General features: G+C 46.3%; 43 protein-coding genes (2 of these 43 only partly in view). 35 read left to right on the forward strand and 8 right to left on the reverse strand.

Annotated features, from left to right (window positions below):
• The 14 genes from CXK86_RS02335 to CXK86_RS02400 all read left to right on the forward strand — a co-directional run.
• Positions 1 to 1,550: the 3' portion of a sensor histidine kinase gene (locus CXK86_RS02335; RefSeq protein WP_036670219.1), read on the forward strand. 205 nt of this gene lie to the left of the window's left edge; 1,550 of the gene's 1,755 nt are visible here — the last part of the coding sequence; its start codon lies off the left edge, out of view; its stop codon occupies positions 1,548 to 1,550.
• 62 nt (positions 1,551 to 1,612) lie between these two features.
• Entirely contained in the window at positions 1,613 to 3,241 is a 1,629-nt protein-coding gene (locus CXK86_RS02340; protein WP_036670221.1) for a response regulator, read from the forward strand.
• A gap of 123 nt (positions 3,242 to 3,364) precedes the next feature.
• The gene (locus tag CXK86_RS02345) at positions 3,365 to 5,050 is read left to right on the forward strand and encodes a type 2 periplasmic-binding domain-containing protein (protein ID WP_076249867.1); all 1,686 of its coding nucleotides are present in this window, start codon (positions 3,365 to 3,367) and stop codon (positions 5,048 to 5,050) included.
• 189 nt (positions 5,051 to 5,239) lie between these two features.
• Positions 5,240 to 6,130 carry an ABC transporter permease gene (locus tag CXK86_RS02350; RefSeq protein ID WP_017689297.1) on the forward strand — a complete coding sequence of 297 codons (891 nt, stop codon included), beginning with the start codon at positions 5,240 to 5,242 and terminating at the stop codon, positions 6,128 to 6,130.
• Positions 6,131 to 6,159: 29 nt separating this feature from the next.
• Positions 6,160 to 7,038: a carbohydrate ABC transporter permease gene (locus tag CXK86_RS02355; protein ID WP_036670224.1), complete on the forward strand. Its 879-nt coding sequence runs from the start codon at positions 6,160 to 6,162 to the stop codon at positions 7,036 to 7,038.
• Positions 7,039 to 7,070: 32 nt separating this feature from the next.
• Complete coding sequence (locus CXK86_RS02360; RefSeq protein ID WP_082219046.1) at positions 7,071 to 8,156, forward strand: glycoside hydrolase family 53 protein; 1,086 nt, start codon at positions 7,071 to 7,073, stop codon at positions 8,154 to 8,156.
• Between the two features lie 97 nt (positions 8,157 to 8,253).
• Positions 8,254 to 10,326, forward strand: a complete 2,073-nt coding sequence (locus CXK86_RS02365; RefSeq protein WP_076249866.1) for a beta-galactosidase — start codon at positions 8,254 to 8,256, stop codon at positions 10,324 to 10,326.
• A 211-nt stretch (positions 10,327 to 10,537) separates the two neighbouring features.
• Positions 10,538 to 11,977, forward strand: a complete 1,440-nt coding sequence (locus CXK86_RS02370) for an NAD-dependent malic enzyme (RefSeq protein ID WP_074094504.1) — start codon at positions 10,538 to 10,540, stop codon at positions 11,975 to 11,977.
• A gap of 1 nt (position 11,978) precedes the next feature.
• Positions 11,979 to 12,701, forward strand: a complete 723-nt coding sequence (locus CXK86_RS02375; RefSeq protein WP_083684243.1) for an HD domain-containing protein — start codon at positions 11,979 to 11,981, stop codon at positions 12,699 to 12,701.
• A gap of 300 nt (positions 12,702 to 13,001) precedes the next feature.
• Positions 13,002 to 14,069, forward strand: a complete 1,068-nt coding sequence (locus CXK86_RS02380) for an FUSC family protein (protein WP_017689291.1) — start codon at positions 13,002 to 13,004, stop codon at positions 14,067 to 14,069.
• A gap of 135 nt (positions 14,070 to 14,204) precedes the next feature.
• Positions 14,205 to 14,666 carry a hypothetical protein gene (locus CXK86_RS02385; protein WP_076249985.1) on the forward strand — a complete coding sequence of 154 codons (462 nt, stop codon included), beginning with the start codon at positions 14,205 to 14,207 and terminating at the stop codon, positions 14,664 to 14,666.
• A 244-nt stretch (positions 14,667 to 14,910) separates the two neighbouring features.
• Positions 14,911 to 17,286, forward strand: a complete 2,376-nt coding sequence (gene helD, locus CXK86_RS02390) for an RNA polymerase recycling motor HelD (protein WP_047842422.1) — start codon at positions 14,911 to 14,913, stop codon at positions 17,284 to 17,286.
• A 309-nt stretch (positions 17,287 to 17,595) separates the two neighbouring features.
• The gene (locus CXK86_RS02395) at positions 17,596 to 19,455 is read left to right on the forward strand and encodes an adenine deaminase (protein WP_076249865.1); all 1,860 of its coding nucleotides are present in this window, start codon (positions 17,596 to 17,598) and stop codon (positions 19,453 to 19,455) included.
• A 385-nt stretch (positions 19,456 to 19,840) separates the two neighbouring features.
• Positions 19,841 to 20,761, forward strand: coding sequence for a hypothetical protein (locus CXK86_RS02400; RefSeq protein ID WP_076249864.1), 921 nt, complete (start codon positions 19,841 to 19,843; stop codon positions 20,759 to 20,761).
• Between the two features lie 166 nt (positions 20,762 to 20,927).
• On the opposite strand, the gene CXK86_RS02405 is transcribed toward CXK86_RS02400, so the two are convergent.
• Positions 20,928 to 21,848: an AraC family transcriptional regulator gene (locus tag CXK86_RS02405; protein ID WP_076249863.1), complete on the reverse strand. Its 921-nt coding sequence runs from the start codon at positions 21,846 to 21,848 to the stop codon at positions 20,928 to 20,930.
• A gap of 172 nt (positions 21,849 to 22,020) precedes the next feature.
• Here CXK86_RS02405 and yicI point away from each other — a divergent pair, with 172 nt between their 5' ends.
• The 4 genes from yicI to bcbE all read left to right on the forward strand — a co-directional run bounded on the left by yicI (position 22,021) and on the right by bcbE (position 29,780).
• Entirely contained in the window at positions 22,021 to 24,339 is a 2,319-nt protein-coding gene (gene yicI / locus CXK86_RS02410) for an alpha-xylosidase (protein WP_076249862.1), read from the forward strand.
• 75 nt (positions 24,340 to 24,414) lie between these two features.
• Positions 24,415 to 25,425 carry a phosphotransferase family protein gene (locus CXK86_RS02415; RefSeq protein WP_076249861.1) on the forward strand — a complete coding sequence of 337 codons (1,011 nt, stop codon included), beginning with the start codon at positions 24,415 to 24,417 and terminating at the stop codon, positions 25,423 to 25,425.
• A gap of 19 nt (positions 25,426 to 25,444) precedes the next feature.
• Complete coding sequence (locus tag CXK86_RS02420; protein ID WP_076249860.1) at positions 25,445 to 28,396, forward strand: glycoside hydrolase family 3 C-terminal domain-containing protein; 2,952 nt, start codon at positions 25,445 to 25,447, stop codon at positions 28,394 to 28,396.
• An 82-nt stretch (positions 28,397 to 28,478) separates the two neighbouring features.
• A complete protein-coding gene (gene bcbE, locus CXK86_RS02425; protein ID WP_076249859.1) occupies positions 28,479 to 29,780 on the forward strand; it encodes a bacillibactin exporter BcbE in 1,302 nt (433 codons plus the stop codon).
• A gap of 158 nt (positions 29,781 to 29,938) precedes the next feature.
• On the opposite strand, the gene CXK86_RS02430 is transcribed toward bcbE, so the two are convergent.
• Positions 29,939 to 31,282 (reverse strand): MFS transporter, encoded by a 1,344-nt coding sequence (locus CXK86_RS02430; protein WP_076249858.1) that lies wholly within the window; start codon positions 31,280 to 31,282, stop codon positions 29,939 to 29,941.
• A gap of 30 nt (positions 31,283 to 31,312) precedes the next feature.
• Positions 31,313 to 31,759 carry a MarR family winged helix-turn-helix transcriptional regulator gene (locus CXK86_RS02435; RefSeq protein ID WP_235200756.1) on the reverse strand — a complete coding sequence of 149 codons (447 nt, stop codon included), beginning with the start codon at positions 31,757 to 31,759 and terminating at the stop codon, positions 31,313 to 31,315.
• Positions 31,760 to 31,990: 231 nt separating this feature from the next.
• On the opposite strand from CXK86_RS02435, the gene CXK86_RS02440 reads away from it, so the two are divergent.
• The 3 genes from CXK86_RS02440 to CXK86_RS02450 all read left to right on the forward strand — a co-directional run bounded on the left by CXK86_RS02440 (position 31,991) and on the right by CXK86_RS02450 (position 33,935).
• Positions 31,991 to 32,464, forward strand: coding sequence for an RbsD/FucU family protein (locus tag CXK86_RS02440; protein WP_036609525.1), 474 nt, complete (start codon positions 31,991 to 31,993; stop codon positions 32,462 to 32,464).
• A gap of 242 nt (positions 32,465 to 32,706) precedes the next feature.
• Positions 32,707 to 33,237: a GNAT family N-acetyltransferase gene (locus CXK86_RS02445; protein WP_083684241.1), complete on the forward strand. Its 531-nt coding sequence runs from the start codon at positions 32,707 to 32,709 to the stop codon at positions 33,235 to 33,237.
• Between the two features lie 77 nt (positions 33,238 to 33,314).
• Positions 33,315 to 33,935 carry a TraX family protein gene (locus CXK86_RS02450; protein ID WP_237176010.1) on the forward strand — a complete coding sequence of 207 codons (621 nt, stop codon included), beginning with the start codon at positions 33,315 to 33,317 and terminating at the stop codon, positions 33,933 to 33,935.
• Between the two features lie 125 nt (positions 33,936 to 34,060).
• Here CXK86_RS02450 and CXK86_RS02455 read toward each other — a convergent pair whose 3' ends face one another.
• Together CXK86_RS02455 and CXK86_RS02460 are read right to left on the reverse strand one after the other, a co-directional pair.
• The gene (locus CXK86_RS02455; protein WP_076249982.1) at positions 34,061 to 37,735 is read right to left on the reverse strand and encodes a non-ribosomal peptide synthetase family protein; all 3,675 of its coding nucleotides are present in this window, start codon (positions 37,733 to 37,735) and stop codon (positions 34,061 to 34,063) included.
• Between the two features lie 79 nt (positions 37,736 to 37,814).
• A complete protein-coding gene (locus CXK86_RS02460) occupies positions 37,815 to 39,557 on the reverse strand; it encodes a methyl-accepting chemotaxis protein (protein ID WP_076249981.1) in 1,743 nt (580 codons plus the stop codon).
• 510 nt (positions 39,558 to 40,067) lie between these two features.
• Here CXK86_RS02460 and rpiA point away from each other — a divergent pair.
• The 13 genes from rpiA to CXK86_RS02525 all read left to right on the forward strand — a co-directional run bounded on the left by rpiA (position 40,068) and on the right by CXK86_RS02525 (position 53,275).
• Positions 40,068 to 40,739 (forward strand): ribose-5-phosphate isomerase RpiA, encoded by a 672-nt coding sequence (rpiA, locus tag CXK86_RS02465; protein ID WP_076249857.1) that lies wholly within the window; start codon positions 40,068 to 40,070, stop codon positions 40,737 to 40,739.
• A complete protein-coding gene (locus CXK86_RS02470; protein WP_306068483.1) occupies positions 40,702 to 41,364 on the forward strand; it encodes a GNAT family N-acetyltransferase in 663 nt (220 codons plus the stop codon). Before rpiA ends, CXK86_RS02470 begins: the two co-directional genes overlap by 38 nt.
• 15 nt (positions 41,365 to 41,379) lie before the next feature.
• Positions 41,380 to 41,841, forward strand: coding sequence for a MarR family winged helix-turn-helix transcriptional regulator (locus CXK86_RS02475; protein WP_017689273.1), 462 nt, complete (start codon positions 41,380 to 41,382; stop codon positions 41,839 to 41,841).
• A 286-nt stretch (positions 41,842 to 42,127) separates the two neighbouring features.
• Complete coding sequence (locus CXK86_RS02480) at positions 42,128 to 43,216, forward strand: cobalamin B12-binding domain-containing protein (RefSeq protein ID WP_076249856.1); 1,089 nt, start codon at positions 42,128 to 42,130, stop codon at positions 43,214 to 43,216.
• Between the two features lie 15 nt (positions 43,217 to 43,231).
• Entirely contained in the window at positions 43,232 to 44,929 is a 1,698-nt protein-coding gene (locus CXK86_RS02485) for an ATP-binding protein (protein ID WP_076249855.1), read from the forward strand.
• Positions 44,930 to 44,965: 36 nt separating this feature from the next.
• Positions 44,966 to 45,919, forward strand: coding sequence for an alpha/beta hydrolase (locus CXK86_RS02490; protein ID WP_076249854.1), 954 nt, complete (start codon positions 44,966 to 44,968; stop codon positions 45,917 to 45,919).
• A 68-nt stretch (positions 45,920 to 45,987) separates the two neighbouring features.
• Positions 45,988 to 46,701, forward strand: a complete 714-nt coding sequence (locus CXK86_RS02495; protein ID WP_076249853.1) for a class I SAM-dependent methyltransferase — start codon at positions 45,988 to 45,990, stop codon at positions 46,699 to 46,701.
• Between the two features lie 68 nt (positions 46,702 to 46,769).
• Complete coding sequence (locus tag CXK86_RS02500; protein WP_076249852.1) at positions 46,770 to 46,955, forward strand: hypothetical protein; 186 nt, start codon at positions 46,770 to 46,772, stop codon at positions 46,953 to 46,955.
• Positions 46,956 to 47,010: 55 nt separating this feature from the next.
• The gene (locus CXK86_RS02505) at positions 47,011 to 47,448 is read left to right on the forward strand and encodes a GNAT family N-acetyltransferase (RefSeq protein WP_036609514.1); all 438 of its coding nucleotides are present in this window, start codon (positions 47,011 to 47,013) and stop codon (positions 47,446 to 47,448) included.
• 219 nt (positions 47,449 to 47,667) lie between these two features.
• The gene (locus CXK86_RS02510) at positions 47,668 to 48,126 is read left to right on the forward strand and encodes a MarR family winged helix-turn-helix transcriptional regulator (RefSeq protein ID WP_036609512.1); all 459 of its coding nucleotides are present in this window, start codon (positions 47,668 to 47,670) and stop codon (positions 48,124 to 48,126) included.
• A complete protein-coding gene (locus CXK86_RS02515; protein ID WP_076249851.1) occupies positions 48,123 to 51,290 on the forward strand; it encodes an MMPL/RND family transporter in 3,168 nt (1,055 codons plus the stop codon). Before CXK86_RS02510 ends, CXK86_RS02515 begins: the two co-directional genes overlap by 4 nt.
• A gap of 204 nt (positions 51,291 to 51,494) precedes the next feature.
• Complete coding sequence (locus CXK86_RS02520) at positions 51,495 to 52,121, forward strand: GDSL-type esterase/lipase family protein (RefSeq protein WP_017689264.1); 627 nt, start codon at positions 51,495 to 51,497, stop codon at positions 52,119 to 52,121.
• A gap of 92 nt (positions 52,122 to 52,213) precedes the next feature.
• Entirely contained in the window at positions 52,214 to 53,275 is a 1,062-nt protein-coding gene (locus CXK86_RS02525; protein WP_101313420.1) for a phosphotransferase, read from the forward strand.
• Between the two features lie 113 nt (positions 53,276 to 53,388).
• Here CXK86_RS02525 and CXK86_RS02530 read toward each other — a convergent pair whose 3' ends face one another.
• The 3 genes from CXK86_RS02530 to CXK86_RS02540 form a co-directional block, all read right to left on the reverse strand.
• On the reverse strand, positions 53,389 to 54,066 hold the full coding sequence (locus CXK86_RS02530) for a tetratricopeptide repeat protein (RefSeq protein ID WP_026081149.1): 678 nt from the start codon (positions 54,064 to 54,066) through the stop codon (positions 53,389 to 53,391).
• Positions 54,067 to 54,080: 14 nt separating this feature from the next.
• Positions 54,081 to 56,069: an elongation factor G gene (locus CXK86_RS02535; RefSeq protein WP_076249849.1), complete on the reverse strand. Its 1,989-nt coding sequence runs from the start codon at positions 56,067 to 56,069 to the stop codon at positions 54,081 to 54,083.
• A gap of 142 nt (positions 56,070 to 56,211) precedes the next feature.
• Positions 56,212 to 57,138, reverse strand: coding sequence for an AraC family transcriptional regulator (locus CXK86_RS02540; RefSeq protein ID WP_083677279.1), 927 nt, complete (start codon positions 57,136 to 57,138; stop codon positions 56,212 to 56,214).
• Positions 57,139 to 57,279: 141 nt separating this feature from the next.
• Here CXK86_RS02540 and CXK86_RS02545 point away from each other — a divergent pair, with 141 nt between their 5' ends.
• A protein-coding gene (locus tag CXK86_RS02545; protein ID WP_101313421.1) for a tagaturonate reductase crosses the window boundary here: on the forward strand, positions 57,280 to 57,671 show its start. The gene runs 1,126 nt beyond the window's last position; only the first 392 of its 1,518 coding nucleotides appear in the window; it begins with the start codon at positions 57,280 to 57,282; the stop codon falls past the right edge of the window.

Consider the following 57,671-nt stretch of genomic DNA (forward strand, 5'->3'; position numbering starts at 1 on the left):
TGCTCATACATGATCCTGATATTGGCAGCTTCCGGCGAATCTATGCGGACAGTAACTACTTTGATCTGGATGCGATCAACCTGGTCAAACGTATTCAGAATAAGCTGAGTATTCAGGAAAGCTCATCCAATTGGGCCACGAAATTATATCTGTATTCTCCTTCGCTGGGCAGGGTGGTTTCCGAAAGGGACGCACGTTCTTACGATAAAGAAGCGCTAAGGGAAAATATCATTTCCGGCTGGGATGTACGCAAAATTCAGGATGGGGAAGATGATCGGTTCATGTTTAGCTGGATTACGGTATCTCCATACGGTATTAAAGACCCGGCTAATAATGCAGAAACGATTATTAAACTGGAGTTTGATAGTGACAACATTCGGGATATGCTCGACAAATTCAAAGACGATGGCAGGCATGACCCCTTCTATTTCCGTGAAGAATCGGGTGTTATCTATAACCGGACTTCAGATCGTTCATTAACGAATCAGTTGATGGAAGAACTGTCCATCCATAAACTTCAGGACGTTGATAATCGTACAGTAGTGATCGGGAACGAGCCATATATGGTCAACACTGTGAAATCCAGTACAACAGGCTGGTATTTGGTGGACTATATGCCGCTATCAGATATTCTGAAGCCCATTCATCAATCCAATATGCTGTTCTATTCTTCCATGATTTGTTTGTTGTTAATGAGTTTTGGTGTGGCGTATTTGTTCTATGTACAGGTGCAGGTACCAGTGAAACAACTCATTCGTGGGTTCCAGCGATTGAAGCAGGAGGATTATTCAGTGAGGATTAAGCCAAAGGGCCGCAATGAATTCAGTTTCCTGTCCGAACGTTTCAACTTGATGGTGGAGCAGATCCAGCAGTTATTTGAACACGTTTACCTGGAACAGATTCATGTACGTGAAGCTCGGTTGAAGCAGCTGCAATCGCAGATTAACCCGCACTTTTTCTATAATTGTTTCTCCTTCATTACAAGTATGGCGAAACTCAAGCGTATGGACGCTGTTGTAGCGATGTCGCATAATCTATCGCGATATTATCGGTATACAACAAGACAGGAGCGGGACGTGGTACCGTTGACAGAAGAGATTGAATTTGTCAGCTGTTATCTGGAGATCCAACGGATGCGTATGGACCGCATTCATTACAAAATTGATCTGTCTGATGAGATGTTAAGACAGGAGGTACCGCCACTCATCGTGCAACCACTAGTGGAGAATGCGGTGATTCACGGTATCGAAGCGGACGCGGAGGCCGGAGAAATAAGAGTATCAGGGGAAAAACAGGGCGGTGTCATGGTTCTTGTCGTTGAAGATGATGGGCAAGGCATGACGCAGGAGGCACGTGAGGCGCTTCTGAATAAGCTCAGGGGAACGATGGATCAGGAGATGGGCTGTGGCCTGTGGAATGTGAATCAGAGACTCCAGCTTCGATATGGGGAGCAGGCAGGGCTGGGTGTAACGGAATCGGAACTTGGTGGATTACGCGTAACGCTGTCATGGCCTGCCGAACAGGAGTTTCTTCTGGAGAATGAAGGATAAGCACTTGGAATGTGTAGCGATGGAATCCATTTGCAGAATGAACGAAATAGGGAGTGAATCACTTGATTGATATATTACTGGTAGATGATGAGACTTACGTAACAGAAAGTCTGGAACTTACGATCCCCTGGGGAGAGCTTGGAGTAACGACCGTGCTGCGTGCCGCATCCGGTAAGGAAGCGTTGGAGATTATGGAGGAAAATGCAGTAGATATCGTGGTTACCGATATTCGCATGCCTGGCATGTCAGGACTGGATCTCATTGCAGAGGTAAGCAAGCGCTGGTCTCATATCCGCTGTATTTTACTAACGGGTCACAGTGATTTTGATTATGCTAAAAAAGCCATTCAATTGCAGGCAGCAGATTATATCCTGAAACCCGTAAACGATGATGAGTTTATGGGATCGGTGTCGGCAGCCATCACGTCTCTTCGCGATGAGTGGGATGAATTCGATAAATATCACCGGCTTTTATACAGTCGGAAGTCTGACTATAAAATTTTGCGGGAAAATCTCATGCATGATCTGCTGCTGGGGCGTGAGATCACGGCGCGGGCACTTCGGGAACAACTGCAACAATATGAGATTCATATCGATCCAGAACAATCGGCTGTGATGATGCTGATTCGTCTTACAGGACGCTTCTCATCGATGGACCAGCAGTCTCTGGATCTGATGGATTTTGCGGTAGGTAATATTGCAGAGGAAGTACTTGGAGAGCAATTTAACGTGTGGTTTGGTCGCGGACCCCATGAGTGTCTGGTTATGTTCTTGCAGAATCAAGATCAGATCGGAGCTCCGCAGATGGACTTGGAGACGTTGAGAATCTCAGCTGAAACTTTCCGTGAGCATGTCATTCGATATTTACAGGGAGATCTGTCCATGGTAGTTACACCGTCATTTCCCTTTAACGAGTTGACAGCAGCTTATCGAAAAAGTCTGGGTTCGCTTGTCCTTTCAGGACCGGAAGAACACAAGATTATATACATGGACATGGATCAGGCACTCAGCAAAAGACCGGAGAATGATGCAACGCAGGCGCTCGAAGAGCTATATAAACCACCTGTACTTCCGCAATTGCTTGAGACCAAGCAATGGGAAGCGGCAGCGCGTAAGCTGAACACGGTCTTTGACGCGGCAGAACAGGTACGATTGTCCAGAGAACATGTGTATGAGATGTATCTGTCGGTAACTAATGCATTTATGTATATTGCCCATAAACAGGGGCATCTGGTGCATGAGATTGATCATGCGGGATTCGATCTGCTCCTTGCTCATCAGTTGATTCAATCCCCCGAGAAGCTGCGGCGTTGGGCCACCGAGATGCTGGCGAAGCTTCAGGAAGAGTTGTCCGATCAGGAAGGTGTGCAGAGCCGCAGACATGTGATCAAGCAGGTTCAGGAGTTGGTGACAAGAGATACAGGACAGGATCTGTCAGTGAAGATGATTGCGGACAAGGTATATTTACACCCCGTATATCTATCGAAAATTTACAAGGCAGAGACTGGGGAAGGTCTTGGGGACTACATGATTCGTATGCGCATGGAACGTGCTCTATATCTGCTTAAGAATAGCAACAAAAAAATATACGAGATTACGAGTGAACTTGGCTATCAAAATCCGCAATATTTCAGCAAAATGTTCAAAAAACATTATGGTATGACACCAAATGAATTTCGGGATCAGGCATAATTTCAACAACATTCCAGAATATAGGTTGGCAAAGGTGCAGAAATCTTGATTTCGTATCATAGGCTCAAAGGCCTGGTCAGCCTATAATGAAAGGGTAACCAAAACGATTTAAGGGGGAACAACATGAGAGCGCAATCAACAAAAAAGAGATTCTTGACGCTTCTCGCTACAACGCTGAGTCTAACTGTCGTTCTTGCAGGATGTTCAGGAGGCAGTGGGGGCGGAGATAGTGCAACACCAAGTACATCTGGAACCCAAAACGAATACAAAGAGAAATATGATCCGGCAGTTACTATTACTACAGCATGGGGAATCGATCCAGAGCTGAAATTTAAAAATGGCGAATCCATGGAAAATAACGTGGCAACCAAGTGGGCCAAAGATCAATTCGGGATTGAAATCAAATCGTTGTGGTCAGTAACAGACACAAATGGAGCATTTGCAACCAAGCTTCGTCTTGCGATGTCATCAGGACAGGAAATGCCTGATATTGTAAACGTAGGTGATAATCTGCTTGCTCAGGATCTGATTGATTCTGGAATGTATCAAGAAGTAGGTCCACTGTTCGATAAATATGCTTCGGACACATGGAAAAAAGCAATTGAACAAGATCCAAACGTATGGAACCAGTATAGTCGTGATGGAAAAAGAATGGGTATCCCTGTTCTGGACTATGCCTACAACAATGATTACTTGCTCTGGATTCGTCAGGATTGGCTGGATAAGCTGAACATGAAGGCGCCAAAAACCATCGACGAACTAGAAGCAGTGATGGAAGCATTCAAAAACAATAACCCTGACGGCTTGGCTCCTGATAAAGTCACTCCGCTCAGCATTGGTTTCAAAACTTCCATGAATACATGGATGGGAGACCCATCTTGGATCTTCGGAGCATATGGAACATTGCCGTTCCAATGGAATCTGGGGGAAGACGGCAAGCTGGAGTATGGCTCCATCAATCCGGGTATGAAGCAAGGTCTGACCAAATTGAGCGAATGGCTCAAAAAAGGATATATCCCGCAGGAAGCAGCTCTATGGGATGAGAACAAAACAGCAGAGCCAGCAGTTGCAGGAACTGCCGGTATTATTCCAGGACCTTACTGGATGAGTGGATGGCCACTTCTCGATACAGTGAAAAATGTACCGAGTGCCGTGTGGAAACCGATTGAAATTCCTACCGGTCCTGAAGGCAAAGCGATGCGTCACGGGACACAGTTCGTTAATGGTGTTACGTTGATCAAAAAAGATATGGCGCATCCAGAAGCATTCTTTACGTACCAGAACTACCTGTTCGACAATTATGCAGACCCGGCACCAGGTAGCCCTTATGATAACGGTCTGTTTGCAGGCTATGACTATCAACTGGATGCAAATGGAAAACAAATGCCGATTGACGAGATCGAAGGCGGATACGTGAACGTTGTACGTTATTTGCTTGTTCGTGACGGTGCTCGTATTCCAGATGCACAGATGAAAGCTCTGATGAATTTGGCCAATGGCAAAGAGCCGGAAACCAAGCTTGAAAAAGATGTTGCTGTCAACTACGGTAAAGAGACTCCAGCAGCAGCGAAAGTGTTGCTGAGCCAAGAAGAAATTTCCTTCAAGAACATGTTCACAGGTCCGACAACAAAGACGATGAAATCCAAGCTTGACTATTTGAACAAAATCGAGAATCAAGCATTTAACGAAATTATCTATGGCAAAAATCCGGTTGATGCGTTTGATACCTTTGTACAAACGTGGAAATCCGGTGGCGGTGACCAAATTACGCAAGAGGTTAACGAATGGTATGACAGTGTGAAAAAATAGTTACAAGCAGCGCTCAGACGACTAACGTCTGGGCGCTTTTTTTGTTTATTCAAGTTAAGGCAAAGTGGTTGAATTTGTGCCATTTATATTGCTTTTATGTGCTGTTTGGACCCCGTAAAAGGTTGATATAATCGCATTATAAGCCACTCAGGGAGTACTTGAGTAGGAAGAAATACAGGGGGAGCAATCATGAGAACTTTGAAACGCACTTGGCCATTCCACGTTATGCTGTTGCCAGCCATTATCTTTCTGATTATCTTCAGTTATGTGCCTATGGGCGGAATCATTATGGCGTTCCAGAACTACAAGCCATGGCTTGGGATTAGCGGTTCTGAATGGGTTGGGCTGGACAACTTTAGATATTTGTTTGAACGTGAAGACAGCTTACAGGTCATCTGGAACACATTAATTATTGCTGTACTTAAACTGATTTTCAATTTATTTGTTCCATTTGTTTTTGCCATTCTTTTGAATGAGGTTCGCAAGATGGCTGTACAGCGAACGATTCAAACACTCGTATATTTACCTCACTTCTTGTCCTGGGTCATTCTGGGCGGGATTTTGATAGATCTGTTGTCAACAGGCGGCTTGGTTAACCGGGTTCTGGGAACCTTTGGACTTGGGCCATATTTCTTCCTGGGAGACAACAGTTGGTTCCGATCTACGGTCATTCTGACAGATGTGTGGAAAGAATTTGGCTATAACATGATTGTCTTTCTGGCTGCCCTTGCCGGAATTAATCCAGCGTTGTACGAAGCAGCGGAAATTGACGGAGCAGGACGCTGGAAACAGACACTGCACATTACAATCCCTTCACTTGTGCCGATGTTGATGGTTGTAGGAACACTGGCGCTTGGTAACGTACTGAATGCCGGATTTGACCAGATATTCAACTTGTATAACCCGCTCGTATATCAAACGGGTGACATCATTGATACATTCGTATATCGTTCCGCAATGCAGAATGGTGAGATGGGCTTTGCAACCGCGATCGGATTGTTCAAATCGGTTATTAGTATGATCTTGATCCTTGTATCGTACAGCTTAGCCAAAAAATACGCTGGATATCGCATATTCTAAACGAATGAACAGAGAAAGAAGGGACCACGATGTATCATAAATCATTGCCTTATCGCGTGTTTAATATAGTCAATACCTGCTTTCTGATTTTGGTCGCCATTATGTGTATCGTACCAATGATTCATGTACTGGCAGTATCCTTTAGTACAAAGGCTGCTGCCGATGCCAATCTGGTCAATCTCTGGCCCGTAGGTTTTTCACTTGAGGCTTACAAAAAGACGATGAACAATCCAATTTTCTTGAACTCGCTCTGGATTTCACTTCTACGTACAGTGATCGGTACAGCTATTACCTTGCTGATTACGTTCCTGGCGGCGTATCCGTTGTCCAAAGAGAATAGTGAATTCAAAGGCAGAACGATCTACTCCTGGATTTTTGTATTCAGTATGATTTTCAACGGGGGACTGGTGCCGTTCTACATGGTTATCCAGAAGATCGGGTTGATGGATTCCTTCTGGGTACTGGTACTCCCAGGAGCAGTTAACACATTCCTTGTCATTCTGATGCTGAACTTCTTCCGCGGTATTCCAAAAGAGCTGGAGGAAGCGGCGCTCATGGATGGAGCTAACCATTTCAGAACATTGTTCAGGATCTTCCTTCCCATTTCGATGCCGTCCATTGCAACAATTGCATTGTTCAGTATGGTGTTCCACTGGAATTCCTGGTTTGATGGATTGCTCTACATGAATAACGCTAAGGATTACCCACTTGCTACATTTATGCAAACGGTCATTATTGGACGTGATATGAGTAGCATGAGCATGAATCCAAAAGAAATGGAAGCTCTCTCTCAAACTACGGTAAGGGCAGCTCAGATTTTCATCGGAAGTGCACCAATCTTGATTGTGTATCCTTTCCTGCAACGTTTCTTTGTTAAAGGTATGACGTTGGGCTCAGTTAAAGGCTGAGCCTGTACCCCAAATTAATGGAGGTTGATACAGTGAGCAACTTGACGGAAAAGACATTCATTCTGGGAATGGATGTGTCCTTTATGGATGAAATCGAACAGCATGGCGGGAGTTATAGTGATGTGGATGGCAAGGAACAAGACTTGCTGTCCATCCTGAAGATTAATGACGCTAACGCGATACGACTTCGAATCTGGAATGATCCTGTTGGTGGATTCTGCAATCTGGAGCGGACGGTGGAGGTAGCCAAACGGATCAAGGAACAGGGATTGAAATTTTTGCTTGATTTCCATTATTCTGATCGCTGGGCTGATCCAGCCAATCAATGGAAGCCGAAAGCATGGGAGAATCTGTCCTATGAAGAGCTTCAACGTGCGGTATGCATGTATACGGCTGACGTTCTGAGAACGTTGAAGGAACACGATGCGCTTCCGGACATGGTGCAGGTGGGCAACGAGATTACACCAGGCATGTTATGGAATGAGGGACGTGTCGGTGGAGAAGAGCATGATACGGATGAACAGTGGGAGCGTTTTGCAGGCCTTGTGAAGTATGGAATTGCTGCGGTCAAATCCGTTGACGCGGATATTCAGATTATGATACATATTGATCGTGGTGGAGATAACGCCGAGAGCCGCAAGTTTTACGATCGCTTTGAAGCACTGGGTGTGGAGTTTGATATCATTGGTCTCTCGTATTACCCTTGGTGGCATGGAACACTCGATGCGTTACGTGACAATCTTCATGATCTGGCTGAGCGTTATGGCAAACCTATCAATGTAGTTGAAACCGCTTATCCCTGGACGCTGGAGCAGCCGGAAGGCATTGAATGGATTTTGAATCAGGAAGATATGTTGTTACCAGGATACCCTGCAAGTGTAGAGGGACAGACCAAATATCTGAAGGATCTATTGCAGATTATTCGCGAAGTTCCTGGTGGTTTGGGGCACGGATTCTATTATTGGGAACCTGCCTGGATACCAAGTAAAGAAGAATGGTCCGTCGGACATCCGAATAACTGGGGCAACCTCACCATGTTTGATTTTAAAGGTCGCAAGTTGGAATCGTTTACAGCACTTGCTACTGTTGAAGAATCAGATGTCGTGACATACGTGTAATCTAGCGTAATACGTATCGTCTGTGAAGTCGTTGTTATCGTTATCGTTATCGTATATAAACTAAAAAAACAGTAATTAAAGCAAGGGAGTTGTCCTTATGACATACAAATTTCCACCTGTAAGTTCCAAAGCCCCGCACATGTTGCATGGCGCAGACTATAACCCGGAGCAATGGCTCCGCTATCCTGAAGTTCTGGAAGAAGATATTCGCTTGATGAAGCTTGCCAAGTGTAACGTGATGTCCATTGGTATCTTCTCGTGGGTATCCCTTGAGCCGGAAGAGGGCGTATACACGTTTGAATGGCTGGATCAGGTGTTGGATCGTTTTGCAGCAAACGGTATCTATGCATTCCTCGCTACACCAAGTGGTGCCAGACCTGCTTGGATGTCCGCGAAGTACCCGGAAGTGCTCCGTGTATCCGAGAAGCGTGTCCGCAATCTGCATGGTTTCCGTCACAACCACTGTTATACTTCCCCGGTATACCGTGAGAAGGTTACTGCGATCAACACAAAACTGGCAGAACGTTATTCGGATCATCCGGCTGTAATTGGCTGGCATATCTCGAACGAATTCGGCGGAGACTGTCATTGTGATTATTGTCAGGAAGCATTCCGTGGTTGGGTTCAGAAGAAGTATAAAACACTCGATGAACTGAATCATTCGTGGTGGACCACATTCTGGAGCCATACGGTTACAGACTGGAGTCAAGTGGAATCTCCGGCGCCACACGGTGAGACACAGGTACACGCAATGAATCTGGACTGGCGCCGTTTCGTTACGGATCAGACAGCTGATTTTATCGTGCATGAAACGAAACCATTAAAAGCTCAGAATCCTGATCTGCCAGTCACAACCAACCTGATGGAATTCTATGGCGGTCTGAACTATTGGAAGTTCGCTGATATTCTGGATTTCCTCTCTTGGGACAGTTATCCGACTTGGCATGATGCAAATGACGATGCGAAACAGGCATCACGTATCGCGATGATGCATGATATCGTTCGTTCCATCAAAGGCGGTCAGCCGTTCTTGCTGATGGAGAGTACTCCAAGTTCGACGAATTGGCAAGATGTCAGCAAACTGAAGAAACCGGGCATGCATCTGCTCTCTTCTCTCCAGGCTGTGGCACACGGCTCCGATAGTGTTCAGTACTTCCAGTGGAGAAAAAGCCGTGGGTCCAGTGAGAAACTTCATGGTGCGGTGGTAGACCACGTAGGAACGGAACACACTCGAGTGTTCCAAGATGTCACCGACGTAGGAACGGCTCTTGAAGGCATGGAAGCTATTGTAGGAACAGCGGTTCCGGCAGAAGTTGCAATCATATTTGATTGGGAAAACCGCTGGGCCGTTAATGATTCCCAGGGTCCGCGTAATATCGGTGTGAAGTATGAGCAGACGGTGGAAGAGCATTACGAAGCGTTTTGGAAAAAGGGAGTCGCTGTAGACGTAATTGATATGGATGCAGATCTGTCCAAGTATAAGTTGCTGATTGCTCCAATGCTCTATCTGGTACGTGAAGGTGTCGGGGAACGTATTGAGAAGTTTGTAGAACAAGGTGGTACGTTTGTAGCAACTTACTGGTCTGGTATTGTTAACGAAAACGATCTGTGTTTCCTGGGTGGATTCCCAGGCCCGCTGCGTAAGACACTTGGCATCTGGTCCGAGGAAATTGATGGACTGCATGATCGTGATCTGAACGGAATTATCCCTGAGAAGGGCAATGAGCTTCAGCTCAATACAGCGTATGATGCAATTGAACTGTGTGATCTGATTCATCTCGAAGGCGCGAAGTCCCTGGCTACGTACCGTTCTGACTTCTATGCCGGACGTCCGGCATTGACGGTTAACCAGTTGGGTTCAGGAAAAGCATATTACGTAGCGACACGTCTGAAAGCACCATTCTATGATGATTTCTATGCGAAGCTAATCGCTGACCTGAACATTGAGCGTGGACTTGAAACTGAGCTGCCTGCCGGAACAACGGCACATACGCGTACAGATGGTACAGCAGATTATGTGTTTGTACAGAACTACACGCCAGATGAGAAGCTGGTTAAACTAGATGGACAGTCCTATACCGATCTGCTCAGTGGTGATGCTGTGGAAGCAAGTCTCAGCTTGAAGCCATATGACATTTGTGTTCTGCGCAGACCGGCTGCCCGGAAATAATGTAGATTCTATATGTTACTAAATAAATGAAGTTAGTAATTAGAAAAAGAGTGCCCTGAACGCCTGCATTGGTGTTCAGGGCATCTTTTTTATTTTATGCATTTGGCTGTTGAACGACTTTTTCTGGACAAGATAAAGGATAAACGTGTCCGCGCAGCGAAGACAAACACGTAACATGTAACTCAAGACTTTCAGTCTGGGAGGAATGGAAATGAATCAAAGGAATCTGGATGGTAACAGCATTATTATTCGACTGGAAATGACAACTAAGGATATCAAGTTTGGCGAAGTGGCTTCGGCCATCTCGGAAGCTGGGGGAGACATCATTGCCATCGACGTGATTTCCACCAATCAGGATGTAAGCGTGCGCGACTTGACGGTCGCAGTTACAGATGCACAAGATAACAGTAAAATTATAGAAGGGGTGCGCCAGCTCAAAGGTGTATCCATTATTAACGTATCGGATCGGACGTTCCTGCTTCATCTGGGCGGTAAGATCGAAGTAACACCAAAGACCCCGATTCAAAACCGGGAAGATCTGTCACGTGTGTACACTCCGGATGTGGCTCGTGTATGTTCAGCCATTTCAGAAGAACCTGGCAAAGCCTTCTCATTGACAATTAAACGGAATACAGTGGCCGTCGTATCTGATGGCAGTGCGGTACTTGGACTGGGCAACATTGGTCCCCGTGCAGCGATGCCTGTCATGGAAGGTAAAGCGATGTTATTCAAACAGTTTGCTGGTGTGGATGCTTTCCCAATCTGCCTGGACACACAGGATACTGAGGAAATCATACGTACTGTGAAAGCGATATCACCTGGTTTTGGCGGCATTAATCTGGAAGATATCTCGTCACCGCGTTGTTTCGAAATTGAACGTCGTCTGAATGAGGAATTGGACATTCCTGTATTTCATGATGACCAGCATGGCACAGCGGTTGTGTTATATGCTGGTCTGATCAATGCGCTCAAACTGGTGGGCAAGTCCATTGAAGATGTGAAGATTGTGGTCTGTGGCATCGGTGCAGCAGGTGTAGCATGCAGCAACATATTATTGTCCGCGGGGGCCAGCCGGCTTATAGGTGTCGATCGTGAGGGTGCAATTGTACGAACACAAACCTATGAGAATGAAGTCTGGAGTGATTATGCAGCTCGTACTAATCCCGAACTGGAGACTGGCTCGCTGCGTGATGTCATTCGTGGAGCCGATGTGTTCATTGGCCTGTCCCGCGGGAATCTGTTAACTCGCGAAGATGTGCAGACCATGGCAGAAGATCCAATCGTGTTTGCAATGGCAAACCCGGTACCTGAGATTATGCCTGCCTTGGTGGAAGACATTGTGGCTGTAATGGCAACAGGCCGATCCGATTATCCGAATCAGATCAACAACGTGTTATGTTTCCCGGGTATCTTCAGGGCAGTTCTGGATTGCCGTGCTACTGAAATTAATGAAGAAATGAAGCTGGCAGCCGCGCAAGCGATTGCTTCGGCCATTACGGACGAAGAGCGTACACGTTATTACATTATTCCGAGTGTGTTCAATGATAAAGTAGTCAAATCGATGCGCAGTCGCGTAATTGAAGCAGCTATTAAGACGGGTGTAGCTCGACGTATTCCTCGTGAACAGGCCCGTGAAGGCGGGGAATCGTAAGATGTCAGAGAACCCTCTTCAACCTGGTGGGAATCTGCAAAAATTAGGGCACATGCATAATATAGATGGAATAACGGCAGGAGAGGCTGTTCTGCGCGCCGCCCGATCCTTTGTTCAAGGGGACTCATCCAAGCATAGTGATGGTCATGACTGGCCGCACATTGAACGGGTAACCGCACTTGCGGTTGAACTCGCTCACCGTATGGGTGCAGATCCATTTGTCTGCGAACTGGCTGCATTATTACACGATGTACCGGATGAGAAGCTGAATGAGAGCTTGGAAGCCGGGATGGCCAAACTGAATGACTGGCTGGATACCCAGCCTCTTGACCCGGATATACGTAATAAGGTTGTGGGTATTATTAGCACCATCTCATATGCGGGAGGACAGCGTCCTGCGGTTAGCTCGCTTGAAGCACAGGTTGTACAGGATGCGGATCGACTGGATGCATTGGGTGCGATTGGGATCGCGCGAACCTTTGCCTTTTCAGGCGCCAGAGGGCGCGAGATGTACGATCCGTCCCTTCCCCCACGGGAGCATATGACCCGTGAGGAATATCGCAATGGGCGCAGCACAACGATAAATCACTTTTACGAGAAGTTGTTCAAGCTCAAGGATCTGATGAATACCTCCTATGGCAAGGAGTTGGCGGAACAGCGTCATGATTATATGGTGCAGTTTGTGGACCAGTTCAAAAGAGAATGGGAGGGCACGGATCGTTAGGCAGGCATAATAAGCATGAGTATTCCAAAGAGGTATAATTAGTAACAGAGGCGAATCTTTGAAGTGGTGAAAATCCATTTTGAAGATTTGCTTCTTTTTGGGTTAATAATGTGTATTAACATACATAAAGAAATCAATTTCACAATACCTCTGACTTATGACATGGCAACGGAAGACCTTACATGGTACAATAAATCGTTCTCCTGAATGAATTCAGGCAAAAAAAGAAATATGGGGTAATAATGAACATGATCATCAAATGTAAAATTTCAGGTTCGGTAAAGAGGAGGGGTCACCACCATGTCGTTTGGTGCACGTGTACTTAAGACGGGGATCGCGGTCACGCTTGCCTTGTACCTAAGCAGCCTGTTCTTGAACCCGCAATCTCCCGTGCCTGCCGCAATCGCGGCTATATTCGCCATGCAGCCTTCCATCTATCGTTCCTGGAAATACTTCCTGGATCAATTGCAAACGACCACGCTGGGAGCTATTGTCGCCCTGGTGGGGGGCATGGTGTTGTCCAATGAGCCAATCGCCGTTGGATTAATTATTGTACTTGTCATCATGATCTGTCTTAAATTGAATATGGGTGAGACGGTTGGCCTGACACTGGTCACGGTTGTATCCATTATGGAAGCCTCGGGTGACTGGCATTTTGCACTCAATCGTTTTCTGTTGACATTGGTTGGTATTGTATCGGCGTTTCTCATCAACATTACGGTATTTCCTCCGAAACCGAAGGTTCAGTTCGTGAAGCAGATCCATAGTGTATTCAGCGGTATGTCGTTGCTTCTGCGAACTTCGATCTCGGATGAGATCAAGGAAGTTGTATTCCGGGAGGAGAAAAGTAACCTTGGCGGTTCCATTAAGTCTTTGTCCGACAAGTATAACTTGTTCGAAGAGGAACAGAAAAAGATGAAACGTTCGAAATTCAGCGAAACTCGTCAGATGGTGGTCTACAAACAAATGCTGCTGAGTTTGCAAAAAGGGTACGAGGTGCTGGATTCGGTGGAACGCCACTATTTCCAGGCACCGCGGACAACGGCCATGGATCAGTTTTTTGACTCACATCTTGAACTGGTTATCAAATTCCATGAGCATGCACTGCTCAAGTTCGAGGATAAGCTGAAGCCTAATGGGGAAGAGGCTGCACAGTTTGTATTGGATAATGACCGTTTCATGGAGCAGGCGATCACCCAGTTTGATATCGACAAGGAAGGGATGTTACGATTGTCCATCGTGGCTGCTGCCATTTATGATTATGGATATCAGTTGGAACGTCTGAATCGACTTGCCGAACATGTGCATAGCGCCAGTGAAGACAAAGAATCACAGGACAAAATTTTGAATTGGCTTAAGTGGCCTTGATAACGAATTGCGCACCTGCTTGGCGATCATATACAATGTAGTTACAACATAGCCCGGACCATCGTGTCCGGGTTGTTTTGTCATACATAGGGCTGAAGGGCATGAATGAATATTAACGAACTGAGGGATAGAGACATGATTATAGAGGAATTGGACGCTGAACTAATGGAATGGTTGAGTGGGACAAATCTGGAGCATAAACAGCATGAAGCCATGCAACTGCTGACCGTATCTGAGGATCAATGGCCGCATCAGGCGATGATTAGTATGGGGGAAGTGATTGCGATAAATCCGCATCAGCTTAGACTGGCTCTATGGCCAGGTACACAGACCAGTATGAACATGAGCAAAACAGGCAAGGCTACCTTGATTGCGGTTCAAGGACATCGATTGCTGCATATTCGTACAGAAGTAGAACGGCTGCCTGAGATGAAGGGGGCTGTCCATCCGAGAGATCGTTTTGAAGCACAAGTGCTCCATGTACGTGTGGATCACGCGCCATATGCGGAGATCACTTCAGGAATAACCTTTCAATTGAAGGATGAACTTGGAGCAATTACACGCTGGAAAGAGACAATTGAAGAATTACGAAAGTAGGCAGGAGTAGCTAGGTCAGTTGAGGACCCGGTGATTGGGTAATAATGAAGAAGAAAACAACAAAAAACGCCTCCGCTTGCATCGGGACGTTGTCACTGGTACAATAAAAAATGGTTTTCAGAAAATTAGAACTAATTAACATATAATTAAAATGTTTACTTTCTAATAATTATACCATTGCCTTTTCGGGCTTGTCAAATGGGATTTTGAGGACACAATCCGGGGAAAGAGGGGCTATTAACATATGAGTACAGATCAGCAATGGAATGAGGAACAACAACGGGTCAACACCGTGACCGATCAGATTGAACGCAAGATCACAACGCTGGAAGATGAAGTTGGTTCCTTTCGTGACGAAGTGGTTGGCATGAGAAAAGACTTCTGGGACGAAGTCACGATGAACTTTAGCGAAGCGGATGATGTCGGGGAGACTTCAACCAGCATGCGGCAGCAGTCACAGGTATTGTCCGATCGGGAGCGTAGCCATCTCAATACAGCAGCTGCGTTGGATAAAATGAAACGACTGCATCATTCACCGTATTTTGGGCGCATTGATTTTAAGGAAGATGGATATCCAAATGCAGAACGCATTTATCTGGGCATTGCATCGTTACTGGATGAAAAAGAGGAATCTTTTCTGGTCTATGACTGGCGTGCGCCAATCTCCAACCTGTATTATGACGGAGCACCGGGTCCAATCACGTATCATACACCCAGTGGGGAGATCAGCGGTGATATAGAGATGAAGCGACAGTTTGTCATTCGGGATGGTCGTATCCGGTTTATGTTTGACACAGGGGTCACGATTGGTGATGAGTTGTTGCAGGCCGTGCTCAGTCGAACTTCGGATGCACAGATGAAGAGTATTGTAGCGACCATTCAGAAGGAGCAAAACCGGATTATCCGTAATGACCGGACACGTATGCTCATTGTGCAAGGCGCAGCCGGCAGTGGCAAAACATCCGCGGCGCTCCAGCGTGTGGCATATCTTCTTTATAAATACCGCGAGCATCTGCAAGCGGATCAGATGGTTCTTTTTTCACCAAATCCAATGTTCAACAGTTATGTCTCCACGGTACTGCCTGAGCTTGGGGAGGAAAACATGTTGCAAACGACCTTCCAGGAGTATCTGGAGCGCCGTTTGGGTCGTGAATATCAACTGGAAGATCCGTTTATTCAGCTTGAATATGTACTTACGGGGACGGAAGATCCCGATTACGATGTTCGCATGTCCAGCATTCGCTTCAAGTCGTCCGAAACGTTCCTCAAGGTAATTACACGTTATAAGGAAAGTATGTTGTCAGGTGGCATGAAATTCAAGCCGGTTCGCTTCCAGGGCCGAGCGATTGTCACGTCAGAGGCTATGGCTGAGAAATTCTACAGCTTCGAGTCATCCGTTAAGCTGGTGAGTCGACTGGAGATGTTACGGGACTGGATGCTGAAAGAACTGTCTGCCTTTGGTAAAGGTGAACTGGATGCGCCTTGGGTTGATCAGCAGCTTGATCTGATGGAGCCGGAGGATCTGCAACGTGCGTATCAACGGTTGAAGCGCAAGCAAAAAGGAAAGACCCATACGTTTAATGACTTCGAGCAGGAAAGAGGGATTCTGGCACGTATGGTGGTCAGTGACCGACTCAAACCGTTGCGAAAATGGATTAAGTCCTTACGATTCGTTGATATAAGACAATTATATGCACATCTATTCAACGATCAGGCTCAGATGGAGCGATTGCTGGGTGACGAAGTGCTACCTGCTCAATGGGATGAAATCTGTAAGATGACTTTACGCAGATTGAAGCTTCAGGAGTTGGCATATGAAGATATTACGCCATACTTGTACTTGCGTGAGCTTATGCTTGGATTCCATATTAACTCGAATATTCGTCATGTCATTATTGATGAAGCCCAGGATTATTCCGCGTTTCAGTTGGCATTTATGAAGAGATTGTTCCCACGGGCGAAAATAACAGCACTTGGTGACTTTAATCAGGCAATCTATGCCCACTCTTCAGTACTTAGTGGAACAGGACCTTTGACTAACCTGTACGGACCAGACAACACGGAAGTCATTGAGCTGACCAGAAGTTATCGATCTACCCGGGAGATCGTGGAGTTTACACGTGGCATGGTGCCTGGTGGGGAAGAGATTATTCCATTTAACCGCAGCGGTGAGAAACCTAAAGTGATCGTTTCTTCTGATTCAGAGCGTCATATGAATGTCATCACGACAGACCTCAAGCACTTGATTAAGGAAGGGTACGAATCGGTTGCAGTTATCTGCAAAACCGCCGAAGAGAGCAGAGACGTACATGCTACATTAAGTAAGGCGCTGCCCACAGCACCGAAGTTAATCAAAAAAACGACGCTGGCTTTTGAGCAGGGTGTTCATGTCATCCCAGCGTATCTGGCCAAAGGTGTGGAATTCGATGCAGTCCTGATCTATGACGGCTCTGCGGAGCAGTATGCTCAGGAGCATGAACGCAAGTTGTTCTATACGGCTTGCACACGAGCGATGCATCTGCTGCACGTTTACTGCGTGGGCACACCAAGTCCGTTCATTACCGCCCAGTCGGAAGAACAGTATGATCTTGGCAAGGTGTCTACTGCGCAAGTGGACTGACATAACACTTCATATGCATGAGGAAGGCTTCCGTTCAATGGAACGGGAGTTTTTCTGTATATGATACATATATCGGGAAGAAGCTAGCTTAGCGAGGGAATTATACGTGATGAGGTTACAGCCATATAAGTGATCGTATTGATAAAAATACCTAACGTGAATTCGTAAGGATTGGGTCCCGTGGATAAAAATGACTTGATAATTTGTATTCAAGGACAATGGATGTGATTTTTCTTTACACATGAGGTCCGGACTCATATAATCGTAACAATATATTTTTTTGGATCGTTTATTAAAGGAGGCAACAAAATGAACAAATCATCTTTTGAACGGCCACTTATGGCCGATTGTGTACCTGATCTGGTCGCTACAGCACGGGGAGATTTGCCAGCGACTTTGGTCATTCGGGGAGGTACGCTGGTAAACGTGATATCGGGTGAGATTTTGCCTGAGATGTCCATAGCTGTACAGGGAGCTCGAATCGCTTATGTCGGTAAAGATGTAAGCCACACCATCGGAGAACATACCCGGATCATTGAAGCAAACGGTAAGTATATCGCTCCTGGTCTGTTGGATGGACACTGCCATATCGAAAGTACACAGATGAAAGTAACCGAGTTTGCGAGAGCGGTATTGCCTTCAGGCACGACCGGAGGTTTCTTTGACCCACATGAGATCTCCAACGTGCTTGGTCTGAAAGGTCTGAGACTAATGCTAGATGAAGCACGGACCACACCGATGGCAGCTTATATGCAGGTGGCTTCCTGTGTGCCTTCCACGCATCCAGGATTGGAGACAACAGGTGCTTATATCGGGCCTGAAGAGGTAGCTGAGGCTCTTTCCTGGGGTCCGGACATGATTGGTCTTGGTGAAGTGATGAACTTCCCTGGAGTGGTCTATGGGGATGAGACGATGATTGGTGAGATACAGGCAACGCTCCGGGCAGGTAAAATGGCAGACGGTCATTTCACCTGGGCTGCAGATGACTGGCGTCTGCCAGCCTACGCAGCGAGTGGTGTTACAGGGGATCATGAATGTGTGACCAAGGAAGATGTGGTTGAACGTCTGCGACTCGGGATGTACGCGAAGATGCGCCAAGGTTCAGCATGGCATGATGTGGCTGAGACGATCAAAGCCTGCACTGAGCTTGGTCTGGATACACGCCGGATGATGCTGGTGACTGATGATCGAAGCTCTGAATCGCTGCTCAAAGAAGGACATATGGATTTTGTTGTTCGTCTCGCAATCTCCCAAGGGGTGAAGCCGGTCACGGCTTTCCAGATGGCAACCATTAATACGGCTGAGCGTTTCGGTGTTGCGCGCGACATTGGAGCGATTATTCCAGGCAATATAGCCGATATTATTCTGCTGGACGGCCGGTTGGCGGATGTACGTGTGGGCATGACGATTGCTGCCGGGCAAGTTGTAGCTGAGAACGGGAAAATGACGGCGGTCTGGGACAGCTTCACGTACCCTGAGGAAGCGCTGAACACGGTGAAGTTAGAAGCTAATATTCAGCCGGAAGATCTGGAGTTGGCTGCACCGATTGTAGAGGGGACGATTGGTGCCAAAATCATTCATGTGACAGAGAACCATGTGGATACAAAGGAGAAACACTTGCCTGTTACCGTAGAGAACGGCAAGGTTGTGGTTTCAACTTCAGGGGAAGTATGCAAAATTTCTGTATTGGAGCGTCACAAACAAACCGGGAATCGAGCGGTAGCGCTTGTTGGAGGCATCGGCTTCAAATCACCTGCAGCGATTGCGATGACAGTTGCTCATGATAGTCACAACCTGTTGATTATCGGTAATGATGATGCGCTAATGGCTGAAGCCGGTAATCGCGTCATTCGTATGCAGGGCGGGGTCGCCGTGGTAACGGCGGCAGGTGTAACCGAATTCCCGCTAAGGATTGCAGGTTTGATGTCAACCGAGCCATTCGAAGTCGTTGCAGCCCAATCGGCAGCAATCAGTGAAGCTTTACAGTCCGCAGGATGTACGTTGAATAATGCGTTCATGACGCTTTCGTTATTGGCGCTGGTTGTGATTCCAGAATTACGTTTGTCTGACAAGGGGCTTGTGCGGATCTCGGCAGAAGGTATTGAACTGGTGTCTCTTTTCGATGAAGTGGTTGACAACACACCTGTAGCTCCATCGGGTAATGAATGAACGGAAATGTCGACAAGACATCATTAAATAGGGTTCCATATAAAGCCGCCTTAGGGCGGTTTTTTGGTGTATTTTGAGAGAAAGCGCTTTCTAGGTCTTCTGTAGCTTGGTGTACATATGGCAATAATGACTGAAGTCATGCTGGAATAAGGATTGAATTTGAAAATAATAAATAATTGTGACTTTTGAACTATACATATAGAACTACGAATTCCCGAAATATAGTTATATGATTCTTTCGTCGTAAGTCTTAAAGATGATATTGCATATAAAAGCAAACCAAATTCGTCGTACCTAATAAGTATCCATTAAATGAATATGAAACGACACAATTTCATCCAGATTTGCACGTCAGAGCTGATAACTTCAGAGGGAGTGTACAAATATGAAAAGCAAAAGGGGTTACCGTTTTATCGTATTACTGAGTTGTTTGATCCTGTGTGCGAGTACAGCCTGTTCTTCCAAAGCCATAGCGGATGGTTCAGTCGACAGTTATGCAACGATTCATGGAAAACTTGATGTGCCAGTAAGAGCGACTTGGGTATGGGATACCACCCAGATCCGAAGTACTCCTCAAGAAGTGTTAAATTACGCTACAGCGAACAAAATCAATACGATCTATCTGCAGATGAACCGGGATATAAAGATTCCTGAGTATAAAAGTTTTATCCGCCAGGCGAGAGCCAAGAACATTGCGGTTGACGTCATGGATGGAAGATCAGCGTGGGGATTGACGGAAAGTCGGGAGCAGATTGCATCTTTCCTGGACTGGATCGAGGCATATCAGGCGCAGGCGTTGTCCAATGAGAAATTTGCTGGTATTCATCTGGATATTGAGCCACATGTGCACCCTCAGTGGAAAATCAATCAGGCCAGTGTAATTACCCAGTGGCAAGGCAATGTGGAGTATATTGTTGAGCGAGCATCACGGCTGAAGATGCCGGTAGCGGCTGATCTGCCTTTCTGGCTCGATAACTACAAAATTCCGGGTTCCACGATGGCCGTAAGCAGCTGGATGATTCGCAAGTTTGATTCCATCACCATTATGGCTTACCGCGATACAGCTGCTGCAATCTATAGTGTAGCGAAGGATGAACTTGCAGAAGCAGCTCTGCTCGGCAAGACGATCTCAATCGCCGTGGAAACAAAGCAAAGCAAGGAAGGCGACTTCATTACTTTTTATGAAGAGGGATCTGCTTATATGGAAGCACAATTAAAGTTGGTCGAAAAAATGGCTTCAGTACATGCGTCCTTTAACGGTTTCTCCGTACATGAGTACATTTCATGGAAGACGCTAAAAAAGTAAGACACTGTTAAGTTTCAAAGCGTAAGGCTGATAGCAGCCAATGAGATGATTTCTAACTGAGCCAATGTGGCTCAGATCAGATCGTTACCTCACTCGTTAGCAGGAAAGTTGATGAAGAAGATAAAGAAGGTGCTTGCAGCTGAATAGCTGTGAGCACCTTCTTCTTTTACACCTGAACTAGGGCAGACTCCATTCCTACGTTCTCATAGAACATTTTGCGATACTGTGAAGGTGTGGTGGCTTTATGCTTTTTGAATGTAGTGATAAAGTAGCTTAGATGCTCAAAACCCACATCCATGGCGATATCAACAATTTTGTGATCCGTATTCTCAAGCTGAACGCAGGCCTGCTGAACACGGTAATAGTTAATGTAATCAACTGGGGTTTTCTGCACCATCTGTTTGAAGAAACGACAGAAGTGCCCTTCACTCATATTGGCCTCATCAGCAAGTTCTTTCAGTTTTAATGGTTCAGGATACCGTTTGTGAATATAACTGAGCACGGATTTCAGGCGCTCTACCTTGTCATGACTCCCTGTAGCCACAGTGCCTTTGAGCGGAGCAGGTCTCATATGTTCGAACATTCGGGCAAATATGAGGTACAGGTACGCTTTTGTTGACATTTCACACGTTTCGGTTCGGGTAGCATGGTCTGCAAATATGCGTTTCAGGAGATCCAGAATTTCTTGTCCCCAGTTCTCATCTGCCTTGATATGACTGGGGGGAATCACCGTTTTGCGTACCAGTGGACCGATGAATTTCTCTTGGACCGTATCGAAGGTACGGCTGCCAAGCAGTTCGGGATTAAATACAATGGAAGAGAATACGCAGGGCACATCGCCCTTCAGATACCCCGCATGAATCTCACCTCGATTGATGAAGATCGCTTCTCCAGCTTGAACCTCAACAGTGTTCATATCGATCTGAAAGACGGCGCAGCCCTGGGTCACCATGGTGAACTCCATCTCATCATGCCAGTGGCAATCGAGAATGCTATCCCCGTTCAGTTGTTGAATATCCGGGTACACACTGACTGGATACATGGCATTGCCGTGAATCCGGTCTTCCCGTAATCGTTCACGTTCCATATCAGATTCTCCTTTTGTATCATTATTAATGTAATCGTTTCCATAGATTGGTGATGATGTTCAAGAATCGGATGTTTATTATCAAAATCGTGATATATTTGGTCAAAATAAGAGAAGAAATTCGTTATTAATATCAATATTATTATAATATAACCAAAGGGGGAAAGAAAATATGAAATTTACTGATGGATTCTGGATGACTCGTGAAGGGTACCAGATTCAAAACCCGACTGACATTCGTGATATTGTGCAAAAAGATAATTCTTTGACCGTATATGCGGCAACTAAATATATTCGCAGCAAAGGCGACACGTTGAACGGTACATTGCTGAAAGCAACGTACAGCTCACCTATGCCAAACGTTATTCGTGTAACCTTGAATCATCATAAAGGCGGAGTGAAAAAAGGGCCTGTATTTGAGCTTAACACGCAAGATGCGAACGTTGACATCTCAAAAAATGAACAAGGCGCAGTTTTGAAAAGTGGCAACCTGGAAGTTCAAATCGACAAAACAAACGGTTGGGACGTTAGCTTCCTATATGGAGGAAAACGGATTACAGGTAGCGGTCAAAGAGCTGCCGGTTATATTACAGGTCCAAGCAAGGAAGCGTACTTCCGGGAGCAGCTTGATCTAGGTATTGGTGAATACGTTTACGGACTCGGTGAGCGCTTCACACCGTTTGTTAAGAATGGTCAAATCGTCGATACCTGGAATGAGGACGGCGGTACAAGCAGTGAGCAGTCCTATAAAAACATTCCGTTTTATTTGTCCAATAAAGGATATGGCGTATTTGTAAACCATCCTGAACGCGTATCGTATGAGATTGCATCCGAGAATGTATCTAAAGTTCAGTTCAGCGTAGAAGGCGAGACGTTGGAGTACTTCATTATCGGCGGTGACAATCCAAAGGATGTACTTGATAATTATACGAAATTAACAGGTAAACCGGCGCTTCCACCGGCATGGACTTTTGGTCTGTGGCTGACAACATCATTCACAACGGATTATGATGAAGCAACGGTTAATCATTTCGTAGATGGCATGGCTGAACGTGATCTTCCGCTGTCTGTATTCCATTTTGACTGCTTCTGGATGAAGGAATACCAATGGTCTGATTTTGTATGGGATGAAGCGATGTTCCCGGATCCGGAAGGCATGCTTGCACGTCTGAAAGAAAAGGGACTTAAAATCTGTGCTTGGATCAATCCATATATTGCAGAAAAATCCTACTTGTTCGATGAAGGTATGGAGAATGGTTATCTGGTTAAAACAGCCGATGGAAGCGTATGGCAATGGGATATGTGGCAAGCAGGTATGGCTCTGGTTGATTTCACGAATCCGGATGCTGTGAATTGGTATAAGAGCAAGCTGGAAGTCCTGCTGGATCAAGGTGTAGATTCCTTCAAGACCGACTTCGGCGAAAGAATTCCGACAGATGTTGTGTACTTCGATGGTTCTGATCCCGTTAAAATGCACAACTATTATACACAGCTCTATAACAAAGCTGTATTTGAATTGCTTGAAGAGAAGATTGGCAAAAACGAAGCTGCCCTGTTTGCACGCTCTGCAACAGCAGGTGGTCAACAGTTCCCGGTTCACTGGGGCGGTGACTGCTCTTCCACGTATGAATCCATGGCTGAATCACTTCGTGGTGGCCTCTCACTGGGGCTTTCCGGTTTCGGATTCTGGAGCCATGATATCAGTGGTTTTGAAAGCACAGCGAGCCCTGATGTCTACAAACGTTGGGTACAATTCGGACTGTTATCTTCACACAGTCGCCTGCACGGAAGCACTTCGTATCGTGTGCCTTGGCTGTTTGACGAGGAATCCGTGGACGTTGTTCGTGACTTTACCAAACTCAAAATCAGCCTGATGCCGTACCTGTACAATTCTGCGGTGGAGTCGACGGTAAAAGGTATTCCGATGATGCGCGCTATGCTGCTGGACTTCCCAGAGGACCCAACAACATACAGCCTGGATACGCAATACATGTTTGGCGATTCAATCCTGGTGGCTCCGATCTTCAACAAAGAGGGTGATGTTCGTTACTACCTGCCTGAAGGAACTTGGACGAACTATCTGACAGGAGCGAAAGTACAAGGTGGACGCTGGATCAGTGAAAACCATGACTTCAAAACACTGCCAATGATGGTTAAGCCAAACAGCCTGATCGCTGTGGGTGCGGTGGATAGCAAACCGGATTATGACTTTGCAAATGATGTGTCCTTGCACTTGTTCGAACTGGCTGATGGTCAAACGGCTCAAGCTGTTGTTGTGAACCAAGCAGCTGAACAGGAGCTGACAGTTAACGTTACACGTAATGGATCAGTGCTGGATGTTCGTGCTGAAGGTGCGGGCAAACCTTGGAACATCGTACTTCGCGGTATTGAAAGTGTATCCAGCGTTGAAGGTGGTTCCCAAGTGACTGGTGCAAATGGTGTTGTTGTTACGGCAGCAACAGGCGCAAGCACGCTTACAATCCAACTGTAAAATGTTATAGTAAAAGAAAAGGACGGTGCCGAAAGGTGCCGTCTGTTTGTCTACGATGATAGGAGATTGAATGAAATGAGTACAATGAATTCGGGTTTGCACTGCACGATATCAGCAGAGATGCTGCATCAACTGGTAGAAATTCATTTTGGAAGCGATACCAAAGTGAAGGAGTTTGGTCTCCTGCAAGGTGGACTTTTTAATACAACCTATCGGATTCACCTTGAACATACATCCTATACGGATGTGATTTTACGTTTGGCTCCAGAGCGGGGAGAGATGGCGGCTGGTTCTGCGAGTGATCCCCTATTTTCTTTTGAACGTACGATGATGGCGGCTGAACCGATTGTGTATGAATATTACCGTAAGGCAGGCATTCCTGCTCCCAACATTATCGCTTGTGATGACAGCGGATCGATCATTCCAAGAACGTACATGTTTATGGAGTTTATCCCGAGTAAGCAGCTGGATCACGCATCGATTTCAGATATAGACAAAGAGCGATTGTACCATCAGCTAGGCGCCTATACCGCCATCATGCATCAGGTCGAGGGTGCTTCGTTTGGTTGGCCGCAAGGGGACGGTTCAATTAAAGGCTCGGATCAATGGTCCGAGGTGCTGCACTCTTTTGCAGAAGAAACGGCACTTAAAGCGGCACAAGTCGATTATATGTCAGGTGTGGGAGAAGATATCGCTGCTATTTTCATCAAAAATAAAGACTTATTTGATCAAGTGACCCGCCCGGTACTCGTTCATAATGACCTCTGGGAAGCGAATGTACTTGTTCATCAGGAAAATGGTGAGCTGAACATTGCGGCCATCATTGACGGAGATCGTTCCATGTTTGCAGACAGGGAGTTTGAAGCCATATTGTCAACAGAATCAGCGGCTTTTCATGAAGGATATGATCGTCCACTGGACTCATCCGCTGAAGGACAGGCACGCAGGCTTGCCTATCGAATACTGTCTTCGTATTTTAATGCCTACGTTCATGAACATCAGGTTAATCAACCTGAAGATGGTCAGAAGTATCGCCAGCGCACGCTGGATTTACTGCAGCAATGGAAGCAACTTGGACTTAACTAATTCGCAGGGGGAATGAAGGATGAAGGAGTATCATCAATACCCGATGTGGGACGCGTCACTTTCACTTGAGGAAAGGTTGGATGACCTGATTGCACGATTGACAACGGAGGAGAAAATCCGACTAATTCCTACACGCGAAGCAGCTGTACCAAGACTGGGCATTCCAGCCTACAACGTTGGGGGCGAAGCTGCCCACGGGGTTGCTTGGAAAGGGGAGGCAACGGTATTTCCGCAACCGCTCGGTCTATCAAGTACCTGGAATACAAGGCTCATGCGGGAGATTGGTTCAGTCATTGGCGATGAAGCGAGGGCATACCATCACCGTAATCCTGAGGTTCACGGGTTAACATTGTGGGCACCAACGGTTGATCTGGAACGTGACCCACGCTGGGGCAGAACGGAAGAGGGATATGGCGAGGACCCGGTCCTCACGGGAGAAATGTCGGCGGCTCTCGTCAAAGGTATGCAGGGAAATGATCCTTTTTATCTGAAAATGGTCGCGACATTGAAACACTTTTTTGCCAATAATAATGAGAAAGATCGGCTGAATTGTTCATCCAGCATTGATCCGCGCAATCTGCGGGAATATTATTTGAAAGCATTTGAGACACCATTTGTGGAAGGTGGAGCCTTGTCCATGATGACAGCTTACAATTCTATCAATGGTACACCTGCCATTGAAAGTCCATATGTGAATGATGTGGTTAAGGGTGAGTGGGCGATGCCAGGTTTCATTGTATGTGATGGTGGAGACCTGTCACAGACGGTGAACTATCATGGTTATCACACCAGTCATGCCGAATCAGCAGCAGGTGCGTTGAAAGCAGGAGTGGATTGTCTTACAGATGAAGTTGATCTTGTTTTATCTGCTCTGGAGGAGGCTCTTGACCGGAATCTGTTGGAGATCGGTGATTTGGACCGAGCAATCCGCAACATCTTTGGTGTGCGGATGCGACTTGGACAACTCGATCAGTCCGGGCTCAATCCATATGCGTCTATTCCCGAGTCGGTATTATGTGCACCGGAACATGCCAAAGTTAGTTATCGTGCCGCCGCCGAATCGATTGTTTTGCTCCAAAATGATGGATTGCTTCCGTTGCAGCCAGAAGTGTTGCAGAAAATCAGTGTGATTGGACCACTTGCCGATGTTGTCTATACGGATTGGTACAGTGGCACACTGCCTTATCGAGTATCCGTCCTAGATGGATTGCGCAATCTCCTACCTGAAGCAGACGTGACCTATGTGGATGGGAATGACCGTATTCAGCTGAAGTCAACAAACGGTCAGGTTATAACCTTGGGTGTGGAAGGTACACTCGTCGCTATACCGGAAGTCAGTGCACCTACTGCCGCCGAATTTGAACATCAGGATTGGGGTTGGGGAAGTCATACGCTGAGAAGTGTAAACAATAATCGATACGTTAGTTTAACCGAGCAAGGCATATATCAGGCAAACGCACCGGAGATTGGTGGCTGGTTTGTGAAGGAAGTTGTTCGTATAGATCCTCTAACGGATGGAAGTAACACCTTGCGGACGTGGAACGGTATCCCTGTTGGACTGAGCGAATATCAGGGACAATCTGCTGTATCACCACTCCGGCCACAAGGAGAACAAACTACAGCTACAGGTACAAATCCGAATGATGTTGGTGACTCTGGACACGCAATTCAATCACCAGGTAATACACAGAGACTTTCTGCATTCAATATTGATATTGTGAAACGCGGAATACAACAAGCCGTAGAAGCTGCACGTGGCAGTCAGGCATCTGTCGTTGTTGTTGGCAACAGCCCATATATAAACGGCAAAGAAGAAATTGACCGCCCAAGTCTGCTGCTTCCGCCGAGTCAGGTCGAGCTTGTCAAAGCCGTGTGTGAAGCCAATCCCAATACAGTGGTTGTCATTATGGGCAGTTATCCATTTGCCTTGCAGGAGTTGAAAGGTATTGCCCGCGCAATCGTTTATATGACACATGCAGGTCAGGAATTGGGGAACGCGCTTGCAGATGTGCTGTTAGGTCATTATGCCCCGGCAGGCAGATTAAATATGACATGGTATGAAGACGAATCACAGCTTCCTGACATGATGGATTATGACATCATTCAGAATGGCATGACCTATATGTATCATGAAGGACCAGTTCAATATGCATTTGGTCATGGTCTGACCTATTCGGAATTCGGATATGAAGCGATTCGTGTAAGTCGCAGTGCTCCGGATGAATCCACCACCACAGATCAATTAAAGATTGAAGTGGAGGTACACAATACAGGGGAGCGTGACAGTGATGAAGTTGTTCAGATCTATGGATCTTCACATACCTCCCGAGTGAAACGTGCTCAGAAGCAACTGCTTGCTTTCCGTCGTGTTCATGTCAAAGCAGGGACGTGTGTCACGATAAGTTTCGAAGTCCCTGTTCAGAAGCTGGCGCTATGGGATGTTACCCGAGATCGATACTGCGTGGAGACCGCGACCTGGGCCATCCTGGCAGGGCGTTCTTCCACAGATATACGTCAGTCGGCTGATATTGAAATTGAAGGTGAGATGATTCCCGATCGTCCGCTGCACTTGCTTACCTTTGCCGAGAATTACGATGCTTGTGCAGGTGTTCTACTGGATGAATGTCTGGAAGGACGTTCGGCAGTTCGGGCAATCACTCCGGAGGAACCTTTATATCGAGAGGGTCAGTCGTCTTGGATCTCTTTTAACCATAATGCTGTTCAGGAAGTACAAGGATTTGAAGCCAGAGTGGCAGCTTTTGGGGAAGAGGGCAGACTGGAGATTCGTTCCGGAGGACTGGAGGGTGAACTGCTCGGTGTGTATGAAGTTTCTGGACCTGGAGGCAGTGTGAATGGGAAAGATATCAAGTGGACAACAGTTCAGTGTTCGCTCGAGGAGCCGCATAAGGTGAATGAGCTATATATTGTCTTCAAAGGTGGAGCAGCGTTACGGCACTTTAGATTGTTGTAGTTGTAGCATGTCCTGAATAATCAACCTCCGAAACAAGCACAATAATGCTGTTGTGTGTAGAATCTGTAAAGGTGGTTGTGGTATGAACGATAAAAAGTGGGACCTCGTCGCACTTGCTTCCATCCCTTTAATTATGACCTTGGGTAATTCCATGCTAATACCGATCCTGCCACAGATTGAACGTGAGTTGAAGGTATCTGCATTTAAGGTCAGTATGCTCATTACAGTCTACGCTGTAGTTGCCATCCTGCTTATTCCTCTTGCAGGGTACTTGTCGGATCGTTTTGGCAGAAAAGCAGTTATCATTCCCAGCCTCGTTATTGCAGCTGTCGGAGGTGCTGTCGCTGGTGTGGCAGCATGGATGCTGAACGGAAACATAGCCTACTGGACCATTCTGGGTGGCAGGTTATTGCAGGGAATAGGTGCTGCCGGCGCATTTCCTATTGTTATCCCGTTGGTTGGGGACATGTTTAATGATGAGAACGAAGTAAGCAAAAGTCTGGGTATCATTGAGACCTCGAATACGTTTGGTAAAGTCATAAGTCCGATTCTGGGTGCAGCGCTGGCAGTCTGGTTGTGGTATGCGCCATTCATGGCTATTCCTATCCTTTGTGTGCTTTCGCTGGTTCTTGTTATTTTCCTGGTGAAGACTCCCCGGAAAAAAGAAAAGCCTCCCACCTTTCCTGAATTTGTAGCATCCATTCGTGACGTATTAAAAGAAAAGGGACGCTGGTTGTATGCGTTGTTTGCAATCGGCGGTATTTGCATGTTTGTCATCTTTGGTGTGTTATATTATCTATCCGAAACGCTGGAGAGCGAATTTGCCCTGAAAGGTGTACTTAAAGGACTTGTCCTTGCGATTCCGCTGGCAGCGTTATGTTTGTCTTCTTTCTTGGCAGGGAAGTGGATTGGGAAGAACAAAACGCGAATGAAATGGCTTGGCTTTGCAGGACTTGCGCTTCTGACGGTATCCCTTGGCGTTATAGGTTTATTCGATAATATCTATGTTGTAGTAGGTCTTTTCACATTGGGGAGTGCCGGAATAGGTGCAACGTTACCATGTCTGGATGCCTTGATTACAGAAGGCGTGGACAAAAAACAGCGGGGCACAATCACGGCTCTGTTCAGCAGCATGCGATTCATTGGGGTATCTCTCGGTCCACCTGTCGTTTCTTTGTTGATCGGTTCTCATCATTTCCTGCTTTTTGGTGTGCTCGCTGCGTCTGGCGCAGTGGGCGGATTGCTCACCTTATTTGCAGTTAAGCCGGATAAGGGAGATCAACCTACTTCAGGAAGCAAGCAGAAACAGGATGAAACATCTATAGATGTGATCGAGACGAGTAGAGGGTATGTTTCCATAGGTCGCAAGAAAAGTCCATTTTAGATAGACGGTGCTGTATGCTGCGTTCATTTCCATGCTGTCTTAAGTTTAACATCCAGATCTGTTCAAAAAAAACGCGTTTACGCCTAAGAAAGCGGATGAATTTGCTTTCTCGGTGTAAACGCGTTTCTCGTTTCTATGAGCAGAATGACTTTAACCAATCATTCGTGTTTGCTTTTATTTGACTGGCTAGTTTCGGTGTTGCCGGCTCCAGATTCTGAATTCTTGGATTGATCTTGAGGTGGTTCCGTTGCGGTAATATGAGTATGAGCGAGCAGAGCATGAGGTTCAATGGAGAAGCTGCCGCTTCGTTTTCCCTGAATCAGATATATAAGCAAGAACAGAATCATAAACATCACGGAATATCGATACATATCGGTATAACTGGTTATGGCCGCAATGGCACCAAGAAGAAGGGCACCGGTCGCAATACCCAGATCCAGCGAGTTTAAAAACATACCATTAGCCATACCCCGTTGAGTAGGAGATACAACTTGAATCATCCAGGTCTGGAGAGACGACTGCATGGAACCATAACCGATTCCGTAGATAAAGGCAGCAATGAACAGGAGGGACATGGAGGTTGCATACGAGAGCAGAATGAGGCCAACAGCAACGAATATTGCCCCTGGAATGAGCAGTGCTTTTGGACCTTTATTGTCATAGATCCGTCCTGCAAATGGTCTAACCAATAACACGGCGAGTGCATTGAACAAAAAGAACAGCGCAGGATTGGCCAGATTGGCTTCCTTACCATACAAAACGATGAATCCGACAAGCCCACCATAGGTGATGGATAACAGGCAATTCAGCACACTGGGCAGAATCAGCTTGCGGTTGAAAGGTATCTTCTGTTTTGGGTTGGACCCTGAGGCACTTGTTGTGGCTTGTGGCATGATGGTTGTACTGCTATCGGTTCTGACTGCTTTTTTGCGTGTCAGCGAATAACTCAGTGGATAGATCACAGCGAGTACACCCGCAGTACATAACATCAGGGTTACAAAACCTGCACCCTGGAGCAGAGTGACCCCAATGATTGGCCCCATAGACATAGCCAGGCTAGTCGATAGACCAAAGTAACCCATACCTTCACCCATTCGTTTGACGGGCACAATGTCCGAGGCCATCGTTGGAAAAGCGGTACTGCTCATACCAAACCCGATACCAAACAACATTCTGAGCAACAAGAGCACAGCTATGCCTGCAGCAAAATAATAGCCGAGCGTTGCCAGCAGGGCTACGGACAGGCCTATATAAATCATGGCGTTACGAAGACCCTTCTCCAGTGCTTTCGCGGAATAGAGACGGGCTGCTATGGCACTTAGTGCAAACAGACAGGTGAATAAACTTACTTCAAATGCATTGGCGTGAAATCGCTCCTGAACGTAGGACGGAAGCGGAGAGACAATCATGTGCAGTTGCAAGAACAACAAGAAGTTGCACAGCATCAGCAGTATAAAATCGGTGGTCCATAGTCTAACTTGTTGTGTAGATTGTTCTTTCATGATGATGTATTCCCCCTGAGTTGTGATTCATTACAAGTTGCGGTTAATGAGGGAAAGAGTATGTTTAAATGCTTCCATCTGGTCTTCGGATATACCTTCAGCAAGTTCTTTATTCATTTCTCTTTCAATCGGAACGAGGATATCAATTAACGCTTTGCCTTCCGTGGTGAGATATAACAGATAGGCTCTGCGATCCTGTTCGCTGGTCCGGCGTTCTACCCAGCCTTTTTTCTCAAGCAGATCAATAATCCGCGCAGTGGTGGGTTGGTCTTTGAAGACACGTGCAGCGAGTTCCTTCTGATTCACACCTTCACCGCGGTCAACATTAAAGAGAACAGAAAATTGCTCTGTCGTAATATCATAAGGTTTGAATCGCGTCGCAAGTAAAGCTACTGCTTTACGGTGTGTGAAACCCAGCATGAATCCAACAGATTGTTCCAGTGTATAGTCCATGTGATTGCTAGACCTCGCTTCCATAATAAAATGTCCTAATTAATTAGTTGTTACAACAACTATATGTCAAACAAGTATTTTTGTCAAAATGAAATATTCTCATATCGAACGTACGTGTGCGCTGTGCAATCATCCAGAAATACTGTTAGAATAGTGATGAAACCGCTCTTATAGAATCGATGTCTAGCGTGCTTGAAAAATGGAGAAAACCAATCTGCTCTAACTGATGTTGGAGATGAACAAGGAGATCTGTGTATGCTAAAGAATATACCCGCAATAATACCTCCAGAGTTACTCAAAATCATGTCCGAAATGGGTCATGGAGACGAGTTGGTTCTGGCGGATGGCAATTTCCCCGCAGCCAGTCATGCCAAGCGACTAGTACGTTGTGATGCACTGGGAGTTGTTGAACTGCTGGATGCCATCCTGCAATTATATCCACTGGATACCTATGCTGAGCGTCCCGCTGCTGTCATGCAGGTTGTGAAAGGGGATCAGGTGATCCCGATCATATGGGAAGACTACCGCCGGTTGATTGAAGAATATGAAGGCATCACGGATGCTTTTGATCATGAAGAACGATTTGATTTTTATAAACGCGCTTCGAATGCCTATGTGATTGTTGCAACTGGTGAGCGAGCGCAATATGCCAATCTGATTTTGAAGAAAGGTGTCATTTTCCCCGATGCTGATCCTGGTCAGGAACAGCAGAATGCTGAATCGAACTGAATAATTACGGCGACGGAGCAGTGGATGCTTTGGTCGCCTTTTTTATTTTTGCCAATACGAAGTAAATATAACAAAACGTACAGAATTGGCATGGACTAGATAAGCAGGATGCAATCTGGAAGCGCGCACGAACGAACGAATGTCAGCTCGCAGCTCAAGATACTACAAACTTTGATGCAGATGATGAATGGGGAAAAGGAAAGGACTGTTTTACAATTGAAAGAAATACAAAGGAGGAGACGATGGTCTCCATCCCAGAGGAGTTGAGTGAAATGCAACACCGAATCAGACAAGCGGATCTCCCTGATTGTAACGAAGTGGGACGTTTGTTCAATGAGTACAGGATGTTCTACAACCAAAATGCTGATATTGAGGCAGCACGTCAGTATATTAGAGAACGAATGGAAGGCCATGAATCGGTGATTTTGGTAGCAGAAACAGATGCGGAAAGTGATCATGGGACAGATGAAAGTAACGGTAGATCACTCTCGAAAGGCTTAATTTGTACTGGATTCGTTCAGCTATATCCCAGTTTCAGTTCGGTATCGATGGGGCCTGTCTGGGTGCTTAATGATCTATATGTGCATCCGGATTATCGTCAGCAAGGCATTGCCAGGAATCTCTTGCAAGCAGCCAAGCAATTGGCATCTGAGCGAGGAGTTCTTCGTATATCACTCTCAACTGAGTTAAGTAACAAGCTAGCGCAAGCTTTATATGAATCCGAAGGATATGCACAGGATACCAAATTCATGTATTATGAACTTAATGTATAAGAGTTTGCACCAAAAGATGGACTATATGAATGAATGGCACACTCGTGTCGTCGGCAACAAGGGAGGGGAGTCGCAACATGATGCAGTGGATTGCCATGATCACGATGTTAATTGATCATATAGGGGCTGTCTTTTTTCCACATATTATAGAGTTGAGGATCATAGGTCGTATCGCTTTTCCAATCTATGCTTTTGCAGTGTATATCGGTTATAAACATACACGAGACGTACAAAAATACATATGGCGGCTGTTCTGGATTGCGATCATATCACAGGTGCCGTTCATGGCTGCTTTTAATCATTATTCTCTGAACGTGGTGTGGACATTGTGGTCAGCCCTGTTGGTATTATTCGTTATCGATAAATTGCCATCCAAACTACTAGGGATTCCGATTGTAATTGGAGCAGGGTGGTTCATGGAAATTAGCCAAATGGATTACGGGATGTACGGGTTGTTATTGGTTCTGTTATTCCGTTATTTCCAGGGTCCTGTACTTGTCGTAGCACATGTCTTGTTAAATGCACTATATCTTCTGCTGCATAACAGCTCTGTGCAAATGTATAGTGTGCTGGCAACCGCCGGCATTGCTATTGCTCAGTATTACCAGGCGGGATTCCGTATGAAGGGGCCACGTTGGGTCTGGCGTTATTTCTATCCAGCGCATCTTGCCATCATTGCAATTATCCGATGGGTCTAAAAGATTGATCCAGAAATGCTAAAACGTCTGAAAAATGCGAAGTAAAGAAGCCACCTTCTCGTCAGTGAATGACGATGAGGTGGCTTCTGCGTATTCCTATTAGTTAAAGTTGAACTTCACGGAACTTACTCCATTGCTGTAGAAGTGCCGTTATGGCGCCGGATTGCAGACGGGAAATATCCAATCTGAACGGCGTAGTCTAACATGGCGGAGATGAAGCGATCATCTGTTTTTGCACATGAGATGCCAGCAGGTTCCACATAAGCCGTGGTGACAGGGCAAGCATAGACATATGCTGAATCCTTCGCACCGTCGCCTTCAAGCTGTGCAATAGCCAACTGAAGAGCTTCCGGCTCTTTGCTGATGCTCGCATCGAACAACCAACGTGTGTAATCCGTGAATGGTAGCGTCTCGACTTCGTAACCAGCCCGATTCACAGAACGGATCAGCTCATCATAACGGATGGGCTCCGGATTACAGATGTGGAATACACGACCAGCGGTATCCTGACGTAAGGCCAGATGAACGATAGCTTCACTTGCATAGTTGATCGGTGTAAAATCAACCATCCAGTCAGCCGCAGGAGCCTTGCCGAGCAATAACATCGCTTTGATCATACGATAAAAGGCGTTGCTATCAATATTGGACTGGAAGCGTCCAGTTTCGGAGTGGCAAGTGAGATTACCTGCACGATAGATGCTGACAGGTACACCTTCCTCTGCCGCAATCATGAGCACTTTCTCGGCTTCAAGCTTGCTGTCCGAATACAGGTTGTCCACATGCAAGTCAGCCGGGAACCGATCATATTGCAGGGAAGATTCCCATTGTCCGCTGAGTGCCAGATCTTCCGGAATACCCATCGTGGATACATGGTGGAAGGAAGCACCTGGTTTGCTACGAATCAAGTCTAGCAATGCGACCGTTCCTTCCACGTTTGTTTTGGCGAACTGATCGGCATCGCCGAAATGACGTACGTCTGCAGCGCAGTGGATGACACGGTCAATTCGATCCTGAACATAAGCCCTTTGTTCATCGGACAGACCGAGATTAGGTTGTTCGAGATCCCCTTCAATAATCTCCACACGAGTGGAGAGTTGGTCAGTCAGTTGTTTGCCGAAATATCCTTCCAGCACGTTAGTCAAACGTTCCATTGCAGTTATTCCATTGGAAGGTCGACGAACAAGGGTGTAGATTCGTGTACTGGAATTCAGAATTAACTGTTGCAGCACATGAGAGCCCAGATAACCAGTCGCTCCGGTCAGTAACACATGCTCAGGTTCACGAATGAGCGGATAACCCAACTGGGATGTTAGCTCCACAGGGTGTTCGGATAATTGTGTAATCATGCCATCGGTTACCACTGAATCCGTAACTACTGCTGCACTGAGAGACAATGCTTCCACACGACGAGCGAGAGCGCGGACTGTTTTCTCGGCAAAGAAGTCGGCAATGTTCAGTTGCGGATAATGTGGCTTCAGAATGACCAGTACATGAATGACCCGGAGTGAATCCCCACCGATATTGAAGAAACTGTCTTCGACACCGAAGTCATCGTGCTGAAGGATTTCTTTCCATGCGTCCAGGATAATGGATTCCGTCTCCGTCTCAGGCATGACCCGGTCAGGGCGATCTTCATGTCGTTCCACATGAGGCAGGGATACCATCGCTTTGCGATTGATTTTTCCAGTTGGTGCAATCGGCATTTCATCCAGCTGACAGATCCACTTTGGTACAAAATAAGATGGAAGTTTCTCCGTCAGTTCTGCCTTGATGTCCGAAACAGAGAGGGTACTGCCATCTTTCGATGTAAAGTAACCAACCAGCATATTTTGTCCATCGGATTCTTTCTTCGGAATGACGGCAACGTTCTGGATCTGATCAAGCCGTGCGAAGTGATCTTCAATCTCCCCGATCTCAATCCGGTGACCGCGAATTTTTAGCTGTGAGTCACTGCGACCAACATATTCGAGCAACCCGGTATCCAGCAATTTGGCAATATCGCCAGACTTGTAGATTTTCTCACTTATCGCAAACGGGTTCTCAATGAATGCTTGCTCTGTACGTTCTGGCTGATTCAGATAACCTTTGGCCAATGCAGGGGTAGAAATATATACCTCACCAGGTACACCTGCCGGACAGAGCTGTTGTTCTTCATTTACAATGTATACTTTGTAGTTATGAATCGGTTTACCGATAGGGATGTTCACCACATGTTCGGGAACCTGCTCACTGATGCGGTGAGTAGTTGTGGCTACTGTACATTCGGTAGGTCCGTACACATTAACAATATCAATCTGGTTTCCAAATTTGCGCTGGAAGGCACGAACCTGTTCACCATACAACGCTTCTCCGGCTACAGTAATGATTCTGACTTTGGCAAGCTTGTGGAAACCTTCATCGGATAAGTAGGAAGCAAGCTGATTGAAGAAAATCGTAGGCAGTATCGTAATGATGGTTGTTCCTGTCCGTTCAATTGCACTTGCGAATTCTTCAACGGATACACGTTCTTCCGCAGACAACAGATATAATTCTGCTCCATAGAACAAGGCGCCAATGGTATCCCACACGGATGCATCAAAGCTGTATGTAGCAAACTGGGTTAATACATCACCTGGTTGAATGTCACAATCACGCTGAACCACACTGCCAAGATTGGTTACACCCCGATGGGCAATCAGTGCACCTTTGGGTTTACCGGTCGACCCTGACGTGTAGATAATATACGCAAGATCATCGGGCTGAATATCCAGATTTGGGTTACTTGCTGCAAATCCGGCTAAACGACCATCCACAGCGAGAATCTGACGGACCGTAGCTATACTGGAGAACAAGCTGGAAGCTTGGGCATAAGAAGCCTCCGTTGTCAGCACGAAGGAGGATGCCGTATCTTCCACGATATAACTGTTACGTTCTTGTGGATGCTCAGGGTCGATAGGAACATACGCACCACCTGCCTTCAGAATACCAAGCAGGGAGATGATCGTCTCCAGACTTCGATCCATAAAGATACTGACGAATTCACCTTTCTGCAATCCATTGGATAACAGAACACGTGCAACCTGATTAGCTCGTTCATTCAATTCCCTGTACGTATAACTTTTGGATGGCGATGTTATCGCCGGTGAATCTGGATATGCCGCTGCCGTTGCTTCGAACCAGCCATGAACCGTTTGATTCTCTGGTTCGAGAACAGAAGTATCATTCATTTCACGGTAAAGCAATCGATCTGAGGCGGAAAGAATATCTACCGTACCGATTGCTTTCTCACCGTCACGCACGAGGGCGAGTAGAAGAGTCTGATAATATTCTGCATATCTCAGCACGGTAGACTCTTTTAACAGTGAACTATCATAGAACAGATCGAGGATGAGCATGTTCTGATCATCTCGAACGTTCCAGTTTAATATTTGAGGAGCTTGAGGCAACTGTACACTATTCAGCATAAAAAACGATTCAGGGTATCCACCGTTTTGCAACGTGTATTCAATCTTGAGCTGCTCTGAAACTTGATGACATAGTTGGCTGAAGGTCAATTTCCCCTGAATCTGTAATGAAAGATAGGAAGCTGCCTGATCGGGGGAAAGTATACCTATGGCAAGTTCCTGTTCAGCTGACAATCGGAATAACAAGGCTGCATAAGCTGAGAGTAGTACCGGGTACACCATCTGTTCTCCATACTTCTGTTTAAGTTCACGGCTCAGAGAAGCATGTAATGTGATTTGAGCAGACTGATAAGAGAATGATTGTTGACGTCGCCCAAAATCCAGTGGAATCTGCAGAACTGGCAAGCTAGATTCCATGGAATGGGAAGAAGATGGTTGGTTTTCAATCACTTCAGTTATTCCTCCTTGGTTCAAACCGAATGTTTGTGGATTTGAATTATTGTTTGCTTACATTGAAATGAGAGATCAATTCTTGGAGTTCCTCAGACATGCTGTTAAGGCGTGTGGAGGAGTCTACCAGTGTAATCAAAGATGCTTTTTGCTCATCAACAGATGAGGAAATTTGTTCACTGCTGTTTGCTGTCTTGCTTACGCTTGAAGACAAGTCGTCCGCTGTAGCGGTCATTTCCTCCGTACCCGCAGAGATTTCTTCTGTCGCGCTTGATACTTCCTGAATCTGATTAGATACTTTTTTCGCTGCTTCTAAAATATCTTCGAACAGTTGTCCTGTTTGATCGGCTACGCTGAGTCCTGTATCTACTTCTGACGTACCTTGTTCCATTGCACGTACAGCTTGTTTAATTCCAGCTTGAATCTCTTGGATCAATACGCCAACCTGGCTGGTTGCTTGTTCAGACTGCTCGGCAAGTTTGCGTACTTCACCTGCAACAACTGCAAATCCTCTTCCTTCTTCACCAACACGAGCTGCTTCAATGGAAGCATTAAGAGCAAGCAAGTTGGTCTGGCTGGAGATACCCGAGATGATATTGAGAATATCGCCGATTTCCTGTGAACGACTCTCCAGAACCTCAATGGCAGAAGCGGTATTCTTAACCGATTCCGTAATCAGATTCATCTGTTCAGACACCTGACGGACAACACTGTTACCTTGTTGCGAACGACGTTCCATCTCATAGGCTTCATCCGCTACACTTGCCGAGCTGCTGGCAATCGTCTGGATCACGGTAGCCATCTCTGACATGGCACGTGCACTATCCCGGGTTGCCTGTTCCTGTGAACGAATGTTGGAAGTGATTTGAGTTACATTATTATTGATAGAATCTGCATTCTCACTGTTGCGCTCGGAAACTTCATATAGCTCTTTGGCAGACTGATTTACTTCTTGTGACGTGATTTGCACTTTAACGATAGTATCGTTGATTTTGCGAACCATGGTGTTGAACTTCTCGTTAACGAGTCCCAGATCGTCTTTGCCTGTCGGAATGTTGACATTCAAATTACCCCGACTTACGTCATCAATTCCTTTGATCAAGTGACGGATAGGGGAAAGTGTGTTTTTGACTACAAGGTATTGGATAATCAGGAATAACAGCAAGAAGGCTACAAGGATGATAATTCCGTTTTTGAGCAAGGAGTTTAGTCCCGCAGGTACGGCTGATGCATCTGCATCAACGGCAAAATATGAGAAAATCTTTCCGTTGCTGTCTTTGATTGGATATGCAATGGTTGTCCATGTTCCGAAATCATCGGAATAAAATGTTGTGAATGTTGGGCGATCCGTATTAAGCATTTCTTTCAGTGCATTGGCTACAACGACCGGCTGCTCATACATGTCACCAATATTTACGTTCTCACTTTGAAAAGCCTCTCTTAGATTGGTGGGCATCGCTACAAGGGAAGTTAATCTCTTGTTATCGCCACCGAGCTCAACACCGAAGATGTAGGCCTGTGCAATGTTAGGATAATATTCTTGCATCTCATCGAAATACGCTCGTAATTTCGTTTGTGTTGCTCCATCATAGCTACCTTCCGCAATAGCAGCTTGTACCTCGGTAGGATTGATATCTTCAGCCCACTTTTTGGTAATTTGTTCCACCTGTCCATGCAGCTGTTCAACAAGAACTGTTTTTTGAAAATAGTAACTGCTTGCGATAAGTGCTACCCCGATGATAACGATATTGGTAAATGAGAGTAACAAATTTTTGGAGAAAAACGACATGCTTTTCCAACTTAATGATTTCACTAAATTCCACTCCTGATCTTCTTTAAATTAAGAAACTTTAGGGTTGCATTGGTACAGTGAACTAGATCATTCCGTGATCCCCTCCAAAGGAAATTTATGCGACCATGGTCTTGGTTTATCAGTCGCTTTCGTAGAGACTTATGTACCGTATGAACCATAGGTGTCTAATTATTAAAACACATCTATAATTAATATGTCGTATAAAATGTCGTTAAATTGAATAGTATCGTTAAATTATTTTTAATATTTTACGTATTTATGGACATATCAGATGGTTTATAGGTATTTAGAACTGTTTATTTTAAAATTTCCCATTTTTTAGCTTCATTCTGTATTCTATAACATGGTGGGTAAAAATACATCCTTCAACAAAACAAAAATATGATGGCAGAGATGCAACAGAAGGCACGGATATACATCGGAAGCGGTTTTATCTATAATAACTACATATGCATTTCTCAAATTATGAGCAGCGGGGGTTTATAGATGAATCTTAAACAGATAGCAGCAGAGCGTGCGGCAGAATATGTTGAAGATGGAATGAAGGTTGGATTGGGTACAGGTTCAACAGCTTATTATGCCATCTGCCGGATCGGTGAGCGGGTACGTAATGGATTGAACATTCAAGCGGTTGCCACTTCAGAGGCTTCAGACAAGCTTGCCCGTGAATGGGGGATTCCCATCGTCCCATTTGACCAAATTGGACGTCTGGATCTGACCATTGATGGTGCTGATGAAGTTGATCCCGAATTTAACCTGATTAAAGGGGGGGGCGGGGCTCTTTTGCGTGAGAAAATCGTGGCGGCCAATAGTGACAAATTGATTATTGTAGCGGATGGCAGCAAAGCCGTGCAAAAGTTGGGGAAATTCCCGCTTCCAGTTGAGGTGGTTCCATTTGCTTCTGAGTGGACCTTCCAGGCGCTCGAAAAATTGGGGTGTCAACCACAGTGGCGGATGGATGGACAGCAACGTTATCTGACAGACAACGGAAACCTGATAGCGGATTGCCACTTGGAGGCGATTGATCACGCTGCGGACCTTAATGTTCAATTGAACATGTTACCAGGTGTTGTTGATAACGGACTATTTGTGGATATGGCTAGTACAGTCATTCTTGCCAATGCGGACGGAAGTATCGAAGAACTTCATCGTTCTTAATATGGAAGAGGGTGCTTTTCATCGTATGAAAGAACTGCCAATCGTTGATGGTGAACTTGTACTCAGGTGTGTGGAGAAACAGGATCTGAAAGAACTCTACGAATTGATCTACAGTGATGACGTACCTGAATGGAAGCAATGGGATGCACCCTATTACCCACTTAAACACGAAAGTTATGAAAGTTTTGAACAAGGTATGCTCAAACGTATGGAAGTAGGTCCAGGCGATTCCAAACCCGTATCAATCCGTATTATTGAATCCGACAGACAAATTGTGGGTACAATCAGCTATTACATAGAAGATGAGTTATCCATGTGGCTGGAAATGGGGATTGTAATATACAGATCTGTCCAGTGGGGACGCGGGGTTGGCACACGCTCACTTGTCATGTGGTCAAGTCATTTGTTCGAACAGATGCCTTTGGTTCGGGTTGGATTGACTACTTGGTCTGGTAATGAACGTATGATGCGTGCGGCTGTGAAAGCCGGATTACAGGTGGAGGGGCGAATGCGGAAGTGTCGTATCGTTCGCGGGCAATATTATGATTCAATTCGTATGGGGATGCTCCGTGAGGAGTGGGAGCAGAAGCTGGCCCCTCATACGAGCCGAAATGTAAACAACTGATGGAGGATTATTGAAATGCTGAACACGGAGGACAACCGGGAACTGTCTTTACAATTATTCGTGGTTCTTGTTCGGGCCTACAATTCTGTGACCTCACGTTCCAATCGTGACATCCAGAGTCACGGACTGAATACGACAGAATTTGGTGTGCTTGATTTGTTATATCATAAGGGACCACAGGCATTGCAAAAGATTGGTGAAAAGGTGTTAATGTCCAGTGGTAATATTACGTATGTTGTAGATAAGTTGCAAAATAAAAATCTGCTGTTTCGTCGACCATCCAAGGAAGATCGGCGTGTCATTTACGCTGAGTTAACCGAAGAAGGAAGAGAATTGTTCACACAGATATTTCCTCAACACCATCAGGTCATCATTGATGCTTTGGAAGGACTTGACCCTTCCGAGAAAGTGGATGCGATTAAGATGTTGAAGAAGCTGGGACTGGCGGCAGAAGGGAAAACTGACTTGCGTTCATAACGCAGGTCAGTTTTTTTTGTGGATCTCGAAAAGTACAGGTATATACTGGCTGACTGACTTGCAAGGCCCTCCATAATATAGGAAGATTGTTCTATACATTCATCGTGTGTAAAACATGATCATCGAAAGTTCATGTATAATGGAACAGAACGATTAAGAGCGGAATGGATGGATTGGATCAAGTAGAAGAACCTATCCCGATTGCAAGTTAACTAACATCGATCTCATTCTGGATTAGTCACGAATGAAGATTGAGTGTGATGCGGGTATGAGGAGGGTGGCATCTATGAGTCATCAAGAAGCAGGAGAACGTTTGCTCCAGGAATCTGCGAACTTAGCTGATAAAATAACGGAGAAACAGTATCTCAGACAGCCCGATTTACTTGAGCGATTTGGCGAGAATGGAAAAATGCGAACCAAACAGGATTCGGAGTATAGCTTGAACTATTTGGCAGAAAGTGCGCTCGTACAGAGTCCAGGTCTGTTTACTCATTATATTGCCTGGCTGAAAGTTTTACTTGAGGGTTATAAGGTATCACCAGAAGACCTGGTGATTAATCTCAATCTGATCAAAGAGACCTTGGAAGAAGAATTTGACCATCCGTCAAAGGCGCTTCTGCTCGAGTATCTGGAGATGGGAATATATAGAACAACACATATGGAGTCACAGGCGGGTTACATCAACGAATCCATGCCATATGGAGATGCCGCGCAATCGTACTTACAGTGTTTGCTTGAGAATAAACGGAAAGAAGCCTTTGAGATCATTGAAGCCCAGTTAGAAGCCGGGGTGACGATTCGTGATATTTATCGATATATCTTTCAGCCTACCCAATATGAAATTGGACGATTGTGGCAATGCCATCGTATTAGTGTGGGGCAGGAACACTTTTGTACGGCAGCGACCCAGTCATTCATATCACGTCTCTATTATCGTTGGTTGATTCATACGGGTCAGGATAAAAAACTAGTGGCTACCTGTGTAGGCAGTGAGCAACATGAGATCGGACTGCGTATGCTCACAGATGTGTTCGAGATGGAAGGTTGGGATACGCATTATCTGGGAGCCAATGTTCCCAATGGAAGTGTAATAGAGGCTATTGAGCTGCATCAGGGCGATGTTGTTGCGATTTCAGTTACGATGACGTATCACCTTCATCTGGCCAAAGAGTTGATTCATCTGATCCGTCATCATCCGGCAACGGCATATGTGAAGATTATGGTTGGGGGATATCCCTTTAATATTGATCAGGAGTTGTGGAAAACGATAGGAGCTGACGGTTATGCTCCAGGAGCCGATGAAGCGGTAGTGGTTGCAGAACAATTACTGGCTCAGCCAGCTACGTGTAATCAGCTTGATATGGTTAGGGATTAAGAGAGGGATGATGTGATGTCTAATGAGGGCGGAGAGATACAGAGGCTACGCAGAACGATTGAGCAGTTATCGGATCAGATGATCCGGAGTAAAGAGCAAGAGGAACGGACACTTACGGAATTCTCGGATATGAATAATGAACTGGTGACACTCCAACGTCTGCTTGCAAAGAACAATAACAGTCTTGAAGCTGCACGTCAGCAAGCAGTAGATGCAGGTGATTCAAAAATCGCATTTATTGCAGGCATCAGTCATGATTTTCGTACGCCATTGAATGGCATATTGGGGATGGCTGAGATGCTGAAGCTGTCTCCATTGTCTGAAGAACAGGAGAATTCCGTTTCCGTTATACAGGATGCTGCCAAACTGCTGCTTAAGCTGATTCAGGATCTTCTGGATCTGTCCAAACTTGAGGCGGGTCAGATGCGACTTGAACTGGGAGAAGTGGATCTGCAAGAGACGATAAACTATATTGTTCGTTTGCTCGAACCCCAAGTCAGAAAGAACGGAAATCAGTTATCGATAGACTGTGACCCCAGAATCTCTACTCTTCTTGAAGGGGATCCAACGAGGATTACACAGATACTGATCAATCTAATTCAGAATGCGAACAAATTCACATCAGAAGGTACGGTGCGGATACGAGTCACCCTTGTGGAAGATGATGAAGTTACACAAATGATCCGATTTGAAGTCGAAGACACGGGGATTGGTATCTCGGAAGAAGATCAGAACCAGTTATTTCAACCCTACATGCAGACTGAACGAGGACGCTCAAGTGAGTATGGAGGAACGGGCCTTGGATTATCGATCTGCAGGTCGCTCGTTACACTGATGGAAGGTCGGATTGGAGTAGACAGTCAGGAGGGTGAAGGATCAACATTCTGGTTCGAACTTACACTTGGTAAGAAAGACGGTAACCAGTCTGTTGCTTCCGCTCAAGAGCAACAGGGGCAGGATATGGATGATGAAGCTCCTTCTGTATCTGTATTGCTGGCCGATGATAATGTCATCAACCGACAGCTTGTTATGTTGCAGCTCAAGAAACTGGGAATAACCCAAGTGGACGCTGTAGTGAATGGGGAAGAGGCAATAGCTGCTTTTCTCAGCAAAAAATACAGTTTGATTCTCATGGACTATATGATGCCATTGATGGACGGTTTGGAGGCAACACGCAAAATCCGCTCGATAGAAATGGATGAAATGCGCCATACCACACCAATCATTGCAATGACAGGTAATGTCATGCAGGGAGAGAAAGACAAGTGTAAGGAAGCCGGGATGAATGACTTTATTGGCAAACCCTTCACGCTGGAAATTCTGAGCAAGATGATCGAGAAGTGGAAGCAATCCTCCGAACCGACCGAGGTACTAAATATGAGCATCGTACATGAGATTGCGGAATTAAACACCGATGGCGATCGTACACTCCTTGGTATGTTGTTGGACATGTATCGTACCGATACACCTGGCAAAATTGAGGCGCTGCGCAGACATATTGTGTCCGGTGACCATGTTGCTGCAACCGAGGTAGCCCATGATCTGAAATCAGGGAGTTTGAGCCTGGGGATTCGTTATTTATCAACTTTGTTTGCCCGGATAGAGCAGTTGGCGAAGGAAGGTCAATCACGGAAAGCAGAACCTTTGCTAGATGCTTTGTTACCCGCCTATCAAGCAGCATGTGTAGCACTGCAACGAGTAAGTAAAGATTGAATATATCTTAATAAGGAAAGAGGGTAGGGCTCGTTCATGTTATTCTACGTACTTGCAGCACTGGTACTGATCGTTCTTGCTCTTCTGTGGGCAGGAGGGCTTTATTTTTTCAAAACGGCCATTCGCCGTACAGCAAAAACGTTTTTGGTAGATAATCCAAATCTGATGCCTGAACCGGACAATGAAATCATTAGCAGTGCTTCTGACTTGAAGTGGCTGGATGCTCAGCCTACAGAAGAGATATCTCTTCAATCAAATGATGGATTAAAACTGTATGGTACATGGCTCGGTTCCAATAAAGGGTCGAATCAGACGGTTATTCTGGCACATGGTTATTCGGGTAGAGGCAGAGAAATGGCTGGATTTGCCCGGTTTTATGCGGAAAAGCACGGTTATAACGTACTCATGCCAGATGATCGAGGTCATGGACAGAGTGAAGGTGATATCATTGGTTTTGGTTGGTTAGATCGGAAGGATTATGTCCAGTGGACCAACTGGGTGCTTAAAAAATTGGGTACACAAGGGGAAATCATATTGCACGGCGTATCCATGGGAGGAGCAACCGTACTGATGACAGGTGGTGAAGTTCTGCCGATTCAGGTTAAAGCGATTGTATCTGATTGTGCGTATACATCCGTGGAAGAAGAACTGACGTTCCAGTTGAAGCAATTATACAAGCTACCTGCATTTCCGTTTATACCTGTCACAAGTCTGATCTCCCGGTGGAAAGCAGGGTATTCCTTTAGAGAGGCTTCGGCTCTCAAGCAGCTTGCCAAAGTTAACGTTCCCGTGTTATTCATCCACGGTGAGGCTGATACGTTTGTACCAACGGAAATGGTGTACAGGTTGTATGAAGCCTGCCCAACCAAAAAGGAATTGCTGACCGTCCCCCGTGCCGGTCATGGCACAGCGTTTCAAGTCGATCGCACCGGATATGAGGCGGCGCTGGAATCCTTTATGAAGAAAAATCTGTCACCTGCTTTTAATTGATTTTTTTATGACAATCTGGGTATTAAGTAGAAGATGCAAATCATTTTCTAAACGATGGGGGTATCTTGATGGGAAACGAACAATTTGAGGCTGCGCGAAAAGCAGAGGCAGGTTATCATTCCAATTTCTATCAGAATAATGAATTATTCGCCTCTGGTACCTGGATGTCGAGGCCCATGCCTATGGTGATGGATATGCTGGAACGCCTACTTGCTCACAAGGAGGAATTGCGTGTCCTCGATCTGGGATGCGGAGTGGGGAGGCATACGATACCGATTGCACAGCGCCTTGCAAAAACGAAGAGTGAAGTCATCGGTGTGGATTTACTGGATGAGGCCGTAGACGGACTTCGCAAGTATGCGAAAGAATATCAGGTTGATCATATCGTACAGGCAGTGAAAGCAGATGTTGAACATTATGCTGTGGAGCCAAACTATTTTGACTATATCGCTGCTTGCTCTTGTCTGGAACATGTCTCAAATAAGCAAGCCTTCATGGAAGCGATAGACCGGTTACAGGCCGGAACTCGTACAGGGGGCATTCATTGTATTACGATGAGTACCAATGTGGAGGAGAAAGAAATCAATACAGGCAAGGAGATTAAACCATTAATTGAACTGAACCTGCCCACAGCCGAGGCGATTGCTATACTGGAGGATGCCTACAAAGGCTGGAATATTCTGCTTCAGGAACATGTTACACAGACGATTGAAGAGGAAAAGTATGATGAACCGACACAATTTCGTTGTGAACTGCTTCGTTTCGCTGTGCAAAAGCAATAAATTCTCTGCCGGGACCTGACAATGGACCCGGCACTCTTAATGTGCGGTCTGAAGGGAGATGGTTAAGGATGAATACATATGTAATAGGGATGGATGGAGGAGGGAGCCACACGCGTGTGGCTGTCGCAGATCAGAACGGGAAGATTGTATCCTATGTGCAAAAGAATGGTTGCAACCGTTATTACGATACCAATGCTGAGCAAAATGTGCTGGAGGGTATCGGAGTCGAATCGGCACACGACTTGAACTTTTAGAGGCTAACGACTACAATACGATAACGGAAACAAGCAAGGTATAGGAGGAATCAAAGTGTTAATTAATCTGAAATCACGCATACAGGAGCCGGAAGTACAGGAGCTGTTGTCCTACTCGGTCTTTCCTGATCCGGATCACTTGAACCGTGCGTTGCAACAATATGTAGAGAAAGACGAATTGCAAATGGGCGGTTACGAAGATGAGGGACAATTGATCGGTCTGATTGGATATGAGAAGACAGGAACAAGTGAGGTTACCATTCATCATATCTCGGTTTTGCCTGAAAACCGCTTTAAAAATTATGGACGTGGTATGATCTCACAACTGTTGGCAACATACAATCCCGATAGACTGATCGCTGAGACCGAGTTGGAAGCCGTCGAGTTTTATCGGAATACGGGGTTTGTGGTATATAGTCTGGGTGAATTATACCCAGGTGTGGAGCGATTCCGTTGTGTGCTTGAAAAAGAGGAAGATACGGACGAAGAGTAGCACAGAGACCTTTTATTACTTTAAGAAATATATGGATTATCATCAGTACAGGATGTTGGATTTGGCAATGAGCTGAGTCGGACGTCCTGTTTTTTTGTCGTTTTCATCTAAAAAGCAGGAAAAAAGTATTGCTTTGTAAGATTGTTTCATTATAGAATAGTTTCACAGAAGAATAGTTCGTTAAGTGAACTATATAGATTTGGGAAAGGAGAATGAAGAATGAGTACACCGGATGCAAAAAGTTTGGTGAACCGCTATTTGGATGCTTCCTTTATGGTCAATAAGCGGTTTGATACGCGGATACGCGAACAAGTGGGGCAGACCATAACGACCGATCAGTTCTGCGCACTTCGTCTGATTGAAGAGAAACCTTTCTGCACGCCCTCTGATCTTGCAGAGCTTCTGTGTATAGGTAAGAGTAGCATTACCGCTTTGGTCAACAAGCTGGTGGATCGCGATCTGGTCCATCGGGCCGGGGATGAACGTGACCGCCGCGTTGTATATCTGACACTGACGGATACCGGACGACAGGTATACAGGGAAACAGAACAGGAAATACAGCAGATTCTGGAGCCGTATCTGGTTCATTTTAAACCGGAAGAAGTCCGAATTTTCATTGAATCTTTTGAGAAGCTTGCAGCTTTGCTATCGCATGAAGGAGGACGGGAGAACGAATGAGAACGATACTAAAAGCAAGATGGTGGTTAATGGGGCTATGGGTTGTTGTAGCTGCCGTGTTGATGTTTACCGCCCCTAACATGAGTGAACTGATTCGGGAAAAGGGACAGTTTTCGGTTCCGGAAGGGTACTCTTCCACCCAGGCAGCAGCGATTCTGAATGAAGCTGCAGCACAAAAAGGAGAACAACAGGGGAGCCAGATCGCCCTTGTATTTTATAATCCCGATGGTCTGGGCACCACGGGGAAACAAGAGGCAGAGAAGGCCGTTAAGCAATTGGAGGCCGACAAGGAGAAGCTGGGCATTCTGTCCATTCTGGAACCTTTCTCTCAGCCTGAACTGTCCGAGAAGATGATCTCAGCTGATGGCAAAACGATTCTAACATCGCTATCCATTGATCAGGGAGATCGTACGGTCAAGGAAATGCGGGAAGACCTGAATGAAGCATTGAAGTCCGTCAATGTGGAGCACTACATAACCGGTAAAGGTCTGATTGATGAAGACACCATTGAAAGTTCCCAAGAGGGACTTAAGAAATCGGAATATATTACAGTTGTCTTTATTTTACTCATTCTGTTCCTGGTCTTCCGTTCGTTTGTAGCTCCGTTTGTCCCGCTACTGACGGTGGGGATCAGTTACATTGTATCGCAACAGATTGTTGCATTTCTGGTGGATGGGCTCGACTTCCCGATATCCACATTTACACAGATCTTTATGGTCGCCGTCATGTTTGGGATTGGTACGGATTACTGCATCCTGTTGATCAGTCGGTTCAAGGAAGAACTGGCTCATCATGAGAATACGTGGGATGCCATCATTGCCACCTATCGTACTGCCGGTAAAACGGTACTCTTCTCAGCACTAGCTGTGCTGGTTGGATTCATTGCGATCGGATTTGCCCAGTTTATGTTGTACCGTTCTGCGGTTGCCGTAGCTGTAGGTATTGCTGTGATGATGCTTGCCTTGGTGACCATCGTGCCATTCTTCATGGTGGTGTTAGGCAAGAAGTTATTCTGGCCGTCGAAGGGTTCACTTGAACATGCCGAGAGCAAGATCTATGGTGCAGCTGGTCGCTTTTCACTTAAACGTCCATGGGCTGCGCTGCTCATCGTTGCAGCTGTCTGTGTGCCTCTTCTGGCAACCTACGATGGCAAACTGTCGTTCAACAGTCTCGATGAGATTGGTGAGAAATATGATTCCGTAAAAGCATTCAACATTATCTCTGACAGCTTTGGTCCGGGTGAATCACTGCCGGGTCAGATCGTCATCCAGAACGATGAAGCGATGGATAATGCGAAATATATGGCCGTTGCCGAGAAAATTAGCCGGGAAGTAGAGAAAGTAGCCGGAGTCTCTGGTGTCCGCAGTATGACACGACCTACGGGTGATGAGATTAAAGATTTTGAAGTTACACAGCAAGTGGGAACATTATCGGATGGACTGGGTGAAGGCAAGACGGGTCTGGACAAAATCCGTGATGGCCTGAGTGAAGCCAGCAGTCAGCTAAGTAAAAATGAACCACAGTTAAAAGAAGCTGCTGATGGAGCAGGTGAACTTACCAAAGGAACCTCCCAGTTGCAATCGGGTATCAAGCAACTCAGTGAGGGACTAGGGCAGATTGAAAAAGGTATTCGAGATGGTTCGGCAGGTGCAGGGGATCTGAAAGCCGGTCTTCAGCAAGCCAAAACGAGTGCAGATCAGCTTGCGCAGGCGAACAATCAGTTGCTTGAAGCCTATCGTCAGGCGGGAGCAGGGGTCGCTGCGCTGGGGGATGGAACCCGCGAACTGGAACAACAGCTGAACGGGGTTTCAACAGCTCTAACCAGTCTGTCCGAATCCTTCACAGCACTTGAAGAGCGTTATCCTGAATTGCAGCAAGATGCTGATTACCAGCGTATCAAAGGTACGATTGGTGAAACAGGTTCTGGTACAGCGCAGCTTGCTCAAGGTTTGGGTCAGATTAAGACCAAACTTGGGGAAGCCGCTGCTGGAATTAATCAGGCCAATGAAGGCTTTGCCTCCGCAGCAGCCGGACAAAAGGCGCTTGCCGATGGTCTGGGCCAGATTGTAACGGGAATTGGTCAGTTGCAATCCGGTCTCAAACAGGCTGCGGATGGTCAGGGCAAAGTGATTAGCGAAATTCCTTCCATTCAGGATGGACTTGGCCAGCTTCAGGGTGGTCAGGAGAAAATTCAGCAAGGCTTCTCGGATCTGAGTGGTCAGCTGACACAACTGACAGATGGACTGAACCAGAGTGTCGATGGTATCAAACAGGTATCCGGGGGACTGGATTCAGCGCAGGACTACCTGACGCAATTGCAAAATTCACCAGATTCCGATCTGGCAGGCTGGTACGTTCCTGATGAAGCACTGAACAGCAAAGACTTCACACAGGTATTTGATACGTATCTGTCTGAAGATCGGAAAACGATGACGATTGATGTTATTTTCGCCGAAAATCCATACGGAACAGAAGCCATTGATCGTGTTCCTGACATTGAGGCGGCAGTACATCGCGCGGTACAAGGCAGTACGCTTGAAAAAGCGGACATCGCCATAGGTGGCGTTACGAGTACGTTTGCAGATTTGCAGGAGATCTCGAATAACGACTATACACGTACTGTAATGTTGATGCTGGCAGGTACATTCATTATTCTGGTTGTACTGCTTCGCTCGGTCATTATGCCATTGTATCTGATTGTTTCCTTATTACTGGCTTATTTCACATCGATGGCGTTAACCGAAGTGATCTTTGTTAATATCCTCGGATTCGCAGGCATTAGCTGGGTTACTCCGTTCTTCGGATTTGTTATGCTGATTGCACTTGGTGTGGATTATAGCATCTTCCTGATGGACCGTTTCAATGAGAACAAAGGTATGAAAGTACAGGATGCCATGTTGTACGCGATGAAGAACATGGGAACCGTTATCCTCTCTGCAGCAGTCATTCTGAGCGGTACATTTGCTGCCATGTATCCATCTGGTGTTCTCTCGATGATGCAGATTGCTACAGTAGTCCTTAGCGGACTGATCTTGTACTCTCTGCTGTTCCTGCCATTCTTCGTCCCAGTGATGGTGAAGATGTTTGGCCGGGCCAACTGGTGGCCGTTCCCGAACAAGGAACAATCAGATTCCGTTGATTCGGATCGGACCATAGGCATGTAATGCATTGCAATGAATCAGGCTCTGCCGCGTTATGCGGCAGGGCTTTTTTCTTTTTTTTACCTCTACAGAAGAAGAAATATGGTTTTATGCAAAAGAAAGGTGCATGCCTAAGGACACCATCCCGCGCCTTGTCTTGCCACTCATCATAAGATATAGAGCAGTTCATTATTGTTCAGAGAAATCACAGCAGAGAGGGGCGACGGGATGGTATATCGATATGTGGCTATAGGAGATTCATTAACGGTAGGTACAGGAGCGTTGCTGGGCACCGGCTTTGTTCCTTTATATCGGCGAATGGCAGAAATGAATGTTCGTACGTTTGTATCCATGGAAAATATGGGCGTGAATGGACTGACGTCGGGGGAAATGTTGCAGATGATCTCTTCGCATCCCCGAGTGCGGCAATCGCTCCGTGAAGCGGATATCATTACCATATCCATTGGCGGGAATGATCTGATTCGTACGTTTAAAGCAAGTAATGGCATTCCAAATGCCAGCAAAATGACACAGGTGCTCGGAGAAACCCGCAGTAATGTATCTCAGATCATGCGGCACATTCGGCAGTTAAAGGGCAACCATGAGTATATGGTCCGATCCATCGGATTGTACAACCCGTATCCACAAGCGACGGAAGCTGCATACTGGGTGCGCCAATATAATTCGTTTTTGAATGGAGCCGGATCAGGCAACTATGCGTGTGCTCAGGTCTATGACAGGTTCGAAGGTCGTGAACGTGAACTGTTGTTCTGGGATAGAGTACATCCTAATGCAAGAGGGTATCGTGTCATTGCGGAGCAGCTTAATCGGACGGGATATTACCCGTTCTCTTGATCACTTTGGAACAGAACTAGACCAAGCGATGGACTTCCTTTAAGATAAATAAAAGACAGTTCCATTTTGTGAGATAAAGGGGTTAATTTTTGGTGCAAAACATCGATTCCGGTTCCCTCCATCCTTCAGAGCAGCAGCGTATATCCGAAGTGTTGGCCTTATATGGTTTCACATCGGACTGGAAAGGCGAGCGTGGAAAGGGTGGGATGAATAATTCTACTTACATGCTCCATGTAGACGGGACTAATTACGTCATGAGACAATATGAAACACATAATGATCCGATGAAAATCACCTTTGAACACGAGGTGCTGGCAGCCCTTCAACGTTCGAACTTTAAGCTTGATACACCTTCACCTGTAAGGCGGTTATCTGGTGAGGGAGGTACATTCCTTCCTGTAAAAGATACCCTCACTGGTCATACCAAAATAGTGACTCTGTTTCATTATAGGGAAGGCGTCAATCCCATCTGGCACACACCAGATCAATTGATAGGGCTCGGTAAAGCGGCGGGGGCCCTGTCTACTGTTATGGCTACGCTGGATATACCACTTGAACCTGTGTATCCACCATACTATCGAATTCAGGATGCGTATCCGCTCTGTTCACCAGAACGATTATTACAGCTATGCACATCGCCGCCGGAGCAATTGGCCGCATGTACAAATGAGTTGAAGCAACTGAGAGAGGCGCTTCCAGATCTGTTTGAAGCCCTGCGGGGCATGGAACATCTGCCGCATCAATTGGTTCATGGGGACGTGAATGCCTCGAATGTGTTGGTAGATCAGCAGGATGGTGAAATCTGTGCCATTTTGGATTTTGAATTTGCGACATGGGATTTGAGGGTAATGGAGCTGGCTGTTCCGATGTCTGACCTCCTTACCATGGACAAGAGTGAAGATTGGATGTGGCAGGCACAGGAGGGACTGATCAGGGGATTTGGGGAACAGGTCAGCCTGAAACCGGAAGAGTTGCTGGCCATACCTCGATTGATTTTGCTGCGTAGTCTGGATGTGGTCATGCATTTCATCAGTCGGATGTTCGAGGGTACAGATGAGCCGGAAGTGGCTGTGGAGCAGATTGTGAAGCTCAAACAGCGGATCGACTGGATGAATCTCCATGAAGAACGACTGTGTGAGATATTGGTGTATTAATATCGCTGTTAAGAATAAAGTGCACTGGTTCTGCTCATACGAGGGCAGAGATCAGTGCACTTTTATTGGTTAGAAAAGTGATATATGAAGATTACGGTGTATAGCGGATGACATTACAATCCACGTTTGCGGAACCAACTGCGGACAGCCCAGCGGCGCTCCTGACGTTTTTTGTATTTGGGTAACGAACGATAAACGTTCAACGATTGCTCGTATGCCTGCTTCGCGTCTGCATTGCGCCCAAGGGAACGGTGAACCGAACCGAGCAGATAATAAGCTTCACTGGAAGAGGAATGAATCTCTTGAAACTGATGCACATAATCCAGCGCTTTGTCCTCATGCGTATCTTTGAAGGCTCCAGCAAGGGTTAGGTACGGGCGTCCGTACTTGACTCTGGGGTTGATCTCGAGGGCTTGCAAAATATGACGTTCGCCTTTTTCGATGTTGCCCAAATGAAGCTCAGTTGTCCCCAGTGCCTCCCAGTACTCAGCCGATTGTTCGTAAGGACGCTCCAGTTCAAGCAATAACGCATGTGCCTCACTGTAACGCTTGCGCTCAATTAACAGGCGAGCCAGTTCCAGCTTGGAAGAAACTTCATTAGGACTCATGGCAAGCTGTTGCCGAAGCCGTGAGATGTTACGCATACGTTTGAGAGGTTTCGTGAAGCTTGGGAACACCCCAACGTAACGACGATCCAGGAAATACAGTATAACGAGTAAAATGAGGATGGCAATGAACGGATTACCTACAATCCGCCATAGAAGGCCAAAGATAAGAAATTTAATAAGCACAGGTTCAACTCCATTTATGATGTAATCGCGTTTCGTACACTTAAAATATATTTCGACTGATCCAGCGGGTTAACTCCTCTGCGTTTGCAAGTATGATTCACACCCGCAGGACAATCTTGGTATCCGGCAAACGAAGTCGTAAGCACTCCGCGGCCGCTTGTCTCGGAACGCAGTTTCACCGGATAATCCATTGAGGTGGCAAGAGGCATAACTCCTTCAATAATACAACGTCCGCTACCAATGACGGGGGCTTCGAAGGTTGCCCGCATATGTACCAGATCACTAAGGGCCTTACCGCCGTATTCCTCCGGGACCGTCAGCCGGAACTGAAGAAGGGGTTCCAGCAACGTGGTACCTGTTCTCGCCAATCCATCCATGATTCCCATAGGCGTGGCTACAACAAAATCCAGCGGATGTGTATGCCAGACATGATGTTCCCCTTCCACCAGCGTGATGCGCAGATCGGTTACTTCCCAACCGAGCATACCTTGAGACAAGGCTTCCGGAATTCGTCGTTCAACTTCATTCTGATAACGTAACAGCAGATCTTCTGTCCTTACGGTTGAGGCATAGATCAGACCGCTTCCGCGAGGCAAAGGTTCAATCTTGAAGCGAAGGATGGCCCAGCAGGGCTTAGGCATCGTATAAGCGATGTAACCTTCTCCGGCTGTACGTGGTGTCTCCTTATAGATGACGGATGGCGGATCAAACACGACATCCAATCCGAAACGACTCAGCAACAGGCTGGATAAAATCTCAAGCTGAATGGTTCCCATGACCTTGAGATGCAGTTCTCGTTCCTCCGGCAACCATTGCAGGTCGAGTAAGGGGTCTTCATCCGTCAACTCTTGCAATGCTGCGACAAGATCGGGGTAACGTGCCGGGTCCTTGCCATGTACTTGTACGGTCAGCAAAGGCACAGCCATCTGTGGCAGAGGAGGTACACCTTCAGGATTGCCGATAATGTCACCCACATGTGTGTCACTCAGTCCATACAGCGCAGCAATCTGCCCCGCGTGAACGGCACCGGTATCCGCCCATTTCCGTCCATCCATACGGCGAATCTGCGTCACTTTCTCTTCAAGCTCCCGCGTCGAATTATGGATGGTATCCCGATTGTGTAAGATGCCACCATACATACGGACGTATGCCGTGCGGCCCATCGTACGGTCACGTTCAATTTTGAACACAACGCCGGATACGGGAGAGTCCACTGGTTGTGCAGGTGGAGGCAGAAATGCAAGGACCGTGTCCAGCAATGCCGTGACGCCAATTCCTTTGCCGGAAGCCCCATAACACACAGGGAACATCTCACCCTGATGCACATACCGCAGGAATGCTTCATTCAGATCCCTTTGTGATAACGGAGTCTCCTGGATGTAGGCTTCCATGACCTTTTCGTCCAGCTCGGCAAGTATCTCGACCAGACCTGGAATGGAAGGTGTGCCATCTGACAGAGAATCTTGATTCGGGTTCCATAGCGAGTCGATGCCATGAAATGAATCTTCGTGGAACTGATACGTTTGGATTTCGCATGCGAAAGGGGACAGGGTGGAACAAATCTGCTCCATTACCGCTGGGGCAGACGCACCAATCCGATCCATTTTATTAATATAAATGATGGTTGGGATGCGAAGTGAACGAAGGGCATGCCAGATGGCTTCACTCTGGGACTGAATGCCTTCTACTGCCGACAGAATGAGAATAGCTCCATCCATTACCCGTAGCGTTCGCTCTACTTCGGAGCTAAAATCAATGTGACCAGGCGTATCAATGAGGTCAATGATGGTGTTCTTCCAGATCAGAGAGGTCATGGCTGCCTGAACGGATATGCCACGTTCTTTCTCAATGTCCAGGGAGTCTGTGGCTGTTGTTCCGTCATCTACACGTCCCGGACTGCGGACGACACCACTCTCAAATAACATATGCTCGGTGGTGGTTGTTTTCCCCGCATCCACATGGGCGAAGATACCAATATTCCTGCGATTCAATTCGTTTAACATGGAATGCTAAGCTCCTCTGACAACGGAATGCAATGTTTCCGACAAGTAATAATCCAGATTATCATACCACATCTTCCATATGGAAGAATATGTGGATATATATGATTAGGCCCAGGCACCTATGTTCCAGTCTGGTTCTATTTTAACGAGAACTGTTCATGGTTCTGCGGTATGCTGCGGGTGTTGTACCGGTTAATTTTTTGAATTGACGGTAAAAGTGGGGCAGGCTGTCGAACCCGCAAGCATCGGCAACGGCTGCCATCGTCTCATCACCTTGCACCAGATGCTCTTTCGCCATAATGACCCTTCGTGCTAATGCGTAATCCGTTAGAGTCATTCCCGTGTATCGTTTGAAGGCACGACTGAAATGGGCAGGGGATACAGAGGCGTGCTGCGCCAGTTCAGGGAGGGACAGGCCATTCCGAAGGTTATCGTCAATATGAGAGATCGTAGAAGAGAGCCATGAGGGACCTGGAGCGGATTTACCCGGATTCGCAGGTCCCGCAGCTTCCAGACGTTCCAGAAAAATGAGCAACAGTTGCAGCCTTAACAGGGCCGCATGTGCGCTTAGATGATGACCGAGCTGGAATTCGGTCTGAATATTATCAATGAGGGTGGCCACCTGTGATTGCTCCTCTGTGTTCAGATGCCTCTTATACACGCGTTGTTTACGACAACGTTCAAACAGGCTTAGCAAGGAAGAAGCAGCGCCTCCAGCGGTCGATGCCAGCAAGCCCGGGCTGAAGAACAATGCGGAAGATGTGACAGGATTGCCTGCATCCGGCAAGGCTCGGTGAACCGTGCTGCCCGGTATAATGAACAGATCTCCTTCTTGCATATTCTCAAGTCCCGTATCAATAAAGATGCTTCCCTGACCCCGATATACATAGATAATTTCATGCCAGTCGTGAAGGTGATCTGGCAATTCGTTCTGAGGGGATTTGGTATCGCTGTACACCAGGCGGAACGGAATACCGGATTCTGCTTGAATAGTCGTACGAACAGGTGAACGTTCCATAAAGACTCCTTTCCAGACGATCGTCTTCAACGAGATGTTATACCTGGTCATGAGAGAGTATATTTACCGCAATATAAGCAATTTAATTTCCTTTTATTGATGATACAATGAATTTAAAGCGTTTACAATAAAAGGGTGCAGAGCCTTCGAGCTGCATTCCGACAGTACAAATAATCGATGAGGTGAGTGTCCATGTCGGCAAGCACGAAACGGCCAAGGTTGAAGCTGAATTTACTGGGGAGCGATGGTCAGCGCAAGTGCAAGGAGATTATGGAGCGTCCCGTGAAGGTTTTGCAGATTGGAGAAGGTAATTTCTTGCGGGGATTTGCAGACTGGATGCTTCATGAGAGTGCCAGACAAGGCAAATTCCATGGAAGTGTAGCTGTTACCCAACCACGACCGGGAGGCAAAGCCAAGCTGGAGCAGATTCGTGATCAGGATGGATTATATACGATGATTACGCGTGGGCTGTCTCAAGGAAAGCCGGTTGAGCGGACAGAGTTGATCTCCATTTTCTCACAGTGTATCAATCCGTATGAGGAATGGGATGCCTTTCTGAACTTGGCGGAACTGCCTTCACTTGA

Origin of the sequence: Paenibacillus sp. BGI2013, assembly GCF_002843485.1 — a bacterium.
GTDB classification, from domain to species: Bacteria; Bacillota; Bacilli; order Paenibacillales; family Paenibacillaceae; genus Paenibacillus; species Paenibacillus amylolyticus.

Excerpts from the sequence above, each read along its gene's own strand:
- yicI (WP_076249862.1), top strand. The coding sequence starts at position 22,021 with ATGAAATTTACTGATGGATTCTGGATGACTCGTGAAGGGTACCAGATT.
- CXK86_RS02480 (WP_076249856.1), top strand. The coding sequence starts at position 42,128 with ATGAGTCATCAAGAAGCAGGAGAACGTTTGCTCCAGGAATCTGCGAAC.
- CXK86_RS02535 (WP_076249849.1), bottom strand. The coding sequence starts at position 56,069 with ATGTTAAACGAATTGAATCGCAGGAATATTGGTATCTTCGCCCATGTG.
- CXK86_RS02515 (WP_076249851.1), top strand. The coding sequence starts at position 48,123 with ATGAGAACGATACTAAAAGCAAGATGGTGGTTAATGGGGCTATGGGTT.
- rpiA (WP_076249857.1), top strand. The coding sequence starts at position 40,068 with ATGAATCTTAAACAGATAGCAGCAGAGCGTGCGGCAGAATATGTTGAA.
- CXK86_RS02350 (WP_017689297.1), top strand. The coding sequence starts at position 5,240 with ATGAGAACTTTGAAACGCACTTGGCCATTCCACGTTATGCTGTTGCCA.
- CXK86_RS02445 (WP_083684241.1), top strand. The coding sequence starts at position 32,707 with ATGGTCTCCATCCCAGAGGAGTTGAGTGAAATGCAACACCGAATCAGA.
- CXK86_RS02415 (WP_076249861.1), top strand. The coding sequence starts at position 24,415 with ATGAGTACAATGAATTCGGGTTTGCACTGCACGATATCAGCAGAGATG.
- CXK86_RS02355 (WP_036670224.1), top strand. The coding sequence starts at position 6,160 with ATGTATCATAAATCATTGCCTTATCGCGTGTTTAATATAGTCAATACC.
- CXK86_RS02475 (WP_017689273.1), top strand. The coding sequence starts at position 41,380 with ATGCTGAACACGGAGGACAACCGGGAACTGTCTTTACAATTATTCGTG.
- CXK86_RS02470 (WP_306068483.1), top strand. The coding sequence starts at position 40,702 with ATGCGGACGGAAGTATCGAAGAACTTCATCGTTCTTAATATGGAAGAG.
- CXK86_RS02500 (WP_076249852.1), top strand. The coding sequence starts at position 46,770 with ATGAATACATATGTAATAGGGATGGATGGAGGAGGGAGCCACACGCGT.
- CXK86_RS02375 (WP_083684243.1), top strand. The coding sequence starts at position 11,979 with ATGTCAGAGAACCCTCTTCAACCTGGTGGGAATCTGCAAAAATTAGGG.
- CXK86_RS02380 (WP_017689291.1), top strand. The coding sequence starts at position 13,002 with ATGTCGTTTGGTGCACGTGTACTTAAGACGGGGATCGCGGTCACGCTT.
- CXK86_RS02540 (WP_083677279.1), bottom strand. The coding sequence starts at position 57,138 with ATGACCAGGTATAACATCTCGTTGAAGACGATCGTCTGGAAAGGAGTC.
- CXK86_RS02400 (WP_076249864.1), top strand. The coding sequence starts at position 19,841 with ATGAAAAGCAAAAGGGGTTACCGTTTTATCGTATTACTGAGTTGTTTG.
- CXK86_RS02490 (WP_076249854.1), top strand. The coding sequence starts at position 44,966 with ATGTTATTCTACGTACTTGCAGCACTGGTACTGATCGTTCTTGCTCTT.
- CXK86_RS02440 (WP_036609525.1), top strand. The coding sequence starts at position 31,991 with ATGCTAAAGAATATACCCGCAATAATACCTCCAGAGTTACTCAAAATC.
- CXK86_RS02405 (WP_076249863.1), bottom strand. The coding sequence starts at position 21,848 with ATGGAACGTGAACGATTACGGGAAGACCGGATTCACGGCAATGCCATG.
- CXK86_RS02450 (WP_237176010.1), top strand. The coding sequence starts at position 33,315 with ATGATGCAGTGGATTGCCATGATCACGATGTTAATTGATCATATAGGG.
- CXK86_RS02485 (WP_076249855.1), top strand. The coding sequence starts at position 43,232 with ATGTCTAATGAGGGCGGAGAGATACAGAGGCTACGCAGAACGATTGAG.
- CXK86_RS02395 (WP_076249865.1), top strand. The coding sequence starts at position 17,596 with ATGAACAAATCATCTTTTGAACGGCCACTTATGGCCGATTGTGTACCT.
- CXK86_RS02365 (WP_076249866.1), top strand. The coding sequence starts at position 8,254 with ATGACATACAAATTTCCACCTGTAAGTTCCAAAGCCCCGCACATGTTG.
- CXK86_RS02495 (WP_076249853.1), top strand. The coding sequence starts at position 45,988 with ATGGGAAACGAACAATTTGAGGCTGCGCGAAAAGCAGAGGCAGGTTAT.
- CXK86_RS02345 (WP_076249867.1), top strand. The coding sequence starts at position 3,365 with ATGAGAGCGCAATCAACAAAAAAGAGATTCTTGACGCTTCTCGCTACA.
- CXK86_RS02430 (WP_076249858.1), bottom strand. The coding sequence starts at position 31,282 with ATGAAAGAACAATCTACACAACAAGTTAGACTATGGACCACCGATTTT.
- CXK86_RS02420 (WP_076249860.1), top strand. The coding sequence starts at position 25,445 with ATGAAGGAGTATCATCAATACCCGATGTGGGACGCGTCACTTTCACTT.
- CXK86_RS02510 (WP_036609512.1), top strand. The coding sequence starts at position 47,668 with ATGAGTACACCGGATGCAAAAAGTTTGGTGAACCGCTATTTGGATGCT.
- CXK86_RS02370 (WP_074094504.1), top strand. The coding sequence starts at position 10,538 with ATGAATCAAAGGAATCTGGATGGTAACAGCATTATTATTCGACTGGAA.
- CXK86_RS02455 (WP_076249982.1), bottom strand. The coding sequence starts at position 37,735 with ATGGAATCTAGCTTGCCAGTTCTGCAGATTCCACTGGATTTTGGGCGA.
- bcbE (WP_076249859.1), top strand. The coding sequence starts at position 28,479 with ATGAACGATAAAAAGTGGGACCTCGTCGCACTTGCTTCCATCCCTTTA.
- CXK86_RS02435 (WP_235200756.1), bottom strand. The coding sequence starts at position 31,759 with ATGGAAGCGAGGTCTAGCAATCACATGGACTATACACTGGAACAATCT.
- CXK86_RS02520 (WP_017689264.1), top strand. The coding sequence starts at position 51,495 with ATGGTATATCGATATGTGGCTATAGGAGATTCATTAACGGTAGGTACA.
- CXK86_RS02460 (WP_076249981.1), bottom strand. The coding sequence starts at position 39,557 with ATGTCGTTTTTCTCCAAAAATTTGTTACTCTCATTTACCAATATCGTT.
- CXK86_RS02385 (WP_076249985.1), top strand. The coding sequence starts at position 14,205 with ATGATTATAGAGGAATTGGACGCTGAACTAATGGAATGGTTGAGTGGG.
- helD (WP_047842422.1), top strand. The coding sequence starts at position 14,911 with ATGAGTACAGATCAGCAATGGAATGAGGAACAACAACGGGTCAACACC.